General features: G+C 70.5%; 55 protein-coding genes and 6 pseudogenes (2 of these 61 only partly in view). 33 read left to right on the forward strand and 28 right to left on the reverse strand.

Annotated elements, in window-relative coordinates:
• From QM699_RS11960 to QM699_RS11985, 6 genes are all read right to left on the reverse strand, one after another.
• Window positions 1-424, reverse strand: the 5' portion of a protein-coding gene (locus tag QM699_RS11960; RefSeq protein ID WP_415011332.1) for a carbohydrate ABC transporter permease. Its footprint begins 413 nt before the window's first position; 424 of the gene's 837 nt are visible here — the first part of the coding sequence; the start codon lies at window positions 422-424; the stop codon falls past the left edge of the window.
• Window positions 424-1,320 carry a carbohydrate ABC transporter permease gene (locus QM699_RS11965; protein ID WP_415011333.1) on the reverse strand — a complete coding sequence of 299 codons (897 nt, stop codon included), beginning with the start codon at window positions 1,318-1,320 and terminating at the stop codon, window positions 424-426. Before QM699_RS11965 ends, QM699_RS11960 begins: the two co-directional genes overlap by 1 nt.
• 28 nt (window positions 1,321-1,348) lie before the next feature.
• Entirely contained in the window at window positions 1,349-2,644 is a 1,296-nt protein-coding gene (locus tag QM699_RS11970) for an ABC transporter substrate-binding protein (RefSeq protein ID WP_415011334.1), read from the reverse strand.
• 118 nt (window positions 2,645-2,762) lie between these two features.
• The gene (locus QM699_RS11975) at window positions 2,763-3,515 is read right to left on the reverse strand and encodes an SDR family NAD(P)-dependent oxidoreductase (RefSeq protein ID WP_415011335.1); all 753 of its coding nucleotides are present in this window, start codon (window positions 3,513-3,515) and stop codon (window positions 2,763-2,765) included.
• 2 nt (window positions 3,516-3,517) lie between these two features.
• Window positions 3,518-4,546, reverse strand: coding sequence for a tagatose 1,6-diphosphate aldolase (locus tag QM699_RS11980; RefSeq protein ID WP_415011336.1), 1,029 nt, complete (start codon window positions 4,544-4,546; stop codon window positions 3,518-3,520).
• Complete coding sequence (locus tag QM699_RS11985; RefSeq protein ID WP_415011337.1) at window positions 4,543-5,853, reverse strand: hypothetical protein; 1,311 nt, start codon at window positions 5,851-5,853, stop codon at window positions 4,543-4,545. The genes QM699_RS11980 and QM699_RS11985 overlap by 4 nt, the downstream gene beginning before the upstream one ends.
• Before the next feature lie 138 nt (window positions 5,854-5,991).
• Here QM699_RS11985 and QM699_RS11990 point away from each other — a divergent pair, with 138 nt between their 5' ends.
• The 3 genes from QM699_RS11990 (at window position 5,992) to QM699_RS12000 (ending at window position 8,138) form a co-directional block, all read left to right on the forward strand.
• A complete protein-coding gene (locus tag QM699_RS11990) occupies window positions 5,992-6,729 on the forward strand; it encodes a DeoR/GlpR family DNA-binding transcription regulator (RefSeq protein ID WP_415011338.1) in 738 nt (245 codons plus the stop codon).
• 17 nt (window positions 6,730-6,746) lie between these two features.
• A complete protein-coding gene (locus QM699_RS11995; RefSeq protein WP_415011339.1) occupies window positions 6,747-7,502 on the forward strand; it encodes an SDR family NAD(P)-dependent oxidoreductase in 756 nt (251 codons plus the stop codon).
• 288 nt (window positions 7,503-7,790) lie between these two features.
• Entirely contained in the window at window positions 7,791-8,138 is a 348-nt protein-coding gene (locus QM699_RS12000) for a RidA family protein (protein WP_415011340.1), read from the forward strand.
• Window positions 8,139-8,256: 118 nt separating this feature from the next.
• Here the strand turns inward: QM699_RS12000 and argE are convergent, their stop codons facing one another.
• From argE to QM699_RS12035, 7 genes and pseudogenes are all read right to left on the reverse strand, one after another.
• Entirely contained in the window at window positions 8,257-9,390 is a 1,134-nt protein-coding gene (argE, locus tag QM699_RS12005) for an acetylornithine deacetylase (protein WP_415011341.1), read from the reverse strand.
• A gap of 181 nt (window positions 9,391-9,571) precedes the next feature.
• Window positions 9,572-10,141 (reverse strand): enolase C-terminal domain-like protein, encoded by a 570-nt coding sequence (locus QM699_RS12010; RefSeq protein WP_415011342.1) that lies wholly within the window; start codon window positions 10,139-10,141, stop codon window positions 9,572-9,574.
• A 3-nt stretch (window positions 10,142-10,144) separates the two neighbouring features.
• A protein-coding gene (locus tag QM699_RS12015) for an IS630 family transposase (protein WP_415009400.1) occupies window positions 10,145-11,202 on the reverse strand; the annotation gives its coding sequence in 2 pieces (ribosomal slippage) (window positions 10,145-10,722 and window positions 10,722-11,202; 1,059 coding nt in all).
• A 75-nt stretch (window positions 11,203-11,277) separates the two neighbouring features.
• Window positions 11,278-11,421: pseudogene (locus QM699_RS12020) on the reverse strand (mandelate racemase); the annotation flags it as partial.
• Between the two features lie 29 nt (window positions 11,422-11,450).
• Window positions 11,451-12,506 carry an extracellular solute-binding protein gene (locus QM699_RS12025; RefSeq protein WP_415011343.1) on the reverse strand — a complete coding sequence of 352 codons (1,056 nt, stop codon included), beginning with the start codon at window positions 12,504-12,506 and terminating at the stop codon, window positions 11,451-11,453.
• Window positions 12,507-12,650: 144 nt separating this feature from the next.
• Complete coding sequence (locus tag QM699_RS12030; RefSeq protein WP_415011344.1) at window positions 12,651-13,679, reverse strand: trans-3-hydroxy-L-proline dehydratase; 1,029 nt, start codon at window positions 13,677-13,679, stop codon at window positions 12,651-12,653.
• On the reverse strand, window positions 13,679-13,816 hold the full coding sequence (locus QM699_RS12035) for a hypothetical protein (RefSeq protein WP_415011345.1): 138 nt from the start codon (window positions 13,814-13,816) through the stop codon (window positions 13,679-13,681). Before QM699_RS12035 ends, QM699_RS12030 begins: the two co-directional genes overlap by 1 nt.
• A 498-nt stretch (window positions 13,817-14,314) precedes the next feature.
• Between QM699_RS12035 and QM699_RS12040 the strand changes: the two genes are divergently transcribed.
• Entirely contained in the window at window positions 14,315-15,241 is a 927-nt protein-coding gene (locus tag QM699_RS12040) for an ornithine cyclodeaminase family protein (RefSeq protein ID WP_415011346.1), read from the forward strand.
• Between the two features lie 49 nt (window positions 15,242-15,290).
• Here QM699_RS12040 and QM699_RS12045 read toward each other — a convergent pair whose 3' ends face one another.
• Together QM699_RS12045 and QM699_RS12050 are read right to left on the reverse strand one after the other, a co-directional pair.
• The gene (locus tag QM699_RS12045) at window positions 15,291-15,653 is read right to left on the reverse strand and encodes a RuBisCO large subunit C-terminal-like domain-containing protein (protein WP_415012754.1); all 363 of its coding nucleotides are present in this window, start codon (window positions 15,651-15,653) and stop codon (window positions 15,291-15,293) included.
• 10 nt (window positions 15,654-15,663) lie between these two features.
• Window positions 15,664-16,632 (reverse strand): annotated as a pseudogene (locus QM699_RS12050) (RuBisCO large subunit C-terminal-like domain-containing protein); the annotation flags it as partial.
• 33 nt (window positions 16,633-16,665) lie between these two features.
• Here QM699_RS12050 and QM699_RS12055 point away from each other — a divergent pair.
• The 10 genes and pseudogenes from QM699_RS12055 to QM699_RS12100 all read left to right on the forward strand — a co-directional run bounded on the left by QM699_RS12055 (window position 16,666) and on the right by QM699_RS12100 (window position 23,484).
• Window positions 16,666-17,490, forward strand: coding sequence for a phosphogluconate dehydrogenase C-terminal domain-containing protein (locus QM699_RS12055; protein ID WP_415011347.1), 825 nt, complete (start codon window positions 16,666-16,668; stop codon window positions 17,488-17,490).
• Between the two features lie 36 nt (window positions 17,491-17,526).
• Entirely contained in the window at window positions 17,527-18,660 is a 1,134-nt protein-coding gene (locus QM699_RS12060) for a Gfo/Idh/MocA family protein (RefSeq protein WP_415011348.1), read from the forward strand.
• A 41-nt stretch (window positions 18,661-18,701) separates the two neighbouring features.
• Complete coding sequence (gene nanR, locus QM699_RS12065) at window positions 18,702-19,436, forward strand: transcriptional regulator NanR (protein ID WP_415011349.1); 735 nt, start codon at window positions 18,702-18,704, stop codon at window positions 19,434-19,436.
• A gap of 4 nt (window positions 19,437-19,440) precedes the next feature.
• Window positions 19,441-20,826, forward strand: a complete 1,386-nt coding sequence (locus QM699_RS12070; protein WP_415011350.1) for a four-carbon acid sugar kinase family protein — start codon at window positions 19,441-19,443, stop codon at window positions 20,824-20,826.
• The gene (locus tag QM699_RS12075) at window positions 20,820-21,713 is read left to right on the forward strand and encodes an ROK family protein (RefSeq protein WP_415011351.1); all 894 of its coding nucleotides are present in this window, start codon (window positions 20,820-20,822) and stop codon (window positions 21,711-21,713) included. Before QM699_RS12070 ends, QM699_RS12075 begins: the two co-directional genes overlap by 7 nt.
• Window positions 21,714-21,726: 13 nt before the next feature.
• Window positions 21,727-22,518: an inositol monophosphatase family protein gene (locus QM699_RS12080; RefSeq protein WP_415011352.1), complete on the forward strand. Its 792-nt coding sequence runs from the start codon at window positions 21,727-21,729 to the stop codon at window positions 22,516-22,518.
• Window positions 22,519-22,639: 121 nt separating this feature from the next.
• Window positions 22,640-22,999: pseudogene (locus QM699_RS12085) on the forward strand (ABC transporter substrate-binding protein); the annotation flags it as partial.
• A 70-nt stretch (window positions 23,000-23,069) separates the two neighbouring features.
• Window positions 23,070-23,120, forward strand: a pseudogene (locus tag QM699_RS12090) (hypothetical protein); the annotation flags it as partial.
• Window positions 23,118-23,333, forward strand: a pseudogene (locus QM699_RS12095) (hypothetical protein); the annotation flags it as partial. The pseudogenes QM699_RS12090 and QM699_RS12095, both read left to right, overlap by 3 nt.
• Window positions 23,329-23,484: a hypothetical protein gene (locus QM699_RS12100; RefSeq protein WP_415012828.1), complete on the forward strand. Its 156-nt coding sequence runs from the start codon at window positions 23,329-23,331 to the stop codon at window positions 23,482-23,484. The pseudogene QM699_RS12095 and the gene QM699_RS12100, both read left to right, overlap by 5 nt.
• Window positions 23,485-23,563: 79 nt before the next feature.
• Here the strand turns inward: QM699_RS12100 and QM699_RS12105 are convergent, their stop codons facing one another.
• The 7 genes from QM699_RS12105 to msuE form a co-directional block, all read right to left on the reverse strand.
• Window positions 23,564-24,355 carry an ABC transporter ATP-binding protein gene (locus tag QM699_RS12105; protein ID WP_415011353.1) on the reverse strand — a complete coding sequence of 264 codons (792 nt, stop codon included), beginning with the start codon at window positions 24,353-24,355 and terminating at the stop codon, window positions 23,564-23,566.
• Window positions 24,356-24,363: 8 nt separating this feature from the next.
• Window positions 24,364-25,128, reverse strand: a complete 765-nt coding sequence (locus QM699_RS12110; protein WP_415011354.1) for an ABC transporter permease subunit — start codon at window positions 25,126-25,128, stop codon at window positions 24,364-24,366.
• Window positions 25,125-26,285 carry an FMNH2-dependent alkanesulfonate monooxygenase gene (gene ssuD / locus QM699_RS12115; RefSeq protein WP_415011355.1) on the reverse strand — a complete coding sequence of 387 codons (1,161 nt, stop codon included), beginning with the start codon at window positions 26,283-26,285 and terminating at the stop codon, window positions 25,125-25,127. The genes QM699_RS12110 and ssuD overlap by 4 nt, the downstream gene beginning before the upstream one ends.
• An 18-nt stretch (window positions 26,286-26,303) precedes the next feature.
• Window positions 26,304-27,284, reverse strand: coding sequence for an aliphatic sulfonate ABC transporter substrate-binding protein (locus tag QM699_RS12120; RefSeq protein ID WP_415011356.1), 981 nt, complete (start codon window positions 27,282-27,284; stop codon window positions 26,304-26,306).
• A gap of 74 nt (window positions 27,285-27,358) precedes the next feature.
• A complete protein-coding gene (locus tag QM699_RS12125) occupies window positions 27,359-28,801 on the reverse strand; it encodes an FAD/NAD(P)-binding protein (RefSeq protein WP_415011357.1) in 1,443 nt (480 codons plus the stop codon).
• 167 nt (window positions 28,802-28,968) lie between these two features.
• Window positions 28,969-30,066, reverse strand: a complete 1,098-nt coding sequence (gene sfnG, locus QM699_RS12130) for a dimethylsulfone monooxygenase SfnG (protein WP_415011358.1) — start codon at window positions 30,064-30,066, stop codon at window positions 28,969-28,971.
• Between the two features lie 20 nt (window positions 30,067-30,086).
• On the reverse strand, window positions 30,087-30,668 hold the full coding sequence (msuE, locus tag QM699_RS12135) for an FMN reductase (protein ID WP_415011359.1): 582 nt from the start codon (window positions 30,666-30,668) through the stop codon (window positions 30,087-30,089).
• A gap of 139 nt (window positions 30,669-30,807) precedes the next feature.
• On the opposite strand from msuE, the gene QM699_RS12140 reads away from it, so the two are divergent.
• The 6 genes and pseudogenes from QM699_RS12140 to QM699_RS12165 all read left to right on the forward strand — a co-directional run bounded on the left by QM699_RS12140 (window position 30,808) and on the right by QM699_RS12165 (window position 36,002).
• On the forward strand, window positions 30,808-31,749 hold the full coding sequence (locus QM699_RS12140; protein ID WP_415011360.1) for an aliphatic sulfonate ABC transporter substrate-binding protein: 942 nt from the start codon (window positions 30,808-30,810) through the stop codon (window positions 31,747-31,749).
• Window positions 31,750-32,021: 272 nt separating this feature from the next.
• Window positions 32,022-32,648 (forward strand): annotated as a pseudogene (locus QM699_RS12145) (TRAP transporter substrate-binding protein); the annotation flags it as partial.
• 85 nt (window positions 32,649-32,733) lie between these two features.
• Window positions 32,734-33,000, forward strand: a complete 267-nt coding sequence (locus QM699_RS12150) for a hypothetical protein (protein WP_415011361.1) — start codon at window positions 32,734-32,736, stop codon at window positions 32,998-33,000.
• A 13-nt stretch (window positions 33,001-33,013) separates the two neighbouring features.
• Entirely contained in the window at window positions 33,014-33,478 is a 465-nt protein-coding gene (locus QM699_RS12155; protein ID WP_415011362.1) for a TRAP transporter small permease, read from the forward strand.
• Window positions 33,475-34,761: a TRAP transporter large permease gene (locus tag QM699_RS12160; RefSeq protein ID WP_415011363.1), complete on the forward strand. Its 1,287-nt coding sequence runs from the start codon at window positions 33,475-33,477 to the stop codon at window positions 34,759-34,761. Before QM699_RS12155 ends, QM699_RS12160 begins: the two co-directional genes overlap by 4 nt.
• A 5-nt stretch (window positions 34,762-34,766) precedes the next feature.
• Window positions 34,767-36,002, forward strand: a complete 1,236-nt coding sequence (locus tag QM699_RS12165) for an aminotransferase class III-fold pyridoxal phosphate-dependent enzyme (protein ID WP_415011364.1) — start codon at window positions 34,767-34,769, stop codon at window positions 36,000-36,002.
• Here the strand turns inward: QM699_RS12165 and QM699_RS12170 are convergent.
• Window positions 35,915-36,844, reverse strand: a complete 930-nt coding sequence (locus tag QM699_RS12170; protein WP_415011365.1) for a LysR substrate-binding domain-containing protein — start codon at window positions 36,842-36,844, stop codon at window positions 35,915-35,917. The two genes, QM699_RS12165 and QM699_RS12170, sit on opposite strands and share 88 nt — an antisense overlap.
• Before the next feature lie 155 nt (window positions 36,845-36,999).
• Window positions 37,000-37,845, reverse strand: a complete 846-nt coding sequence (locus QM699_RS12175; protein ID WP_415011366.1) for a dienelactone hydrolase family protein — start codon at window positions 37,843-37,845, stop codon at window positions 37,000-37,002.
• Window positions 37,846-38,270: 425 nt separating this feature from the next.
• On the opposite strand from QM699_RS12175, the gene QM699_RS12180 reads away from it, so the two are divergent.
• Both QM699_RS12180 and QM699_RS12185 read left to right on the forward strand, forming a co-directional pair.
• Window positions 38,271-38,699 carry a YeeE/YedE family protein gene (locus tag QM699_RS12180; protein WP_415011367.1) on the forward strand — a complete coding sequence of 143 codons (429 nt, stop codon included), beginning with the start codon at window positions 38,271-38,273 and terminating at the stop codon, window positions 38,697-38,699.
• 3 nt (window positions 38,700-38,702) lie between these two features.
• On the forward strand, window positions 38,703-39,131 hold the full coding sequence (locus QM699_RS12185; RefSeq protein ID WP_415011368.1) for a DUF6691 family protein: 429 nt from the start codon (window positions 38,703-38,705) through the stop codon (window positions 39,129-39,131).
• A 79-nt stretch (window positions 39,132-39,210) separates the two neighbouring features.
• Here QM699_RS12185 and QM699_RS12190 read toward each other — a convergent pair whose 3' ends face one another.
• The gene (locus tag QM699_RS12190) at window positions 39,211-39,480 is read right to left on the reverse strand and encodes an amidohydrolase family protein (protein ID WP_415011369.1); all 270 of its coding nucleotides are present in this window, start codon (window positions 39,478-39,480) and stop codon (window positions 39,211-39,213) included.
• Window positions 39,459-39,920, reverse strand: a complete 462-nt coding sequence (locus QM699_RS12195; RefSeq protein ID WP_415011370.1) for a hypothetical protein — start codon at window positions 39,918-39,920, stop codon at window positions 39,459-39,461. Before QM699_RS12195 ends, QM699_RS12190 begins: the two co-directional genes overlap by 22 nt.
• 332 nt (window positions 39,921-40,252) lie before the next feature.
• Here QM699_RS12195 and QM699_RS12200 point away from each other — a divergent pair, with 332 nt between their 5' ends.
• The 6 genes from QM699_RS12200 to QM699_RS12225 all read left to right on the forward strand — a co-directional run bounded on the left by QM699_RS12200 (window position 40,253) and on the right by QM699_RS12225 (window position 47,298).
• Window positions 40,253-41,245: a LacI family DNA-binding transcriptional regulator gene (locus QM699_RS12200; protein WP_415011371.1), complete on the forward strand. Its 993-nt coding sequence runs from the start codon at window positions 40,253-40,255 to the stop codon at window positions 41,243-41,245.
• Between the two features lie 35 nt (window positions 41,246-41,280).
• Window positions 41,281-42,588 (forward strand): ABC transporter substrate-binding protein, encoded by a 1,308-nt coding sequence (locus QM699_RS12205; protein WP_415011372.1) that lies wholly within the window; start codon window positions 41,281-41,283, stop codon window positions 42,586-42,588.
• 82 nt (window positions 42,589-42,670) lie between these two features.
• Complete coding sequence (locus QM699_RS12210) at window positions 42,671-43,597, forward strand: carbohydrate ABC transporter permease (protein WP_415011373.1); 927 nt, start codon at window positions 42,671-42,673, stop codon at window positions 43,595-43,597.
• Window positions 43,594-44,475 (forward strand): carbohydrate ABC transporter permease, encoded by an 882-nt coding sequence (locus QM699_RS12215; RefSeq protein ID WP_415011374.1) that lies wholly within the window; start codon window positions 43,594-43,596, stop codon window positions 44,473-44,475. The genes QM699_RS12210 and QM699_RS12215 overlap by 4 nt, the downstream gene beginning before the upstream one ends.
• 7 nt (window positions 44,476-44,482) lie before the next feature.
• Entirely contained in the window at window positions 44,483-46,228 is a 1,746-nt protein-coding gene (locus QM699_RS12220) for a hypothetical protein (protein ID WP_415011375.1), read from the forward strand.
• Window positions 46,229-46,230: 2 nt separating this feature from the next.
• Window positions 46,231-47,298 carry an ABC transporter ATP-binding protein gene (locus tag QM699_RS12225; protein ID WP_415011376.1) on the forward strand — a complete coding sequence of 356 codons (1,068 nt, stop codon included), beginning with the start codon at window positions 46,231-46,233 and terminating at the stop codon, window positions 47,296-47,298.
• 122 nt (window positions 47,299-47,420) lie between these two features.
• On the opposite strand, the gene ssb is transcribed toward QM699_RS12225, so the two are convergent.
• Window positions 47,421-47,909, reverse strand: a complete 489-nt coding sequence (ssb, locus tag QM699_RS12230) for a single-stranded DNA-binding protein (RefSeq protein ID WP_415011377.1) — start codon at window positions 47,907-47,909, stop codon at window positions 47,421-47,423.
• Between the two features lie 218 nt (window positions 47,910-48,127).
• Here ssb and QM699_RS12235 point away from each other — a divergent pair, with 218 nt between their 5' ends.
• Complete coding sequence (locus QM699_RS12235) at window positions 48,128-48,745, forward strand: lytic transglycosylase domain-containing protein (protein ID WP_415011378.1); 618 nt, start codon at window positions 48,128-48,130, stop codon at window positions 48,743-48,745.
• A 255-nt stretch (window positions 48,746-49,000) separates the two neighbouring features.
• Here the strand turns inward: QM699_RS12235 and QM699_RS12240 are convergent, their stop codons facing one another.
• Complete coding sequence (locus QM699_RS12240) at window positions 49,001-50,380, reverse strand: aminotransferase (RefSeq protein ID WP_415011379.1); 1,380 nt, start codon at window positions 50,378-50,380, stop codon at window positions 49,001-49,003.
• A gap of 155 nt (window positions 50,381-50,535) precedes the next feature.
• Between QM699_RS12240 and QM699_RS12245 the strand changes: the two genes are divergently transcribed.
• The 4 genes from QM699_RS12245 to QM699_RS12260 form a co-directional block, all read left to right on the forward strand.
• A complete protein-coding gene (locus tag QM699_RS12245) occupies window positions 50,536-51,810 on the forward strand; it encodes an ABC transporter substrate-binding protein (protein WP_415011380.1) in 1,275 nt (424 codons plus the stop codon).
• A 114-nt stretch (window positions 51,811-51,924) separates the two neighbouring features.
• Window positions 51,925-52,908, forward strand: a complete 984-nt coding sequence (locus QM699_RS12250) for a carbohydrate ABC transporter permease (protein ID WP_415011381.1) — start codon at window positions 51,925-51,927, stop codon at window positions 52,906-52,908.
• Window positions 52,905-53,729 carry a carbohydrate ABC transporter permease gene (locus QM699_RS12255; protein WP_415011382.1) on the forward strand — a complete coding sequence of 275 codons (825 nt, stop codon included), beginning with the start codon at window positions 52,905-52,907 and terminating at the stop codon, window positions 53,727-53,729. The genes QM699_RS12250 and QM699_RS12255 overlap by 4 nt, the downstream gene beginning before the upstream one ends.
• An 18-nt stretch (window positions 53,730-53,747) precedes the next feature.
• Window positions 53,748-54,375, forward strand: the 5' portion of a protein-coding gene (locus QM699_RS12260; RefSeq protein ID WP_415011383.1) for an ABC transporter ATP-binding protein. It continues 377 nt past the right edge of the window; 628 of the gene's 1,005 nt are visible here — the first part of the coding sequence; the start codon lies at window positions 53,748-53,750; its stop codon lies beyond the right edge, outside the window.

Below are 54,375 nucleotides of genomic sequence, written 5' to 3' on the forward strand. Positions count from 1 at the left end.
CCATGTAGGTGTCGAGGAGGGCGAGGTTCGAGGCGAGCAGGTAGAGCGGGCCGACGATGGCGATCTGCGGGAACATCGACACGGAGAGGATCGCCGCGAGAATGCCGAAGCGGCCGCGGATCTGCAGGCGCGACAACGCGAAGCCGGCGAGCGAGCCGATGGCGAGGCAGAACAGCGTGGTGAGACCCGCGACGATGGCGGAGTTGCGCAGGTAGATGTGGAATTGCTTGTCGACGAAGATGTTGGTGTAGTGAACCCACGTCCACGGGTTCGGCAGGAACGACGGGGTCTCGGAGGTGAGCGCCACGTCTTCCTGGAACGAGGTCGAGAGCTGCCAGAAGAACGGCGCGGCGGACCAGAACAGGATGACGAATCCGCCGAGCCCGATCAGTGCCTTCTGCGTGCCGGTGCGTTCGTCGAGCATCACGACCTCAGCTTGCGAAGGATGAAGACGCCGAAGCCGAGCGCGATCAGGGCCTCGGTCAGGAACATGGCGGTCGCCATGGCCGAGCCGTACCCGAACTGCAGGGCGGAGAAGAGCGTCTTGTAGGAGAGGGTCGAGAGCGTCTCGGTCGCGTCGGCCGGGCCGCCGCCGGTCAGCACGTAGACCAGATCGAAGACGCGGAAGGCGTCGAGTGCACGGAACAGGCCGGCGATGAGCAACGTCGAGGCGAGCAGCGGCAGGCGGACGTGCCAGAGCGTGCGCCAGTAGCGGGCGCCGTCCATGCGCGCGGCCTCGGTCAGCGACGAGGGAATGGTCTGCAGGCCGGCGAGCAGGAGGAGCGCCATGAACGGCGTGGTCTTCCAGACGTCGGCGATGATGATCGTGGTCATCGCGTGCTCGACCGAGCCGGTCCAGTTGACGTTCTCGGAGATCAGGCCGAGCGAGCGCAGGGCCCAGTTGATGACGCCGTACTGGCCATCGAACAGCCAGCCGAACATCTTGGAGGTGACGACGGTGGGCATCGCCCATGGCACGAGCATGGCCGCGCGCACGAGGGAGCGGCCCGGAAATCGCTCGACGAGCAGCAGCGCCATGGCGAGGCCGAGGATGGTCTCGGCGAGCGTCGAGACGAAGGTGAACCAGACCGTATGGCGCCAGGCGTTCCAGAACTGCGGATCTCGCGCGAGATCGACGTAGTTCTGCAGGCCGACGAAGTCGTTTTCCTGGGTGATGAGCGAGGTGTTGGTGAGCGACAGCCAGACGCCGTTCAGGATCGGGTAGAGCGAGACCGCGCCGAGCGACACCGCGATCGGCAGCAGCATGACCCAGGCGGAGAGGCTCGGCGTCAGCCAGTGGACCCCCGGAAGGGGACCCACTGTTGCGACGGAACCGCCGGTCGTGCCGTCAGGCGACGACCGCATTGATCTTCTCACTCGCGGCCGTCAGCTCCTCCTTCACCTTGCCGGTGACGAGGGCGCGGGAGATGCCGGACTGGAGGGCGAGCGAGACCTGCGGGTACTTCGGCGTGATCGGGCGCGGGGTGGCGCCGGTGAAGACATCCTTCAGCGTCGCCATGAACGGCTGCGCCGCGGTGAGCTTCGGGGCGGCGAACACCGCGGGCCGGGTCGGCGCCAGCCCCATGTTGAGGGCGTACCAGAGCTGGGTCTCGGGCGAGGACATCCAGGTCAGGAACTCGACGGCCGCCTCGCGGTTCTTCGAGTTGGCGTTGACGCCGTACTGATAGCCGCCGAGGCAGGCCGAGCTCTTGCCGCCGGCAAAGTGCGGCAGCGGCGCGACGCCAACCTTGTCGACGACCTTCGAGGCCTTCGCGTCCTGCGCCAGGGAATAGACGTAGGACCAGTTGCGCAGGAACGCCGCCTCGCCGCCGGTGAACGGCATGCGCGAGGGTTCCTCGTCCCAGCTCAGCACGTTCGACGGGCTGATCTTCGTGGTGTTGATCGTGTCGTAGAGGAACTGGATCGCGCCCACCGCCGCGTCGTCCGCCAGCATCGAGGACTTGCCGTCGGCCGAGAGGATCGAGCCGCCGTTGGAGCCGATGATCGAGACCGCGTTGCAGACCAGCACCTCGGCCTGCTTGCCCTGCCAGAGGTAGCCGAACTTCGCCTTGCCGGCCTTCTGGATCTCGGAGGCGGTGGCGACCAGCTCGTCCCACGTCTCGGGAACCTTGGCGCCGGCCTCATCAAGGAGGTCCTTGCGGTAGAACAGCATGCCGGAGTCGATCGCCCACGGCAGCGCGGTCAGCTTGCCGTTGAACGTGCAGGCGTCGATCGTGCCGGAGAAGTAGTCGCCGGTCTCCTTGCCGAAATACTCGTCGAGCGGCAGGGCCCAGCCGGCGGAGGCGAACTCGGCGATCCAGATCACGTCCTGGGTGAACACGTCCGGGCTGCCGGTCTTGCGCGCGAGCTGCTGCACCAGTGCCTGGTGGACTTCCGTCGAGGACGACGGCGGCGGCAGCTCGATGAACTTGACGTGGATCTTGTCCTGCGACTGGTTGAACAGCTCGACAACGTCGCCGATGCCCTTCACCCCGGTGAACTTGGCGCTGGCGAAGGTGATCTCGGTGCGCCCGGCGGCGCGCGCCCGGCGCGGCAACCCGAGCGCCGCCGCACTGGCGGCAATGCCAGCGCCCACGACGAACTCCCGCCGGCTGAAGCCGGCGCCCTTCACGTCATCAGACATTTTTGGCTCCCTACGTGTCCCGGCGTGTACCTGCCGGATTCTTTTGTTGGTATCGAGAATGCCGGTTTAACTCACCACGTCAAGCATACCTTGGCAAACTGCGGCATTGAACTGCGCATTAAAATGCGCCGAGGCCGCCGTTCATTTCGATGATCTCGCCCGTGACGAACGCCGCCAGTGGCGAGGCGAGGTAGAGCACCGCACCCGCTACGTCCGCCGGGGTGCCCTCGCGCCGGACCGGCGTCCGGGCGACGGTGGCACTGCGGCCCTCGGCGGTGGAGAAGCGGTCGTGGAACTGCGTGCCGATCAGTCCCGGCGCCACGCCGTTCACCCGGATCCCGTCCGGCCCCACCTCCTTCGCCAGCGCCCGGACGAACGTCGAAACGCCGCCCTTGGACGCGGCGTAGTGCGACGCGCCAAAGCCGCCGCCGTCGTGCGCCGCGAGCGAGGTCATCAGCACGATCGACCCCTTCCCCGCCGCCGTCATCTGCGGCAGCACCGCCCGCGACAGCAGGAACGCGCTGGTGAGGTTGATCGCCAGCGCGTCGTTCCAGAGCGAGAGCGGGCAGTCCGCCACCTTGCTGCGCTGGAGCAGGCCGCCGGCATTGGCGACAGCGACGTCGATGGTGCCGAACGCCGCGTTCACCCGGGCAACGGTGTCGGCGACCGCCGCCTCGTCGCCGGCGTCCGCCTTCAGGGAGAGAACCCGGTCGCCGTGCGCCGCGGCGATCTCCGCCGCCGCCGTGCCGCTGGTCGCGTAGGTGAAGGCGACGCGGGCGCCTTCGGCAAGGAACGCCTCGACGATGCCGCGCCCGATGCCCGACGCGCCTCCGGTGACGAGGACGGTGCGGCCGGCCAGATCGAAGCCCATCCTCACCGCTCCTGCCAACGGGTGTACCAGCCATCCGGGAAGTCGGTCATCAGCTGGTCGCCGGTGATCGCCGGCACATAGGGACGACCGACGGCGCGGGCGATCTCGGTCAGCTCGGCGAGACGCGCCGCCGCCACCCGGACGCCCTCCGCCCGGCCGGCCGGATCGCGCGTCGCCACGGCCTCCTGCCAGATCGAGCGGCCGGCGAGGAAGCCGGAGGCGCCCGCCTTGCAGGAAATTTCCACCTGCGTGCGGAAATCCTCGAAGCCGACACCGGCGGAGAGGATCACCCACGGCTGCACCATGCCGTCGTTCAGCCGCTTGCAGGCATCGGCCGAGGCGGCGCGACCCCCGGGGGTGGAGACGTCGCCCGGGAACTCGACCTTCAGCATGTCGGCCCCGCACTCGGCGGAGAAGAACGCCGACTCGAGGATGCCCTCGACCCGCCGGGCCTGCCAGGCGGCGCTCTTCTGATCCTCGCCGGGCAGCGCGTACCAGATCGGCTCGACCACCAGCGGCGTCGACCACTCGGCGCAGGCCTCGACCAGATCGCGCACCACCTGCCGCTGCCGCTCGGCGGTCTTTGCCTCGGGGCGGTAGTACCAGAGCAGCTTCACCATGTCGGCGCCGAGCAGCTTGATCTTGCGCACGGTCCAGCCGTCGCGGAACCGCGTGCAGCGCTCGCCGTCCACCACATCGAAGCCCTCGCCCTCGATCGACGAGACGAGGCCGACATCGGCGGGCAGCGCGCGGGAGGCGACGACCTGGGCGAGGCTGTACTGCGCCTCCAGCAGGAAGGCGCTGGCAACCGGCGCGATCGCCTCGACCAGCTCGAGCTTGGCCTCGACGGCCTGGCGATAGGACACCTTGGAGCGGTCGTCGGCCAGCAGGTCCTTGAACGCGAGCAGGTGGTCGAGGGCCAGCATGGTGAAGAAGCCGTCCGGCGTCGCCACCCGCTGCAGGCCGCGGATCTTGCCGGGGTCGAGCGACGGGATCGCCCCCTGGGTGGCGAACGGATGGTGCAGGGTCAAGCTCGGTCTCCTTGATCGAACGGCGCGAAAGGGGTGCCGGCCGGCTGTCCGAGGACGAGCAGCGTGCCGGCGAGGAAGGTGTCGCCAAGGCCGATGGTGCTGGCCGGGCGGGTGAGGTAGGGCGCGGGGCAGCCGACCGCCGACCAGCCGCCGCCGAGCGGCGCGGCCTCCGGCGCCGGCCCGAGGAGGGCGCCGGACGGCAGGGCGTCGGGGACGACGGGGCGGCCCGCGGCGGCGCGGGCGCTGGCGAGCAGGCTGCCGGTCAGGAGAGCCGCCATCTCGCGCGCCGGGTCGCCGCGCGTGACCGACAGCGCCCAGTCGTCGGCGTGGACGCAGACCCGCTCGAGGGCGAGGGACTCGGCCAGGTCGCGCAGCGCCGCGGCGGTCGGCTCGCCCCCGACGATCGCCGCCCACTCGGACCGGCTCATGCCGACCGATGTCACCGCGCAGCGCAGCGCCCCGAGGATCACCAGCGGCATTGCCGGGCGGTCGCCATAGTCTGCCAGCTCGAGGTGCACGGTCCCGAGCCCCGCGTCACGCCAGCCGCGGACGAGGTTCCCGATGCGGTCAAGGGTGCCCGCAAGCCACGCCTCGGGTGTCGAGACGAGGCTGGAGATCGCCGCCGCGCCGCACTCGGCCGCAAGCGGAACGCTCAGTGCGGCGAAATCCGGGTCGTCCTCCGGGGCGTCGTCGCGCAGCCGGACGATGACGCGCGTGGAGCGGCGGACGGACACGCCGGCGACCTGCGTGCCCTCGGTCGCCTCGAAGATCCAGTGCCGCGGCTTGGCGCCGCTCTCATCCGCCACGACGGTGCCGAGAGGCACCACCCGCCCGCCCGACGCCAGACTACCCGACGCCAGCCCGATGCCGTCGTGCAGCACCGCGAGCTGCCCCGCGCTCCGGTCGGCCAGGGCAAGGAGCGTCGGCGCCCCGGTCAGGGCGAGCGCCTTGGCGATCTGGGCCGAGGTGCCGCCCGCGCCGAGGTGGTGCGGCACGCTGCCCGCGAGCCAGCGGTCGCCGTCGGGCCAGTCGAGCCCGATCTCGCCGCCGATCCCCTGCCGCACCCGGCCGAGCAGGTCGGCAGCCAGCGCGCGGGCAGCGGGCGGCGCGTCGGCAGCGAAGATCTGCGCGCAGTCGTCGAGGCGGGCGCAGGCATCGACGAAGGCTGAAAACCCGAGGAGCGTTCGCCGCGCCGACCGCGCAAGCCCCGGCAGGGCGGCGGCGGTGGCGGCATAGCGGCCTTCCCAACCGCCCGCCGAAGGGGCCGCGCGATCGGAGGAGACGACGACGGAGCGACTCGGTTGCATGTTATTGCTGTTTTGTGCTGTTTATTGCGAGATACCCGCAGTCTTGTCCCTTGTCAAGCGTGCGGAATGGGCTTATGCGACGTTGAAATGGCAAGAAAGAAGGCAACAGGCCCCCTGCCCCTGAGCAGGCAGACCGAGATGATCCGGATCGTTGCCGAACACGGCAGCGTGTCTGTTCCCATGCTTGCCGACATGTTCGGGATTTCGCCGGATACCGTCCGCCGCGACCTCGACCGCCTCGCCGAAGCCGGCGCGCTCACCCGCACCCACGGCGGCGCGGTGCGCACGCGCGAGCCGAGCGTCGCCTCGGTGGCCGACCGGGTGGCGACACAGGTGGATGCAAAGCGACGCATCGCCGTCACGGCGGCGCGCCTGATCACTCCCGGCGAGACGATCCTGGTGAACGGCGGGTCAACGACGCTTGCGCTCGCCATGGCGCTGCCGGCGCATCGCTCGATCGCGCTCATCACCAACAGCATCCCGATCCTGGATCAGGTCGACCGGGCCGCATTCTCGCACGTCTACGGCATCGGCGGCGAGTTCCTGGACGTGTCCAAGGTTCTGGTCGGGCCGGTCACTTTCCCGCACGCCGACCGCATCGAGGTCGACACCGCGGTTCTGGGCGTGCGGGCGCTGAGCGCCACGCGGGGGATCTCCACCGCCACGGTCGCCGAGGCGGCGATGATTTCCGACATGATCCGGCTCGCCCGGCGCACCATCGTGCTCGCCGACGCGACGAAGTTCACCCGCAGCGCATTTGCCGCCATCGCGCCCCTGGACCAGATCGACATGCTCGTGACCGACGCCGAGCCGCCGGAGGAGCTGCGCGCGGTGCTCGCGGCGGCCGGGGTCGAGACCATCATCGCCACCGCCTGACAGGAGCCGACCCGGCCATGGCCGATATCGCCGTCTATCCGAGCCTTCGCGGCCGCACCGTGCTCGTCACCGGCGGCGGCTCCGGCATCGGCGCCGCCATCGTCCGGCGCTTTGCCGAACAGGGCGCCAGGGTCGGGTTCCTGGACGTCAACGAGCCCGCCTCCATCGCCCTGGCCGCCGAGCTCGGGCCCTCCGTCCGCTTCGAGCTCTGCGACCTGCGCGACATCCCCGCCCTGCGCGCCGCCGTGACGCGGATCGCGGACGCGCTCGGGCCGGTGACGATCCTCGTCAACAATGCCGCCCACGACGAGCGCCACCGGATCGAGGACGTGACGCCGGAGTACTGGGACGACCGCTATGCCGTGAACCTGCGCCACCAGTTCTTCGCGGCGCAGGCGGTCGCGCCGGGCATGAAGGCGGCGGGCGGGGGCACCATCATCAACCTCGGGTCGAACTCGTGGATGCAGGGGCGCGGCGGAATGCCGGCCTATACCTCGGCCAAGTCCGCCGTCGCCGGCCTGACCCGCGCCCTGGCCCGCGACCTCGGCGAGGCGAACATCCGCGTCTGCGCGGTGGTGCCCGGCTGGATCATGACCGAGCGGCAGATCACCCACCACCTGACCCCGGAGGGCGAGGCCGACCTGATGTCCGGGCAATGCCTGAAGCGCAAGCTCGTCCCCGACGACATCGCCCGCCCGATCCTGTTCTTCGCCTCCGACGAGGCCGCCGCCTGCACCAGCCAGTCCTACGTCATCGACGGCGGCTGGGTGTAGCCCGCGCCGGCCGGCCGTGCGAGCGACCGGGGCGACCGGGCAGAGGCGGCCGTCACCGCCAGAAGCTGGCGACCACGAACACCAGCCCGATACCGCCCACGAGCGTCAGCGCCGCGGCGATCATCAGGACCCGAGGCCGGCAACCTCGACGGCGACACCGCGCTGGGCGTGTTGATCGCGTTCCGGTCGCGAACCGGAACCCGTGCCGACTCCCCTTCCCCCTCGGGCGGTGTCTGGGCGATACGTGGCCCGGATGATTCACCCCCGCCTCACCGAGGAACCAGAGCAATGTCCAAGATCAAACGCTTCGAGACCGGCGCGCGCATGAGCCAGGCGGTTCGCCACGGCGATACCATCTATCTCGCCGGTCAGGTCGGCAGCGGCGCTACCGTGACCGAGCAGGCGAAGACCGCCCTCGCCGAGGTCGACCGCCTGCTCGACCTCACCGGCGGCTCGAAGTCCTCGATCCTGTCGGTCACCGTCTGGCTGGCCGACATGAAGGACTTCGCCGAGATGAATGCCGTCTACGACGCCTGGGTCGACCCGGAGAACAAGCCGACCCGCGCCGCCGGCGAGGCGAAGCTCGCGACCCCCGACTATCTGGTCGAGTTCATCGTCGTCGCCGCGCGCGTCTGACCCCTCGGGGCCCCCGCCGCGCGATCATGCCGGGGCCGGAGACGGCGCGACCATTGTCGCCGAGGCCGGCATCCGGCCTCGGCGACCGGCTCCCGGCAGCGGGGCGATCGGTGCCCCGTCAGGCGTCGAGGCGCTCGGCGAGCCGGCGCAGCATCGCGCAGCACGCCTCGAGTTCCGACGCCATCACGAACTCGTCCGCCTTGTGTGCCCGCGCGATCGAGCCCGGCCCGCAGACGATCGACGGCACGCCCGCCGCCGCGAACAGGCCCGCCTCCGTGCCGTAGCTGACCGACTGGAGCGGCGCGTGGCCGCTGGCCGCCGCCACGCGCGCGGCCAGGGCTCCGTCCTCCGCCGGCGGCAGCGCCGGATAGCTCGACAGCTCCCGGTGCGTGGCCCGCAGCGCCCGCCCCTCCGCCACGATGGCCTCGAGATCGGCCAGCACCCCGGCCATCACCGCCTGCGGCGCCTGCGCGGGAATCGCCCGTGCCTCGACCTCCACCTCCACCCGGTCGGGGATGATGTTCACCGCAGCCCCGCCGCGGATCACCCCGGCCTGCAGCGTCGAATGCGGCGGGTCGAACCGCGGATCGAACGGACCCTCCGCGGCCAGCCGCGCCGCCCGGTCGCGGATCGCCAGCAGCAGCGCGGCGGCGGGGTAGAGCGCATTCTCGCCCGCCGCCGGGTTCGAGGAATGCCCCGCCTGTCCCTCGATGGTGAGCGCCAGCGCCTGCTTGCCCTTGTGCGACAGCACCGGGCGCAGGTCGGTCGGCTCGCCCACCACGCATCCCATCGGCGCCGGGCACAGGTCCGGCAACCGCGCGATCAGATGCGGCACGCCGCGACAGCCGATTTCCTCGTCATACGAGAACGCCAGGTGCACCGGGCGGGCCAGCGGCATCGCCTGAAACGCCGGCACCATCGCCAGCATACAGGCGAGAAAGCCCTTCATGTCGCTGGTGCCCCGCGCGGTCAGCCGATCGCCCGCGGCGGTCAGGCGAAAGGGGTCGGAGGTCCACGCCTGCCCTTCCACCGGCACCACGTCCATGTGGCCGGAGAGGACGAGCCCCCCCGGCACCCGCGGGCCGATCGTCGCGAACAGGTTCACCCGGTCGCCCTCCGGCCCCGGCACCACCGCCACCTCCACCCCGTGACGCGCCAGCGCATCCTGCACATAACCCGCAATCGCCCCGTTCGGCAGGCCGGGCAGCGACGGGAAGGCGACGAGATCGGCGAGAATGGCCTTGAAGGGCATGGGCGCAGCTCCTGAAGCGGTGCCCGCATCATCGCACGGCCCCGCGTGGGCAGGCGATGCCGAACCCGCCCGCACAACGCAATCCCCCCCGCGGCGCCGGTGTGCCCGCCCGTCGGGCGAAGGCCGGGCGCGGGTCGCGCTCCGGTCACGAGGTGACGGGCCGGAACGCCTCGTGTCGCACTCAGTTCGCCAGCGCGAGCCGGTGTTCCCGTTCGGTCTCGCCCCGATCGAACGACGCGAGCGGCGCGCCGAGCCGGCCTTCGTCCGGCACCACCCCGAGGCCCGGCCCCTCTGGCACCGCGATGTGGCCACCCTCGATGCGCACGCCGTTCCTCGGGTCGAAATGCTCCGCGATGCAGGGCGCGGCGATCCAGGCGCCCTCTTGCCGGGCAGGCTCGACCGTCGCGGCGATGTGGACGCAGGCGGCGGCGATGATGTCCCCGCCCCAGGCGTCGTCGCAGGTGTGTGGCAGGTTTCGCGCGGCGCAGATGTCGCGGAAGGCGCGCATCGGGTGCAGGCCGCCGATCCGCGTCACCTTCATGCCGAAGCCGTCGACGAGGCCGGTGCCGATGGCATTCACCGCCGTCGCGAGGTCGATGCCGTTCTCGTCCATGTAGATCCCGTGCATGATCTGCGGCCGGATCTGGCGCAGCTCCTCGATCGAGTTGCACGGCTGCTCGAAGACGAACGGGATATCCATGCACGCGCGGCTGATCCGCAGCACGTCGCGGGTGCTGATACCAACCCGCATTGATCAGAACCCTTGCGCCCAGTCCCGACGGCCGATGGATCGGATGCGCCAGGGTTGGTCGACGAGGTCGTTCCAAGCGGCGCAGCAGTGGGCGACGATGTCGTCGTAGCCCTTGAAGACCCGGTTCGAGAGCCAGTTGTCGCGCATGAACTGCCAGATGTTCTCGACCGGGTTCAGCTCGGGCGAGCGGGGCGGCAGCGGCAGGATGGTGATGTTCTTCGGCACGATGAGGGCGCGGGCGAGGTGCCAGCCGGCCTGGTCGAGGATGAGGATGGCGTGGGCGCCCGGCGCCACCGCGGTGCTGATCTCCGCGAGGTGCGTCTGCATCGCCGGCGTGTCGCAGAACGGCATGACGATGCCGGCGCCCTTGCCCTCGGCCGGGCAGATCGCGCCGAAGATGTAGGCCCAGGCGGTGCGCTGGTCGTGCGGCGCCCGCGGTCGGGCGCCCCGCCGCGCCCATCTTCGGGTGAGCTTGTTCTTCTGCCCGATCCGCGCTTCGTCCTGGAACCAGAGTTCTATGCGCTTGCCGGGATGCGCGGCGCGGACCTCCGCCACGCGCTCCGGGAGACTTTTTTGAAAGCCGCCGCCGCCTCCGGATCCTGGGCGTAGTGCCGCGGCCGCGCCGAAAGCTTGCGGAAGCCGAGCGCCCGGAGTTCCCGTCCCACCGTCGCCTCGCTCACCGACACCCGGAACGCCTCCCAGAGCCACTGCACCAGGTCGATCCGCCGCCAGCGCACCACCCCGTCGCGCCAGGGCTCAGGTCCCGCCTCCACCACCTGCGCCAGCGCCGCCCGATGCTCTGCCGTCAGTGTCGGCGCCTTGCCGGGGGCATGCCGGTCGATCAGCCCCGACGGGCCTTCCGCGTTGAACCGCAGCACCCAGTCCCGCACGATCTGCAGCCCGACCCCGCCGACCCGCGCCGCCTCCGTCCGCGTGCCGCCCTCCGCGATCACCGCCAGCGCCAGCAGCCGACGCACCTGCTTCGCATCCCGGCTGTCCCGCGCCAGCCGGCGAAGATCGTCACCATCCAGATCACCCCGAAGCCCGATCGCTGCCGCCATGGAAAACCCCTTCGTTCTCCATGATGAATCACGACAACGCCCTCAGGGGAATCCCCCGCGTGAGTCAGGACCTATGCGCGCTGGTATAAGGCTGCGGTTGCCGTCCATCGCGAGGCGCACGCCGCTGCCGCGCAGCACCTCCCAGACCTTGCGGATCGTCTCGATGTCGAGCTCCACCGGCCGGTTGCCGACCTTGATCTGGATCCGCGGATAGCCCTCGTCGCGCCGCGATGCGCGCCACCTCGGCCTTACTGCGAGAGCCACGCCTGGAACTTGGCGTCCAGCTCGTCGCGGTGATCCGCCCACCAGGTGCAGTTGAACAGGAACCCGGTCGTGGCGTTCTCCGGCGACGTCGGCATGTGCGGCGCCATGTCGATGCCGAGGTCGATGTGCTTGCCGACGAGCGGCTGCGACGAGGCGCGCGCCGGACCATAGGAGATGTACTTGGTCTGGTCGGCGAGGACCTGGGTGCTGGTCACGAAGCGCAGGAAGTGCTTCACCCGGTTCAGCCGGTCCTCGGGCAGGCCGGCCGGCACCACGAACCCGTCGATGTCGAGCACCTCGCAGTCCCAGAGCATCGCCACCGGCTGGTGCTGCTCGGCGATCAGCGAGAACAGCCGGCCGTTGTAGGTCGAGCCCATCACGACTTCCCTGTCGGCGAGGAGCTGGGGCGTCTCCGTGCCGGCCGACCACCAGACGGTCTGGCCCTTGATCGTGGCAAGCTTGGCGAGCGCCTTCTCGACGCCCTCCGGGGTCGCCAGCGTGTCGTAGATCTGATCGGGGGCAACGCCCGAGCAGATCAGCGCCCATTCGAGGTTGTTGATCGGCCGCTTCTCCAGCGCGCGCTTGCCGGGGAACGTCTCGAGGTCGAAGACATCGCAGATCGAACTCGGGACGGCACCGTTCCAGTCGGCGACATCGGTGCGATAGCCGAAGGTGGTGGAGTAGAGGTTGTCGGGAATGTGGCACTCGGACACGATGTTCTTGCCAAAGTCCTTGCTGGCTGCCGTGCCATCCGGTGCCGGCGCCAGCCAGTCGTCGACGGGCACCTGCTCGACCAGCCCCTCGTCGCACAGGCGGATGCCGTCGGCGGCGAGGATGTCGACGACGTACCAGCTGACGTTGCCGGCCTCATTCTGCGCGCGGAGCTTCGCGACCGCCTCGTTCGAGCTTTCGTCCCAGATGATCTTGACGCCGGTCGCCTTCTGATACGGCTCGGCCCAGGCCTTTTGCTGCATCGCCTGATAGGCGCCGCCCCAGGACGAGATCGTCAGGGTGCCGGCACAGTTCTCGCAGGGCGGCATGTCCTGCGCCAGCGCGGCAAGCGGCAGGATCGCCAGCGCCGAGGAAGCAGGTCCGTTTCATGGGTCCCACCCGTCTTTTGTTGCCCGATGGTACAGGGTCGGCCGGGTTTGGGCATAGCCCGGCTCTCAGTGCCGCAGGCGCCGTCAGCGTGCGCCCCAGGTGTCCGAGACCCGATAGCCCTCGGGCCACGGGTCGGTCGGATCGAGCATGTGCTGGTGGATCCCGGTGATCCACCCCCGCCCTGAGATCTCCGGGCGGATCGCCGGCCGGCCGCCGACGGTCGTCGTCCCGAGGATGCGGCCGGTGAAGGTCGAGCCGATCAGCGACACCGCGGTCAGCCGCTCGCCCGTCGCCATCTCGCCGCGGGCGTGCAGCACCGCCATCCGGGCGGAGAGCGCGGTGCCGGTCGGCGAGCGATCGACCTTGCCGGGCCGGATCGCCACCGCCGCCTTCGCCCGGAGGCCGTCGGTGGCGCGCTCGAGTGCGCCGGCAAAGAGGCAGAACGAGATATGCCGCCAGTCCGGGTTCTCGGGGTGCTCGAAGCCGAGCGCCTCGGTCGCGGCGTCGCTGATCCGCACGCCGAGGCGGGCGATGTCGTGCGCCTCGTCGGGGGTCAGGGCAAGGCCGAGCGCGGCCGGGTCGACGAAGACGAAGCTGTCGCCGCCATAGGCGGTGTCGACGGTGAGCGTCCCCAGCCCCCCGACCTCGAGCGGCACGCCGAGCCGGGCGGCAAAGCTCGGGAGGTTCTCGACGAAGATGCGCTCCGCCTTGCCGTCGCGGCACTCGGCGCGGACCCGGACGAGGCCGCCCGGCGCTTCGAGGAGGAGCTCGGTCACCGGCTCGTGCATCGGCACGAGGCCGCCGTCGAGGAGTACTGTCGCGACGCAGATCGAGTTCGAGCCCGACATCGGCGGCGTGTCCTCGGGCTCCATGATGATGAAGGCCGCGTCCGCTCGCGGGTCCTTCGGCGGCACGAGAAGGTTGACGTGCCGGAACACCCCGCCGCGGGGCTCGTTGAGGACGAAGCCGCGCAGAGACCCGTCCCGGGCGATCCACCGGCTCTGCTCCCAGATCGTCGCGCCGGGCGGCGGCAGCACGCCGCCGACGATGACATCACCGACCTCGCCCTCGGCATGGGCGGAGATGACGTGAATGGTCCGGGACGAGCGCATCAGAGCGACCGCCCCGACAGCGGCGCGGCGACGACCCCGCCACCGCAGGGAAACGTGCGGCAGTCCCCGACCTTGGCCGGGCGGCGGCTGCGGCGGAAGCGATTCACCGCACGGTCGTGCTCGTGGCGCTCGCGCATCGGCTCCTCCCCTCCCGACGATCCCGCCCTTCCGCGCGGGAGGGTTGGCGAAAACCGGCGTCCCGTCGCGTGCCACCGACACCGCGCCCACCGCCGTGGCCGCTCCAACGCCACCCGTGGCCGCCGCGGGGACTGCCCGCGTCGTCGTCACGGGCCGGCGCCTCGCCGATCCGGGCGCGGCGATCCGGGCGGTTGGGAGAATATGGCTGCAGGAGCGGGTCGCGGGACATGAGGCTCTCCGGTGGCTTGCCGCCTCTTCCCAGAAATGTTCATACATGTCAAGTTAAAGGTCACATGCGTGCATTTCTCTTGCCGCTCCCGGGAGCGCCAGCTAGGCTGCGGCGCATGAACACTCAGCGCGACACACGACGTGGGGCCGTTGACCCGGGCGGCGCTCGGCCGTCCGCCCCCCGGCCTGCCGCAGAGCGTGAGCGAGACGTGCGCGCGAGACACGCCCCTCGCCGGGCTTCTCCGACCGGCCGGCGGCGCTGAGCGCACATGGTCCCGAAGCTCATCACCTACGACGACGCCATCGGCCGGTTCTCCTGGCCCGAGATGGTCGAAGCCCTTCGCGCCGGCCACCGAGGGCCGCGCGCCGAGGTGGCCGACATGTTCCTCGGCCCGGCCGACGCCACGCTGCTCAGCCGCGCCGCCTTCATCGCGGGCGTCGGCTATGGCGTGAAGTCGTTCACCGTGCTCGACCGCAACGCCGCGCACGGCATCCCGACCGTGCAGGGCGCCATGCTGGTCTTCGAGCCGGAGCACGGGCGGCTCGAGGCCATCGTCGAGAGCCGGCTGGTGACGGAGCTGAAGACCGCGGCGGACTCCGTGCTCGGCGCGCTCTGCCTCGCGCGGCCGGACAGCTCGGAACTGCTGGTCGTCGGCGCCGGAACCGTCGCGCGCAGCCTCGTCACGGCATACCTTGCGGTCTTTCCCCGCCTCGAGCGCGTCTCGATCTGGGCCCGCCGCACGGAACAGGCCACGGCCCTCTGCCGCGAGCTGGACGGCGGCCCGGTGCCGGTCGTCGCCGTCGCCGATCTCGCAGAGGCCGTGGCCCGCGCGCACATCGTGTCCAGCGCGACCATGGCGCGCGCCCCGATCCTGCACGGCGCGTGGGTGGCCCCGGGGACGCACGTCGACCTCATCGGCGCCTACAAGGCCGACATGCGCGAGGCCGACGACGCGCTGATCGCGGCCGGCGCGCTGTTCGTCGACTGCCGCGAGACCGCGATCGACCACATCGGCGAGCTTCGCATCCCGATCGCGGCCGGCGTCATCTCCGCCGACGCCGTGCGCGGCGACCTCTACGACCTCGTGCAGGGCAAGGCCGGGCGGGCCTCCGGAGGCGAGATCACCGTCTACAAGAACGGCGGCGGCGCGCACCTCGACCTGATGATCGCCCGGCAGCTCGCACGCGGCGGCTGACGTCTTTCGGACGTCGCGGTCGGCCCGAGGCTCCCGCGGGGCGTCGTGCTCAGAGCCCCGTGCGCGCGCCGAACTGGCCGATCGCCGAGGCGAGCGCCGCGTGACGCTCCGCGTGGACGGCGAGCGGGATGCCGGACGCGACCGCCTCGCTCGCCTGCCGCAGGCTCGCGACGCCGCCGGCGATGCCCCCCGGGTGCCCCATGATCCCGCCGCCCGAGCAGAAGATGAAATCGCCGCTGCCCGCCGCATCGTAGGACGCCGGCACCTGCAGCGCGGTCTGCCCGGAGGAGAACACCGGCATCGCGGCAAGGTCGGGGCGCCCGGGGCCGAACAGCGGCTCGCCGAGGGCGCGGGCCGAGTTCGATGACCGAGGCATCGGGCTCGGAGAACTTGTTGGCGATGCCGTTGACATGGAGATGGTCGGCGCCCGCGAGCCGCCAGAACTTCTGCCACGCGCGAAACGCGATGCCGATGTCGGGCGAGCGCGAGAACAGGCCCCAGCCGTTGCGGTGCGCGTGCAGCGGCAGCTCGGCGTGGCGGCGGAGCGCGCCGAAGCCGGCGAGGCCGACGGAGTGGATGCTCACCATCAGGCAGGTGCCGCCGGCGTCGCGCACGAGGTCGGCGTTGCGTCTCATCGCGTCGACCTCGTCGGTGACGTTGAAGGCGTACATCACCTTCCGGCCGGTGCGGTCGGCATGGTCGTTCAGCACGCGCATCACCGCGGCCACCCGGTCGGCCAGCGGGTTGTGCGGCCCGTTCGCCTGCAATTCGTCGTCCTTGATGAAGTCGATGCCGCCGGCGGCAAGCTCGCCCGCCATCGCCGCCGTCTCCCCGGGCGAGAGGCCGACGCTCGGCTTGATGATGGTGCCGATCAGGGGACCGGCGGCGAGCCCGGTGAGCGCGCGGGTGCCGGCGACGCCGAACGCGGGGCCCGGGCAGGCGGCGGCGAAGGCGTCGGGAAAGCGGATGTCGAGCAGGCGGAGCGCCGAGACCTCGGCCAGCTCGAAGAGATTGCCGGCGACGGTGGCGAGCACGTTGGTCAGCGACGCGCCCATGTTGTCGAGCGGCCACGACAGCAGGATCTCGCCACGGGTGTAGCGGCCGCTCGCGATGCGGCAGGGGAGCGACGGCCGGTCCGACGACGACCGCTCGACGATCTCCTCCACCACCGCGCCGGAGCGCGCCCTGAGCGCGTCGGTCTCGCCGGGCAGGCGCATGAAGGTGCCGGAGGACTGCTCCCCGGCGATCACCGCCGCGGCGCGTTCCAGCGAAACCGGGCTTTCGATTTCGTACCGCGCAAAAAGACGCTCCACGATCGTCCCCCTCATTCCCGGATCGCCCGGACATAAGTGCTCATCATACCAGTTGACAAGGTAAATCGTCGCCAGCATGGTCCCGCCGGAGCAGAGGGGGGAGCGGGCCTGATGAAGATCGCGCTGATCGGTGCGGGCGGAAAGATGGGGACGCGCCTTGCGGCGAACCTCGTCGGCTCGGACTATGAGGTCGCCTATGTCGAGGTGAGCGACGCCGGCCGCGCGCGGCTGAAAGAGCTTGTCGGCATGGACTGCGTGCCGCTCGACGACGCGCTCGCGGGGGCCGGCGCCGTCGTGCTCGCCGTCCCCGACACCGCGATCGGCAAGGTCGCTGCCGTCCTCGTGCCGAAAGTCGCGCCCGGGACGATCGTCATCGCCCTCGATGCCGCGGCGCCCTATGCCGGACACCTCCCCGAGCGCGCGGACATCAGCTATTTCGTCACCCACCCCTGCCATCCGCCGATCTTCAATGACGAAACCACGCCCGAGGGCCGCAACGACCACTTCGGCGGCGTCGCCGCCCGGCAGGCGATCGTCAGCGCGCTGATGCAGGGGCCCGAGGCGCACTTCGCGATCGGCGAGGGCATTGCCAGGACGATCTGGGCGCCGATCCTGCGATCGCACCGCGTCACCGTCGACCAGATGGCGATGCTCGAGCCCGGCCTCTCCGAGACGGTCTGCGCCACGCTGATGGTGGCGATGAAGTCCGCGCTCGACGAGGTGGTCCGTCGCGGTGTCGACCGTGCCGCGGCCCGCGACTTCCTGCTCGGCCACATGAACATCCTCGGCGCCGTCGTCATGGACGAGGTGCCGGGCATCTTTTCCGACGCCTGCAACAAGGCGATCATGAACGGCACGCCGCGCATCCTCCGCGACGACTGGCTCGGAGTCTTCGAGCCGGCCGAGATCGCCGAGAGCATCCGCCGGATCACCTGAGACACGCCCGCCGATGGGCGGACGAGGAGAGACACGATGCTCCGAGGGGGCCTGATCGGCTGCGGCTTCTTCGCCGCCAACCACCTGCACGCCTGGGCCGACGTGCCCGGCGCCGAGATCGTCGCGCTCGCCGACCGCAACCCGGCGCGCCTCGCCGAGGCGCAGGCGCGCTTCGGCATCGGGCGCACCTACACCGATGCCGCCGGGATGCTGCGCGCCGAGCGCCTGGATTTCGTCGACATCGCGACGACGGTGGCGAGCCACCGGCCGCTGGTCGAACTCGCGGCCGGGGCCGGCGTGCATGTGATCTGCCAGAAGCCGTTCGCCCCGTCGCTCGCCGACGCGCGGTCGATGGTCGCCGCCGCCGACGCCGCCGGCCGCGTGCTGATGGTCCACGAGAACTTTCGCTGGCAATCGGCCATCCGGGCAGCGGCGGCGAAGCTCGCCGCCGGCGCGATCGGTGCGCCGTTCTGGGGGCGCGTCAGCTTCCGGTCGGGGTTCGACGTCTATTCCGGCCAGCCGTACCTCGCGACCGACCCGCGCTTCATCGTTCAGGATCTCGGCATCCACATCCTCGACGTCGCGCGCTTTCTCTTCGGCGACGTCGTGCGCCTGTCGGCGACGACGCGCCGGGTGAACCCGCGCATCCGCGGTGAAGACGTGGCGACCGGGCTCCTCGTCCACGACAGCGGAGTGACGAGCGTGGTGGATTGCAGCTATGCCACGCGCCGCGCCCGGGAGGCCTTTCCCGAGACGCTGCTCGAGATCGACGGGGCCGACGGCACGCTTCGGCTGGACGCCGGCTACCGCCTGACGATCGAGAACTCCAGCCGGAGCCCGCGTGCGCGACGTGTCTCCGCCGCTGCTGCCCTGGGCCGAGCGGCCGTGGCACAACATCCAAGGGAGCGTGCTCGCGATCCAGCGCCACTTCGTCGACTGCCTCGGCAGCGGCCGCACGCCGGAAACGTCCGGCGCCGACAACCTCGAGACCCTCGCCCTCGTCGAAGCCGTCTATGCCTCGGCCGATGCCGGCGGCGAGAGCGTCGACCCGCGCGGGCTCGCCTGATATCGACGCGCCCCGCCCTCTGCCGCCCAGCCGGGGGCGACCGCCCGCGAAGCAGCGGCCGGTGGCACGGCCGGGCGTTGATGAGCCGGGGCGGCGACAGCTAGACGGGACGAGGTGACGCGTTCAATTGGAGGCCGTGCGGGAGATGGACAGTGCGCCCTGGGGGACTGGCAGGCCGGCCGGCGACAAGATCGTGCGGCGAAAGCTTTCCGACCAGGTTCTCGAACGGATGCAGGACCTGATCCTGTCCGGCGACCTCGGGCCCGGCGCGCCGATGCCATCCGAGCACCAGCTGATGGAGCGTTTCGGCGTCGGCCGGCCGGCGGTGCGCGAGGCGCTGCAATCGCTGCACACCATGGGGCTCATCACCATCTCGCACGGCGAGCGCAGCCGGGTGAACGCGCTGTCCGCCGAGGCGGTGCTGCGCCAGGGGGACGCGATCGCCCGGACGCTGCTCTCGACCGGGCCGCAGAACCTGGAGCACCTGAAGGAGGCGCGCCGGCTCTTCGAGATCGGCATGGTGCGCGCCGGCACCCCGCGGGCGACCACCGGCGACATCGCCGAGCTTCGGGCGCTGATCGACCTGCAGCGCGGCAAGCTCGGTGATGCGGAGGCGTTCGTCGGCGCCGACATCGACTTTCATCGCAGGATCGCGGCGCTTGCCGGAAATCCGATCTGTTCGGCCGTCGCAGAGGCGATGCTCGGCTGGCTTTTCCGCTTCCATTCCGACCTGCTGCTCTGGTCGGGCCACGAGGAGGTCACCCTCGCCGAACACTCGGCGATCGTCGATGCGATCGCGGCGGGCGACACCGACCGGGCCGCGACCGCGATGACAGCGCACCTCGACCGCTCGACCGCGCTCTACCAGCATCCGGGCTAGCCGAATGACCGTCTCCCTGCCCGAGGGACCGCTCATCGCCTGGTACGGCGACGACTTCACCGGCTCGGCCGCCGTGATGGAGGTCCTGACCTTCGCCGGCCTGCCGTCGGTCCTGTTCCTCGACGTTCCCACCCCGGCGCAGCTCGCCCGGTTCCGCGGTGCGCGCGGCATCGGCGTCGCCAGCACGGCGCGTGCCCGCGGGCCGGCGTGGATGGACGCGCACCTGCCCGAGGCATTCGCCTTCCTGCGCGGTGTCGGCGCGCCGGTCAGCCACTACAAGGCGTGCTCGACACTCAACTCCTCGCCCGACACCGGCTCGATCGGCCGCGCCATCGACCTCGCGGCAGCGGCGTTCGGCTGGCGATGGGTGCCGGTTCTGATCGCCGCCCCGCCGATGCGGCGCTATCAGGTCTTCGGCACCCTGTTCGCCGGTGGCCCGGAGGGCGTGTCGCGCCTCGACCGGCACCCGGTCATGGCCCGCCACCCGGTCACGCCGATGGACGAGGCGGATGTCGCGCGCCACCTCGCTCGCCAGACCGCACGCCGGTTCGGCACGGTCAGCCTCGAGGCGCTCGCGAGCGAGGGCCTCGCCCGCGCGGAGGTGGAGCGACACCTGTCGATCGGGGCCGAGATCCTGACGCTCGACTGTCTCGACGACGCCACCCTCGCCGCTTGCGGGCGGCTGATCTGGGAGGATCGCGCGGCCAATCCGTTCGTGGTGGGCTCGCAGGGCGTCGAATACGCGCTGACGCAGCTCTGGCGCGAGGAAGGCGCGATTCCGGCGGCCCCCGCGCCGGGCGGCATCGGCTCCGCCGGCCGGATGGCCGCGGTCTCGGGGTCCGTCTCTCCGGTCACGGCCGCGCAGATCGACTGGTCGCTCGCCAACGGCTTCGCCGGGATCGCCTTCGACGCCGCCTCGGTCGTCGGCGACGCGGACCTGCGCGGGCGGGCCGAGGCGGCCGCGGTCGCCGCCGCGCTGGCGGCGATCGGCCGGGGCGAGGATCCTGTCGTCTTCACGGCCCGCGGTCCCGACGACCCGGCCGTGCCGGCCCTGCGCGAGGCCGTGCGGCGCAGCGGCGTCCCGGCCGAGGACGCCAACGAGCGGATCGGCGACGCGCTCGGACGGATCCTCGTCGCGATCATCGCGGCGGCGGGCGTGCGCCGCGCGGTCATCTCCGGCGGCGACACCTCGGGTCACGCCAGCCGCCGGCTCGGCATCCACGCGCTGACCGCGCTCGCCCCGACGATCCCGGGCGCCGCGATTTTCGAGGCCCATGCCGACGGCCCGCACGACGGCCTGCAGCTGGCGCTCAAGGGGGGCCAGATGGGCAGCCCCGACTATTTCGGATGGGTCCGCGACGGTGGCGGACCGAGGAGGCGGGAATGCTGATCGGCATCGACTGGGGCGGGACAAAGATCGAGGGCGTCGCGATGGAGCCCGACGGCCGCGAGCGCCTGCGGCTGCGCCGCGACACCCCGCGCGAGGACTATCCCGCGTGCGTCGCCAGCATCGCCGAGATGGTCCGCGAGCTGGAGGCGACGACCGGCGAGACCGGGACGGTGGGGATCGGGATGCCGGGCTCGCTCGAGCCGGTGAGCCGGCTCGGCAAGGGGTGCAGCTCCACCTGGGTGCTCGGCAAGCCGGTGGAGCGCGACCTCCGCGCCGCGCTTGGCCGCGAGGTCCGCGTCGAGAACGACGCCGACTGCTTCGCCGTCTCGGAGGCGGTCGACGGCGCCGGTGCCGGCAAGACCGTGGTCTTCGCCGTGATCCTCGGCTCGGGCGCGGGCGCCGGGATCGCGGTCGGCGGCCGGGCCCACCACGGGCCGAACAACAGTGCCGGCGAGTGGGGCCACAACCCCCTGCCCTTCCCGGATATCACCGAGATCCCCGGCCGGCCCTGCTACTGCGGGCGCCACGGCTGCCTCGAAAGCTGGGTGTCCGGCCGGGCGTTCGAGGCCGAATACGAGCGCCACACCGGCGAGCGGCCGCGGGCGATGACGATCATCGAGCGGATGCGCGCGGGCGATCGCCTCTCCGCTCTCCTCTGGGAGCGCTACGTCGACCGTCTCGCGCGCGGCCTTGCCACCGTCGTCAACACGCTCGACCCCGACGTGCTGGTGATGGGCGGGGGCATGTCGAACGTCGACGAACTCTACCGCGACCTGCCGCCGCGCCTCGCGTCGCGGCTCTTCTCCACCGTCTTCCACACCCCGATCCTGAAGGCTGCGCACGGCGACGCAAGCGGCGTCCGTGGCGCAGCCCGCCTCTGGCCCTGAGAAAGCACCCACAATGACCGACATCGACATCCGCAGCCGCTACGACTTCGCCGTCGCCCTCGTCCGCGAGGCGGGCGAGCACGCGAAGGATTTTCTCCGCGACCGCGCCGCGCTCGAGGTGAAGTCCAAGGGTCCGCAGGACCTCGCCAGCGCCGCCGATCTCAGCACGGAGCTTCTCATCCGCAGCCGGCTCGGCGAGCGGTTCCCGGAGGACGGCTTTCTCGGCGAGGAGACCGGCGCGACCGACTTCGCGCCGGGCCAGGGCATCTGGGTCGTCGACCCGATCGACGGCACCCAGCCGTTCGTCTCGGGCCTGCCGAGCTGGTGCGTGTCGATCGGTTTCGTGCAGGACGGCGAGATCCTGTTCGGCGCCGTCTACGCCCCCGCCCTCGGCGAGCTCTTCGCCGGTGGCGTCGGCATTCCCGCGACGCTGAACGGCGCGCCGGTGGAGCGGCATCCCGGCCAGTCGATCCGGGAGGGCATCACCGGCTTCGGCTATTCCCCGCGCATCTCCGCCGACCAGTTCCTGCCGATGTTCTCGCGCTTCATCGAGCGGGGCGGCATGTATTTCCGCGACGGCTCGGGGGCGCTGATGCTCTGCAACGTCGCCGCCGGCCGCCTGCTCGGCTACGTCGAGGCGCACATCAACAGCTGGGACTGTGTTGCGGCGCTGGCGATCATCCGCGCCGCCGGGCTCGAGACCAACGACTTCCTCGCGAACGACGGCTTGCGCAAGGGCAACTGGATCGTCGTCGGCAGCCCCAAGGTCCGGGCGGAGCTGGAAGCGGTCCGAACGGGGAGCTGACAGCCGGGGGGCCGCGTCTTCGGGGCCTGCAAATGCCGGCTGGTGCGGTGCCACATCGCGCGCGGCACCGAAGCTGAGCATCGCGATCGTCGAGCGGGATCATGAGCGGGCCCCCGTGGCCGTGGCGCAGAGCGCCGGGATCGGCCCCGGCGACGCGGCGCCCGACGCGCTGATGCTGCTTTCGGTCAACGGAAACGTCGTCGGCACCGGCCCGGTGCTCGCCGAGGCGATTGCGGCAGCGGGCGGCGCCTTCCTCGATGCAGAGGCGACGCGGCGGGCGCTGCTGGCGGCAACCGGCGGCGAGCGGCTGCGCTTCGGCGTGCCCTTCCCGCTCTCGACCCACGCCGCGCCGCTCGACGCCTGGCTCGGCGACCGGCTGCACCTCGTCACCGTGCCGCCGGCGCGGATGGCGGCGGCGATGGCGGCCGGCGAGATCGACGCCTTCTGCGTGGGCGAGCCGTGGGGCAGCGTCGCCGTCGAGTTCGGGGGCGGCGAGTCCGATCCTGCCGGGCGCGGCGATCTGGCAGTTCGCGCCGGAGAAGGTCCTCGCCATGCCGCGCGCGGCCGTCGAGGCCGAGCCGGAACGCACCGCCGCACTGATGCGCGCGGTCTGGCGGGCCGCGCGCTGGCTGTTCGAGGCCGATCCCGACCGCTACGCCGTGACGCTCTTCAACGCCGAGCCGCGCGGCAACTACAACCGCCTGATGCTCTCGCCCGTGCTGTCGGGCGAGAAGACCTATGACGAGATCGTCACCCACGACGACGACTGGTACGCGGCGAACGCCGTCGAGACCCGCTTCGGCGAGCGACGTGTGGATCGTGTCCGAGGCGAGCACGCCGCGGTCGCGCACCTGGACGACCCTCGCCGCCCTCGCCGATACCGTGGCCGGGGAGGCTGTGCCGCACCCCGCGATCCTGATGGTCCGGCTTCCGAAGCTGGCGAACCTGAAGCGATCCGCCGCCTGAACGCACCCGCCTTCCGTCCGGCTGGCCCTTCGGCGTGGCACGGATCGTCGCGCCACCGCCCCGAGGCCGTGTCCGGCGCCTACTCGCCGAGAAGGCGGTCGAGAATGCGGGCCTCAAGGCGGGCGATCTCGGCCGAGCCGCGGCGCCGCGGCCGCGCGAGCGGGACGGGGACGTCGAGCACGATCCTGCCGGCATCGAGGACAACGACGCGATCGGCGAGGACGACGGCCTCGGCGACGTCGTGGGTGACGAGGACAGCGGTGAAGCCCTGACGGAGCCAGACCCGTTCGAGCAGCGCCTGCATCTCGATGCGGGTCAGCGCGTCGAGGGCGCCGAGCGGTTCGTCGAGGGCGAGGATGCGCGGCTCGCCGACGAGCGCGCGGGCGAGCGCGACGCGCTGGCGCTGGCCGCCCGAGAGGACCGACGGCCAGTCGCCGGCGCGATCGCTCAGGCCGACCTCGGCAAGGCGCTCTGCGGCGCGGGACGACACGCGCGCGCCGCGCTCGATCCCGGTCAGCCCGACCAGAACGTTGTCGAGGATCCGCGCCCACGGCAGCAGCCGGGGCTCCTGGAACATGATCCGGACATCGCGGCTGCCGCCGCCGCCCCGGACGATCGTGCCCGCCGTCGGCTGGTCGAGGCCGGCGAGGAGACGGAGCAGCGTCGACTTGCCGCAACCGCTCTTGCCGATGACGGCGACGAACTGCCCCTGCGGCACGACGAGATCGACGCCATCGAGCACGGTCTTGCCGTTGAAGTGCTTGACGAGGCCGCGGATCTCGAAGCCGGGCGGCCGGGCGGCCAACGGCGGCGCTTCCGGCACGGGGGCCAGGGGACGGGCGGCGGCAAAGGCGGTCGGTCGGTCGAGCATGAGCATCCTCAGGACTGGAAGGCCGGGTGCCAGGCGAGCGTACGGCGCTCGGCGTAGCGGGCAACGCTGTCGGCGAGCTTGCCGAGGAGCGCGTAGATGAGGATCGAGAGCACGACCACGTCGATCATCAGGAACTCGCGCGCCTGCATCGCCATGTAGCCGAGGCCGGCAGAAGCGGAGATCGTCTCGGCGACGATGAGCGTGAGCCACATGATCCCGAGGGCGTAGCGCAACCCGGCAAAGATCGCCGGCAGCGCGCCGGGCAGGATGACGCGGCGGAAGAGGACAAAGGGCTTCATGCCGTAGATGCGGCCCATCTCGACGAGCTGCGGGTCGACCGACTGGATGCCGAGCAGCGTGTTGACGTAGATCGGAAAGAACACGCCGAGCGCGACGAGGAAGAGCTTCGCCTCCTCGCCGATCCCGAACCAGAGGATGACGAGCGGGATGAGCGCGAGGTGCGGGATGTTGCGCACCATCTGGAGCGTGGTGTCGGTCATGTCGCGCGAGAGGCGCGACAGGCCGTTGGCGAGGCCGAGGGCGAAGCCGATCGAGCCGCCGAGGATGAAGCCCGCGAAGGCGCGGCCGCTCGACACCCAGACGTTGCGGAGAAGCTCGCCCGAGAGGAGGAGCTTCCAGAACGCGAGGGCGACGGCGGACGGAGCGGGGAGAACCGTCGAGGAGATCGCGCCCGCCCGGGAAAGCGCTTCCCAGGCGAGGATGAGGACCAGCGGCAGCAGCCAGCCGATCGACGCTCGGGCGATCCCCGTCATGACGCCGCCCGGAGGTTGCCGCCATGACTACCGCCGGCGAAGACGCGCTTCTGGCCGAACTCGTTGAGGAAGCCGCGTGCGTCCTCCTGCCGGTCGATGCCGAGGGCCGGGAACAGGAGCTCGGCGACGCGGTAGCTCTCCTCGAGGTGCGGGTAGCCGGAACCGATCACCGTGTCGATGCCGATCTCCTGGTACTCGCGCAGGCGCTCGGCCACCGTCTCGGGCGAGCCGACGAGGGCGGTGCCGGCACCGGCACGCACGAGGCCGATGCCGGCCCAGAGGTTCGGGCTGACCTCGAGCTTGTCGCGACGGCCCTGGTGCAGGGCGAACATCCGCTGCTGGCCGACGCTGTCGCTCTCCTTGTTGAAGCGCTTCGCGGCTTCGGCGATCGTCGCGTCGTCGAGCTTCGAGATCAGGCGGTCGGCGGCCTCCCAGGCTTCTTCGTCGGTCTCGCGGACGATGAAGTGGAGGCGGATGCCGAAAGTCACCTCCCGCCCGGCCTTCTCGGCGGCGGCGCGGACGCGGCCGACCTTCTCGGCGACCTGCGCCGGGGGCTCGCCCCAGGTCAGGTACTTGTCGACGCGGCCGGCGGCGAAGTCGATGCCGGCGTCCGAGGAGCCGCCGAAGAACAGCGGCGGGCGCGGCGACTGCACCGGCGGATAGCCGAGCGTCGCGCCGATCGCCTTGATGTGCTCGCCGTCGAGGGTGGCCGTGCCTTTCGCGAGCAGATCCTCGAAGACGGTGAAGAACTCCTCGGCGTGGTCGTAGCGAAGGTCGTGCGGCAGGAAGAGGCCGTCGCCCGCCAGCTCCTTCGGATTGCCGCCGACGACGATGTTGAGGAGGAGCCGGCCGTTCGACACCCGGTCGAGGGTCGAGGAGAGCCGCGCGTAGTAGGCGGGCGAGGCGACGCCGGGGCGGATCGCGACGAGGAATTTCAGCCGCCGGGTGACGGGGGCGAGCGCCGCCGCCATGACGAAGGACTCCTCGCAGGCGGCGCCGGTCGGGAGGAGGACGCCGGAGAAGCCGAGGCGGTCGACGGCCACGGCGACCTGCGAGAGGTAGTCGTAGGACGGCGCGCGGTTCAGCTCGGACGAGCCGAGATAGGCGCCGTCGCCCGAGGTCGGGATGAACCAGAAGAAGTCGATGGGGTTGGTCATGTTCGTGCCTCTTTCGGATCAGCTGGCCTTGGGCTGCCAGACGATCTCCTGAATGTTGAGCTTCTTCGGCAGGATGCCGAGGTCGTGGAACTCGTCGGCGAGAGCCTGCTGGTAGACCTGGGCTTCGATCGAGACCGGGCCGTCGACACGGCCGAGGTCGGCTCCCTTGCGGGTCAGCGTGACCCGGGTGATGGCTTCGGGGACGCCGGTGATCTTGCTGAGCGCCGGGACGGTCGCGTCGAGGTCGCCCTGTGCAGCCCGGCCGACCGCCGCAAGCTCGTCCAGAGTGTCGACGACAAGGTCGGGGTTCGCGGCAGTGAAGGAGCCGTTCGCCAGGAAGTAGCTCCAGGCCGGAACGATGCCCTCGGCGGTGGTGAGCACCCGGGCCGCGGGATCGGCTTCCGCCACCGCGAAGTAGGGATCCCAGATCGTCCAGGCGTCGACGCTGCCCGAGCGGAACGCGGCGAGCGCGTCCGGCGGCGCGAGATCGGCCGGCTCGATGTCGGCCGTCGTAAGACCGGCGGTGCGCAGGGCCTTCACGGTGAAGTTGTGGGCGCTGGAGCCGCGCTTGAAGGCGAGCCTGCGCCCCTTCAGGTCGGCGATCGTCCGGATGTCGGAATCCTTGTGGACCAGAATCCCGGAGCCCGCGGGGCTGCCCGCGTAGGTGCCGACATAGAGCAGATCGCCACCGGCGGCCTGGGCAAAGAGCGGGGGCACGTCGCCGGTCGGGCCGAAGTCGAGCGCGCCGGCCCCGAGTGCCTCGAGCAGCGGCGGGCCGGAGCTGAACTCGGCCCAGGTGATCTCTATGCCCTTGTCGGCAAAGCGCTTCTCGAGGGCCCCCTGGCTCTTGGCAAGGGCGAGGACGCCGTTCTTCTGCCAGCCGATACGGAGCGTGCGGGCATCGGCCGCCCGGCCGGAGCCGGCGAGCAGCGCCGGGGCGGCGAGGCCCGCGACGAGGGCGGCGGCAGCCCGCCCGGTAAATTGTCGTCTCGCGATCATGAATGCGAATCCCTGCTTCGGTCGACCGCCGGCCAGCTCCGTCAGGCGCAGACGACCGCGGCGAATGTGCGTTCTCAGCCGGTGGTGTTGAGCGGACTGAGCAGTGGTCCCGCGATATCCCGGATCCGCGCGCTCAAGATTCCGGCGACATGTTCGGCATGACGGGTTGCCTCGGGCACGCCCATGAGTTCGCCGACGTGGCCCCGCGCCAGCGGGCCGGCGACAAGGAGCGTGTCGGAGAGCCCGCCGCCTGCATCGACGCTTCGACAGTGATCCTCGACCAGCAGGCCGAGCCCGTTCGGATCGGCGCACAGCAGTCCGTCCGCCGCGAGGGTGCGGAAGACCGGGTTCGACTGCAGGATGGTGCCGTGGTCCGGTCCGGTGGTGACGACGACCGCGCCGAACGTGGCGGTAACCACCGTCGCGCTGCCGCGCGGGCGCCAGGCGACCTCGATGCCATCCGGCGTCTCGCGGGCGGTGACGAGGCGGGCGGCGACAACGTCGAGCCGCCCGCGGCGCATCTCGCGCTCGACCACATCCTCGACCTGCGGCGCGACCCGGAACCGATGGACATCCCACGCGGTGCGGAGGTGGCGGACGAGCCGCCGCCGCTCGCCGGCCGGAAGCGCGGCCCAGATCGCCGGCCCCTGTTCGCGGACGCGATCGAGCGTCGCGTGCCAGCTCTGTCCGAGCGCCGCGTCGGCTGCCACGGCGGCGCGGATACGGCGAAGCAGGGAGACGGCGGTTTGCGCCGGATCCGTGGCGAAGTCGGCCTCGCTCGGGTGCTCGACGACGCCGTGGCCGCGGGAGCGCAGGCCATGGCGCGACAGCGCGGTGATGCGGCCACGATGGCCGAGGCGGTCGAGGCTCGCCACCACATCGGCGGAGGTGAGCCCGGTGCCGACGATCAGGATCCGCTCGGTCCCGGCGAGCGCAGCGATGCGCGCGTTGTCATAGGGATCCGCGACGAGGGCGGGCGATCCGGCGAGATCCCGCAGCACGCCGGGCACCGCCGGCGCCGGGTGGCTCATCGCAAGGACGACGAAATCCGCCACCAGGCTGGTGCCGTCCGCGAGGTCGATCAGCCAGCGCCCCTCGGCGCGGCGGGCGGCAACGGCCGAGGTGCAGCAGTGGCGGACGATGCCGCGCGCGACGAGCGGCGCGAGCTGGGCCGCAATGTATCGACCGAAGATCCGCCGCTCGGGAAAGAAGTCGCCGCGCAGCGTGAGCGTCGATGGCGACATGGTGATCCGCTCGGCGGCGAGCCAGTCCATGAAGTGGTTGGGCTGGTCGCTGACGATGGTCATCTTCGCGGCCGGCACGTTGATGCGATGCGCCGCGTCGCCGGTCGAATAGGCGAGCCCGCCGCCCAGCATCTCCCGAGGCTCGACGACGACGATCTCCGCCGCATCGGGCCCGAGCGTCTGCCCGAGGTTGAGGGCGGTGACGGCGCCTGAAAGGCCGCCGCCGAGAATGGCGACGACCGGGCGGCTGCGGCGCGGCTTGTCCATCATCATGACTGTTTACTCACGGGCTCGTTGCAACGGAAGCGGGCGGGCGGAGGCGTCAGTTCGAAGCGTGGAAGGAGGTGTCACGCGGTCCAGATCTCACACGGCCCAGGCCGCGATTGTCCCGGACCGCACATTTCTGCCGCACGGGCTCGTGGCGTGCGGCAGCGTGAGCATCACTCTGCGGCGACCGGAGTGCGGCTGCGTTCGGCTTCGAGTGCGCGGACGAGCGGGATCACCCGGCGTCCGAAGAACTCCACCTCTTCCTGGAAGTGCAGGAAGCCGAGGAGCACGAGGTCGGCGCCCGCGTCCTTGAGCGCGAGGATCCGCTCGGCGATCTGCTCGGGCGTGCCGATCAGGTTCGAGCGGAAGCCGTCGTTGTACTGGACGAGATCGTCGAAGCTCGACTTCGCCCAGTTGCCCTCGCCCTCGGGCGAGGCCTTGCCGGCGTTCTTCACCTCGTGGGCGAAGCCGTGCACGGCGTCGGGGTTCGCCTTGTCGATGATCTCGGCCAGCACCGCCTTGCTCTGCGCCTCGGTCTCGCGGGCGATGGCGAAGGCGTTGACGCCGATCTTGACGCTGCGCCCCTCCGCCGCCGCCTTGGCGCGGATGTCGTCGACCTGGGCCGCGAGGCCGTCCGGCGTGTTGCCGTTGGTGAAGTACCAGTCCGACACCCGCGCCGCCATGTCGCGGGCCGCGCGGCTGGAGCCGCCCTGGAAGATCTCGGGCTGCGGGTCGATCGGCTTCGGCTTCATCGTGTAGTTGCGGAAGCGGTAGAAGTCGCCGGCGAAGGTGAAATCGTCCTGGCCCCAGATGCCGCGGAGCGCGCGGATGAATTCCTCGGAGCGGCGGTAGCGCTCGTCATGGTCGAGCCACGGCTCGCCGATCGACGAGAACTCGCCGCGGAACCAGCCGGAGACGATGTTGACCGCGATCCGGCCGTTGGTGAGGTTGCTGATCGTCGCGATCTGCTTGGCCGCCAGCGCCGGGTTCCACGGCCCCGGCAGGATCGCCGCGATGATCTTCAGCCGCTCGGTCGCCGCGGCCAGCGCGTGGCTGAAGGACACCGACTCGTGCTGGTTGTCGGCGCCATAGCCGGCGGTGAAGCGGATCTGGCTCAGCGCATAGTCGAAGCCGACCGCCTCGGCGATCTGCGCCAGCTTGCGGTTGTAGTCGATGCCCCAGTCGGTGCGCTGCTCGATGGTGCTGATGACGAGGCCGCCGGAGACGTTCGGCACCCAGTAGGCGAATTTGATCGGCGCTGCGGTGGTCATGATCGTCGGACTCCTGTCGGTCACACGGCCAGCGCGTGCGTGCCGTTGCTGTAGCGGGCCGCGCGGGGCACGACCGGATCGAGGAAGGGGGCGAACTGGTCGACCGCGCGGTCGAGCCGTTCGAGAAGGGCCTCGGAGACCAGCGCGCCGTCGCGGAAATCCGCGTCCGAGGCATAGACCCCGGTGGCGAGCGTCTGGGCCTCGAAGAAGCCGAGAAGCGGGCGGAGCTGGTGCTCGATGACGAGGGCGTGGCGCGCCCCGCCGCCGGTCGCGCCGAGCAGCACCGGCTTGCCGACCAGCGCCAGCGGGTCGAGCAGGTCGAGCAGGTGCTTGAAGAGGCCGCCATAGCTGCCCTTGTAGACCGGGCTCGCAAGGACGAGGGCGTCGGCGTCGAGCAGCTCCGCGACCGCGGCCTGCGCCGTTGCGTCGAGGTCCGAGACCCGCGCGGCACTGCCGAGCGAGCCGGCGATGGCGGAAAGCTCGATCACCAGAGGCTCGCGCGAATAGCGTTCCGCCGCGCGCTGCACGGCTGCCTCCACGAGGACGCGCGTGCGCGACGGCCGGCTGAGACTTCCCGATAACCCGACGATCTTCCCGCCCATTCGCCATATCCAGAATCACTATAGACTTTATCGAGATAATCGTATTCAAGTCCGACCACAAGCCCCCCCTTCCCTCCCCCGGGCCCCGGGGCTGGAAATCGCCGCCGGCCCCGGGCCGGACGCTGACAGGAGAAGCCCCATGCAGTTGACCAGACGCGCCCTCGGCCTTGCCACCGCCGCAACCCTTGTCCTCACCGCCCTGCCGGGCGTCGCGGCCGACAAGGAAATCCGCGTCGGATTCCAGAAATACGGCGTTCTCGTGCTGCTGAAGGGCAAGGGACTGCTGGAGGAAAAGCTCGCGCCGCTCGGCTACAAGGTGACCTGGGCGGAGTTCGCCGCCGGGCCGCAGATGCTCGAGGCGCTGAACGCCGGCGCCATCGACATCGCCCAGACCGGCGAGGCGCCGCCGATCTTCGCCCAGGCGGCGAGCCCGCGGCTCACCTACATCGGCTTCGAGCCCCCGGCGCCCCGCGGCGAGGCCATCCTCGTGCCGAAGGACAGCCCCATCCGGTCGCTCGCCGACCTCGAGGGCAAGAAGATCGCCCTCAACAAGGGCTCGAACGTCCACTACCTGCTGGTCCGCGCGCTCGAATCCGCCGGCATCGGCTACGACAAGATCACGCCGACCTTCCTGACCCCCGCCGACGCCCGCGCCGCCTTCGCCTCGGGCGCGGTCGACGCCTGGGCCGTCTGGGACCCGTTCCAGGCCTCGGCCGAACAGACGCTCGGAGCCCGGCAGCTCGTGAACGCCGAGGGCCTCGCCCCGAACTACCAGTTCTACTTCGGCGATCGCGACTTCGTGGCCGCGAACCCGGAGGCAATCGCCGCCCTCATCGCCGCCATCGGCGAGACCGACACCTGGATCGCCGGCAACCCGGCTGCGGCCGCCGCCGAGCTTGCCCCGTCGACGGGCATCCCCGCCGACGCGCTCGAACTCGCCCTCTCGCGCCAGAGCTTCGGCGTCAGGTCCCTCACCCCGGACGTCGTCGCCGACCAGCAGAAGGTCGCCGACACCTTCGCCGCCCTCGGCCTCCTCCCCAGGCCCGTCAACATCAAGGAAGCCGTCGACGCAGGCCTCTGAAAGACCCCCCGAGACGCCCGGACGGGCGGCCCGAGACCCCATGGCCGCGATCCGATGGCCGCAACCACGCGCCGCCATCGGACGTCCGGGCCGACGTCGTTGCCGGCCTCCGCCGTGCGTGAAGCCGGTCTGCTGTCCCGCCCGCCGGGCGGGGCATTTCAGGTCGGACTGCTCCCATCACAATCCGTCATGGACCGGCGGGACTCCGGGCTTGCTTCGTCATCCGGCGACGCCCAGCATCGGCTTGTTCAGCACCACGCAGGGAGCCTCCGATGCCCACGTTCGCGCGCCTCCTCCAGGGGGCGGCCTGTCTCGCCTTGCTCGTTTCCGCGGCGACGGCCCACGCCGACACCTTGCGCCTCGCCCATGCCTCAAGCTCCGGCAGCCTGATCCAGCAGGCGGTCACCCGCTTCGCCGACAGCGTCTCGACCGGGACCGGCGGGGCGCTGACGGTGCAGATCTTTCCAGACGGGCAGCTCGGCGACGAGGGACCGATCGCCGACGGCGTTGGCGCCGGCTCGATCGACATCGGCCTCGGCGGCGTGGCCGATGCCATCGACCCGAAGCTCAACGTCGTGACGCTGCCCTTCCTCTTCGCCGACGCGGCGGCGGCCCATGCCTTCCTCGACGGCCCGGTCGGCCAAAAGGCCTTCGACACCGGCGCGGCAAACGGCTTCGTCATGCTCGGCGCGCTCGACTCGGGCTTCCGGCAGTTCGCGACCGTTGCGACCCCGGTGGCCACGCCGGCGGACATCAAGGGCCAGAAGATCCGCACACCGCCGAACCCGGTGATTCTCGCGACGATGGAGGCGCTCGGCGCGCTGCCGCAGTCGATCCCGTTCGGCGAGGTCTATACCGCGTTGCAGTCGCACGTCGTCGACGGGGTGGAGCCCGAGATCCGCGACTACTCGGACCAGAAGTGGTACGAGAGCGCCAAGAATTCTGGCGATCTCCAACTACATCTGGACGCCGAACTTCTGGTTCATGAACAAGGACCGCTTCGACGCCCTGTCCCCGGACGAGCAGGCGGCGCTGAAGCAGGCCGTGGTGGAGACGACGGCCTGGTATCGCGACCAGCTCGACAGCGTCTATGCGCAGGTCACCGCGGAGCTGAAGGGCAAGGGCGTGACCGTCACCACCGTCGATCCGGCGCCGTTCCGGGCGATGGTCGATCCGGTCTATGCGAAGTTCGGCGCGGAATGGGGCGAGGACTACGTCGCCGAGGTCCGCAAGGCGGCGGCCGGCGAATAGCGGCGCGCGCGCGATGACCCGTCTGGGGCAAGGCCTGACCGCCGCGCTGACGATCCTCGGCGTCGCCGCCTGCGTGGCGCTGATCGGGGCGACCGGCCTCGGCGCGGTCGGCCGCTACCTGCGGCTCACAGGCGTCACCTGGAGCTTCGAGGTCGTGGGCATCCTCTTCGTCTGGGTGATCGCCATCGGCACGGTGCTGTCGGAGATCGCCGGCGAGAACGTCTCGATCGACGGCAACACCCACGAGAGCGGCCGCGGCCCGTGGATGCGGCTCTACCACGCCGCGGTGCTGCTCACGGTTTCCGGCGCGCTGCTCTGGTCGGGGCGGGCGCTGCTCGCCCGGACGGCATTCAACCCGACGCCCGTGCTGCGCGCGCCGACATGGATCGTCCACAGCACCACCGTCTTCATGGGCGCGGCGCTCGCGGTCATCGCGCTCGTCCGCATCCTGCGCCTCGTCGGGGAGCTGCGCCGATGACGCTTCTTGTCCTCTTCACCGTCTTCGCGGTCACGCTCTACACCGGGGTGCCGGTCGCGTGGTCGCTGGCGCTCTCGACACTCGTCGTGATCTGGTCGGGGATGGTGCCGCTGCCGCCGTCGTGGTTCGCGCAGCAGGTCTTCGTCGGCGCCGACTCGATCTCGCTCGCCGCGATCCCGCTGTTCCTCGTCGCCGGCGGCATCATGAACGAGGGCGGGCTGACGCGGCGGATCATCGACCTTGCCAACGACATCTTCGGGCGGATGCGCGGCGGGCTCGGCATCGTCAACGTCGCGACCTGCATGATCTACGGCGGCATCACCGGCTCGGCCACCGCCGACACCGGCGCCGTCGGCGCGATCATGATCCCGGCGATGACCGAGCGCGGCTATCCGCGCGACTTCTCGGCCGCCGTCACCGCCGCCGCCGGCACGCTCGGCATCGTGCTGCCGCCGAGCGTCGTCATGATCATGTACGGCGTGCTGACCGACACCTCGATCGGCGGGCTCTTCGCCGCCGGGATCATTCCGGGGCTGATGCTCGCCGTCACCTTCATGCTGACGGCGTGGTGGATCGCGGTGCGCGAGGGCTTCCCGAAGTCCGATCATCCGTTCCGGCTCGCGGCCTTCGGACGACACCTGCTCCGCGCCCTGCCGGCACTGCTGATGCCGGTCGGCGTGCTCGGGACGATGCTGACCGGGCTCGCGACGACGACCGAAGCGGCCTGCGTCGCGGTCTTCTGGGCGCTGTTCGTCGGCGGGGCGATCTATCGCGAGATCACCTGGGCCGGGCTCTGGCGCGTCGGCGTCGAGACGGTGCGGATGACCGGCGCGATCATGATCATCATGGCGGTCTCCGTGCCCTTCTCCTGGGTGCTGACCGTGGAGCAGGTGCCGCAGACCGCCGCCGCCGCGCTCCAGCACGTGGGCGCCGGGCCGACGGTCACCATCCTGCTCCTGCTCGCGCTCCTCACCTTCGTCGGCACCTGGGCCGATCTCGGGCCGTCGCTCGTCATCCTCGCGCCGATCCTGCACCCGATCGGCCTCGAGGTGGGGCTCGCGCCCTACCAGCTCGGGATGATCTTCGTCATCGCGCTCGGGATCGGGCTCTTCACGCCGCCGGTCGGCACCAACATCTTCGTCGTCTGCAACGTGGCGAAGGTGGGCGTGAATGCCGTCACCCGGCGGCTGATCCCGTTCTTCATCACGAGCAACATCTGCCTGCTGCTCGTCTCCTTCATCCCGGCGACCACCGAGTGGCTGCCGCGCCTGCTCGGGTTCTGACCGCCATGGGCCTCCATCTCGTCGGCGGGATCTCGTCGGCCGGGCGCGCCGTGCCGCCGCTCGACGGCCGGCCGCTGCTCATCGACCGCGCCGAGGGGCCGTGGCTCTGGGACCGGGACGGCCGCCGCTACGTCGACACGGCGCTCGGCTTTGGCGCGACGATCCTCGGCCACGGCCCGGAGCCGGTGATCGACGCCACCACGGCGGCGATCCGGTCGGGGTCGATGCCCGCCTTCGCCCATGCCGGCGAGGAGGCGGCGGCGTCGGCGCTCGCGGCGCTGACGGCGCCGCTCACCTCCGTGGTCTTCACCAGCACCGGCAGCGAGGCGGTGCATCTCGCCGCCCGGATCGCGCGGGTTGCCACCGGGCGCGGCCTCGTCGCCAAGATGGCGGCGGGCTATGATGGCTGGTACGATGACGTGACCCTCGGCCAGGCCGGGAGCGCCGAGGCGCTGATGCGCGCGAACAGCCGGCCGCGGCGGGGCGGGACGCTGCTCCTGCGCTACAACGACTTCGAGGATGTCGAGCGGCTGTTCGCCGAGAGCGACGACATCGCGGCGGTGCTGATCGAGCCGATGCTGGCGAACGCCGGCTGCGTGCCGGCGGCGCCGGGCTATCTCGCGCACGTGGCCGCGGTGGCGCGGCGGCACGGGGCGCTGGTGATCTCGGACGAGGTGCTGATGGGCTTCCGCCTGCGCGCCGGCCTCACCGCGCCGGCCGAAGGCGTGGAGCCCGACCTCGCGACCGTGGGCAAGGCGATCGGCTCCGGCTTCGCCGTGGCGGCGGTGGTGGGCCGGCCCGACGTCATGCGAGCGGCCGAGGGCGCGGGGGTTCGGGCCGGGACCTACAGCGGCAACCCGGTCGCGACGGCGGCGGTGCTCGCGACGCTGGCGGAACTTAAGGCGGCCGACTATCCGGCCCTCCTCGCCCGCGGCGACCGGCTGCGCGCCGCGATCGTCGCGGCCTTCGCGGCGATCGGGCGGAGCGTCTCGACGTCCGGCTTCGGCACCGTCTTCACCCTTTGGTTCGCCGACCGCGCGCCCACGACCTACGCCGAGGCGGCGGCGATCGCCGACGCGGAGCTGACCCGGCGCTGGCATCTCGCGCTGCGCCGCCGTGGCGCGCTCGTCATGCCGTTCCCGTTCGGCCGGCTCTACCTGTCCTTCTCCCACGACGAGCCGGTCTGCGCCGAACTCGCGTCCGTCGTCGCCGCGTCGGCGGGAGATCTGGACGGCGCCTGAAACCGCTCGCGCAGGAAGGTGGCGAGCTTGCGCACGGCGACGCGCGCGCCGTCCGGCACGAGCAGCGCGAGGTCCAGCGGCTCGAGCAGCGGCAGGCCGTCGGCGGGCCCCATCCGTCGATGGCGCGGCGCGATCACCGAGGCCGGCAGCGCGGTGATCGCCGTCCCGGCATCGAGCGCGGCCTGGATCGACGGCAGGTGCGACGAAGTCCAGTTGACCCGCCACGCCCGCCCCCCGGCCGCAAGCGCCGCGAGGATCAGCGGCCGCGCCCGGCAGTCGCGCTCGGGGAAGAGCGCGAGCGGCAGCGGATCGCTGCGTTCGGGGTGGGCGTCCTCCGGCCCGCACCAGACCAGCGGTTCGCGGCGCAAGAGCTCGCCGGTCTCGGTGCCGGTGGCGCGGGTGATGATCGCCATGTCGATCTCACCCGAGCGCACCAGCGCCTCGAGCCCGCGGGAGAAGTCGCAGCGGATCTCGATCTCGAGCCGAGCACCTGCGGCGGAGAAGTGCTCGACGAGCGGCCGGCCGAAGACGTCGATGTAGTCGTCGGGCATCCCGAGCGTCACGCGGCCCTCAAGGCGCCGCGGGTCGATAGCCGCGAGCGCCTCGTCCTCGAGCGCGATCAGCCGGCGCGCGTAGCTGACCAGCGCCTGCCCGGTCTCGGTCAGCTCCAGCCCCCGGCGCGAGCGGTCGAACAGGCGTCGCCCGAGCTGAGCCTCGAAGCGGGCGATGGTGACGCTGACCCCGGCCTGCGACTTGCCGATCCGGCGCGCGGCGGCGGTGAAGCCCCCGGCATCGACGACGGCGACGAAGGTGGCGATGGCTTCCGGGTCGAGATGGCGCATGTCCAATCCATGCAGAACCGCGCACGCGAGGCAATCTCCTCGACGAGGCGGCGCCCAGCACGCGGGTCCGCGGTCAGGGCGGGAGGATCAGGACCCCGGGCAGCCGCCCGCCCCCGGCATACCGAGGTCATGGCGCGCCCCTATTCCAGTCCGCCCTACGCCAGCGCGCCGCCGAACAGCGCCAGCATCCGCGCCCACGCCCGCTCCGCCTGCACCTCGTCGTGGCGCGCCCCGTCCGGCGGCACCCAGCCGTGATCCGCGGGATAGACCTCGACCTCGGCCCGGTTCCCGAACGCCTCCGCCAGCCGGGTCTTCGCCTGCGGATCCTTCGCGTCGTCGTTCTGGGCGATGGCGAAGAGAAAGCGCGCCTGCGTCTCCGGCGCCAGCAGGTGCGGGCTGTCCGGCGCATCGGTCGCGAGGCCGCCGCCGTGGAACGACGCGCCGGCCCCGACCCGCTCGGGCAACGCGGCGGCGGCGCGGATGGTGTAGGATCCGCTCATGCAGAAACCGACGGCGCCGATCCGGCGCCCGGTATCGACCGCCGGCTGGTCGTCGAGCCATGCCGTGAAGGCGATCGCGTCCGACGTGACGGCCGCGGGCGTGAGATGGCTGGCGTAGGGACGAAGCCGGTCGATCGCCGCGGACATCTCCTCCCCGTCGCGGACCACCATGCCCTTCGCGTCACGGTAGAACGGATTTACCACCAGCACGGCATAGCCCGCGCCGGCCAGCCGGTCGGCCATCGCGCGGAACGCCGGGCGCAAGCCGAAGATGTCGGGCCACATGACGACTCCCGGCGCATTGCCGCCCGGATGCACGAAGTATGCGTCGGCCGTGCCGTCCGGCGTGACGATCTCGACATCGGAGCCGGTCACGTCCTGCGCGCGCACCGCCGAGCCTTGCCAGAGCATCGCGACCCCCGCGGCCCCGGCCATCGTGCCGAAGCCGCGACGCGACAGACGGACGCGCTCATCTCGATGAAATTCGTCGCGTTCGCACATCTGTCCTGACCTCCCGTTGCACCGAGGGAGCCGCAACTCCCGCCGACAACCTAGGACCGTTCGGCCGACCGCCCAGCCAAATCGAGCGAAGGGGGTGACCGAGCCCGCTCCGCTCCGGCACGGAGAACCGCCGAACGCTGGCGTCGCGCCCGCAAGCTGCGGGAATTCGGGGACGCGGATCGGCGGGGTCGCGGCCGCCCCGGCTCGGCGTCGGCCGCGCTGACGTGCCTCGGCGACCAATGGCGACTTGGCCGGCGACGCCGACCCGGCTGAGGTGCAAGAAAGGGGGCAGCTCGATTCGGAGATCACGCCATGCCCGGAAACACGGGAACCGCCTACCGCGCCATCCACCCCGCCCCCGGTGCCCTCCCGCTCGCCCCGCGCCTCGCAAGCATCACGTCGCCCGGCATCGGGACTGGCTGGCCATGACCGCCTTCACCCCCATTGCCTCGCTCGCCGGCGGCGCGCTGATCGGCCTCGCCGCCGTGCTGCTCATGGCCCTCCACGGGCGCATTCTCGGCGTGACCGGCATCCTCACCGGCGCGCTGCTCCCGGCCGGGCCGGGCGATCGCGGCTGGCGCGTCGCGCTCCTCGCCGGGGTGGTCAGCGCCCCGCTCGCCTGGCGCCTCGCCACCGGCGGCTGGCCCGTCATAGACGTCCCGGTGCCGGGCGCCGCCTTGGCTTTCGGCGGCCTGCTCGTGGGCGTCGGCGTCACCCTGGGTGGCGGCTGCACGTCGGGCCATGGCATCTGCGGCAACGCCCGCCTCTCGCCGCGCTCGCTCGTCGCAACCCTGACGTTCATGGCGAGCTGCTTTGTCACCGTCTTCGTCGTCCGCCACCTGCTCGGAGCCTGAGCGATGCCGCGCGTCACCGCCTACCTGATCGGCCTGCTCTTCGGCACCGGCATCGCCCTGTCCGGCATGATCGACCCTGCCAAGGTACTGAACTTCTTCGACCTCGCGGGGCACTGGGATCCGAGCCTCGCCTTCGTGATGGCCGGCGCCCTTGCCGTCACCGCCGCCGGATACCGTCTGGTGCTGCGCCCGCCGGCACCGATCCTCGCCGACCGCTTCCACCTGCCCGAGGCCACCGCGATCGACGCCCGGCTCATTGGCGGCGCCGCGATCTTCGGCGTCGGCTGGGGCATCGCCGGCTTCTGCCCGGGTGGCGCCCTGCCCGCGCTCGGCACCGGCCGCGCCGACGTCGCCCTCTTCGTCGGCGCGCTCATCGCCGGCATCCTCGCCACCCGCGCCGTGCTCGCCCGCCGACGCCCGGGCAAAGGCTGAAAGGCACCTCAGAGGAGGCGCCTGAGCCCGTACACGTCGTCCTGCGGCCCCTCAGGCGCCGGCGACCCGCGCCCGGCGGCTACTCCGCCGTGCAGATCGTCGCACCGTCCTTGATCGCCATCGGGTCGACCGTCAGCGGGTTGTCCGACAGCACCACCAGATCGGCGCGCTTGCCGGGCTCCAGCGAGCCCTTGCCCGTCTCCTCGCGGTACTGATACGCCGCGTTGATGGTGATCGCCTTCAGCGCCTCCAGCGGCGTGATCCGTTCGCCCTCGCCCAGCACCACGCCGGCGCGGGTGATGCGGTTCATCGCCGTCCAGACCGTCATCATCTGGTCGATCGGCACCACGAAAGCGACAGCACCTGAAGCCCGAGGTCGTAGCATTTCTTGGTGCCGGCCAGCATCAGGTCGATCGGCAGGCCGGGCTCGCCCTTCCAGTCCTTCTCCCCCGCCGGGCCGCCGGTCAGGCAGGGGGTGGTGAACCACGCGGTCTTGCCCTGCGGCGAGCCGTCGGGCGTCAGCTTGCAGCCGCCGAGTTTCAGGTGGTTGGCGTAAGACCCGAAGGTCGAGGGCGGGTTGGTCTCCAGCACCGTGTCGAGGTCGAGCATGAATGGATAGGACACCACGTCGATGAAGAGCCCGTCCTTGACCGCGAGCGCCTCGGCCTCGGGCATCGCGTCGTTCATGGTCAGGATCGGTCCGCCGAAGAAGATGGCGTCGGCGTTCTCGGCGAAGGCGGGAGCGGCGGCGAGAACCAGAGCGGCGGTGGCAGGCAGCTTGAAGCGCATCGACGACCTCGATTTCGGCATCGACCTTAGGGGGTCTACGGCCGACCAGGTGCCACGACACCAACCCTTTCCGGCCGGACAGCGACAGCGCCAAAGTTGCAGCCCGGCGCATTTCGAGACGACGCACGCCGCCGGGATGGCCTCGCGTCCGCAAAGGCTCCGGGGTCCGCCAAGCGATTTGTCGCGCGATCCTGGAAAACCGGGCGGGGCACGCCGCTCGCGCCCGCTTGACAGCTCGAACGCGCGAGCGTAGTCGTGAGTAAACGTTAACCCATGGGCATACCCGCGGGATTTTGGGGAGAAGGCGTCTCGTGAGAGACAGCGGCGTCAGCATGCGCGACATCGCCGAGAAGCTCGGCGTCTCGATAAAGACCGTTTCAGGCGCGCTGAACGGCAGCGCCGTCCGCATGTCTGCCGAGACGCGCAGTCGCATCCTCACGCTCGCCGACGAACTGGGCTACAAGCCGAACATCGTCGCGCGCGGCATGCGCCAGGGCGTGCTGCCGGTCGTCGGCCTGGTGGCCGAGGGCTTGATCACCCTGCCGTTCGCCACCGAGATCGTGCGCAGCCTCGACAATGCCTGCCGCATGCACGGGCTGCTGGTCGTCGCCACCAACGTCGGCGCGACGCGCAGCGCCGCGGACGGGGTTGCCGACGCGCAACGCTTCCTCCCCACCGCGATCGTCTATGCGACGTCGTACCATCGTGTCGTCACGCTCGACGAAACGGTACGGCAATCCGTCAGGCTGTTCCTCAATTGCAGCGAGACCTCCGGCAAGGTTCCCGCGATCGTTCCCGACGAGCAGCAAGCGGGCGCGGAGATCGTTGCCCATTGCTTCGCGCGGGGGCGGCGGCGGATCGCCTTTCTCAATCTGCCCGGCCTCGTTGCGGGCACCCTGCGCGAGGCCGGCTTTCGCAATGCCCACGCGGCCCACGGCGTTGCCGTCACCGAGGACTGGCTGCTGCCCGCGACCCGGGGCGCCCGCTACACGGAATACGCCGTCAGCCTCGTGCGCCAGCACGTCGACGCGCTGGTCTCGGCGCTGCCGCGCCCGGACACCATCCTCTGCGGCAACGACCGCGTGGCGCTCGAGGTCTACGGCGCGTTGCGCGCCAACGGCGTGCGCATCCCCGACGACATCGCCGTCGTCAGCTTCGACAACCAGACCGACATCGCCCGGCGCCTCGACCCGCCGCTGACCACCATGGCGCTGCCCCACCGCGAGATCGGGCGTCGCGCCGCCGAGGTCATCACCGGCACCGGGCCGGCACTGCAACCACTGCAACGAATTCCGTTCCGGCTGATCGAGCGCGACTCGGTGTGAGACGCGCCCGGAAGGGTAAAAGGGAGGAAAGAACGATGCCTGCACCCCAACTCCGCGCCAGGCGCCTCGGCGCGGGAGCCCTCGCCGCCGCCGTCGCCGCGCTGGCCTTTGCCGCCCCGGCCGACGCCGCCGCGCTCAGGATGATGTTCCAGGGCGATCCTTACGAGATCGACGCGATCAGCGCCGTGGCCAAGGCCTACGAGGCCGCCAATCCCGGCACGACGATCGAGCTCATCCACACGCCGCACGACTCCTACAACGAGAAGATCGGCGCCGCGGTCTCGGCCGGCAACCTGCCCGACATCCTCGAACTCGATGCGCCCTTCCTGTCGAACTACGTCTGGTCGGGCTTCCTCCAGCCGATCGACGGCCTGATCGACCCGAAGCTCCGCGCCGACATGACGCCCTCGAACGTCAGCCAGGGCACCTACCCGCCCGACGGCAAGCTCTACGCGACTGCGCTGATCGACTCGACGGTCGTGCTCTATGCCAGCAAGAAGCAGCTCGAGTCGCTCAACATCCGCATTCCGACCAGCGTCGATGACGCATGGACCGGCGAGGAGTTCGAGAAGGTCCTCGAGACGCTGTCGACGGCGCCGGGCGTGAAATGGCCGATCGACCTCTTCCGCGGCTACGGCACCAAGACCGAGTGGATCCCCTACGCCTACGAGCCGCTGCTCGTCTCCGCCGGCTGCGACCTCATCGACCGCACCACATGGAAGGCCGGGGGCACGCTCGACAGCGACGCCTGCGTCAAGACCGCGTCGATGATGGCCGACTGGGTGAAGAAGGGCTGGGTCGTGCCGCAATCGGCCGGCACCAACCAGTTCTATGCCGAGGGGCGCCCGGCCGCGCTCGCGCTCGGCGGCCACTGGGTCTATGCCGAGGCGGTCAAGGCCATGGGCGACGACCTCATCGCCCTGCCGCTGCCGAAGCTCGGCGACAAAGGCGCGAGCCCGAACGGCACCTGGATCTTCGCGATCAGCAAGGACGCGTCCGACCCGGAGGAGGCCGGCAAGTTCCTAAGCTTCATGATCGAGAACCCGGAGTTCCGCGCCGCCTATCGCGAGCATTCGGCCTTCCCCGGCCTCAACTCCTTCGCCGCGGAATCGCCGCTCTACGCCGCCGGCGGCCCGCTCGCCGTCGCCTTCGAGCAGGCGGCCAAGACCGCCGTCCCGCGTCCGCCGCACCCGGCCTACCCGGCGATCACCCTCGCGGCGCAGACCGCCTTCACCGACATCTTCGACGGGGCCGACCCGAAGGAGGAGCTGACGAAGGCCGCCCAGGAAATCGACGCCGACATCGACGACAACGACGGCTATCCGCCCTTCGGCGGCAACTGACGCCGCCACCCGGACCCCACCCCACGGGGAGCCCCACCGGCTCCCCGCCCCCCTTCCCCCCCGCTGACGAGGGAGCAGACGCATGACCGCGACGGTGTCGAGGATGACACGTCCCGCCGAGACGGCACGGCCGAAACGGCTGATCGGGGCGAGACTGCAGGAATTCCTGATGCTGCTGCCGGCCAGCGTGATCGTGGCCGTCTTCCTGCTGCTGCCCTTCCTCATGTCCTTCCCGATGTCCCTGACCAACCGGCGGCTCATCCCCCGGCCGGTCAAGTTCGTCGGCTTCGACAACTACGTGAACGTGCTGACCGACCCGATCTTCTGGCGCGCGCTTCTCAACGTCAGCTACTTCGCCCTGCTGGTCGTGCCGCTCCAGTGCGGCTTCGCCCTCGCGATGGCGCTCCTCATCAACCAGAAGCTGCCCGGCCGGAACTTCTTCCGCGGCGCGCTGTTCCTGCCCGCCATCACCTCGATGGCCGTGGTCTGCGTGATCTGGGGCACGCTCTTCCAGTATCCGACCGGCCCGCTCAACCAGATCGTCAGCATCCTCACCTTCGGCCTCGCCGGCCCGATCGACTGGCTCGGCAACCCCGCCTCGGCGATGCCCGCGATCGTGCTCCTCTCCGCGTGGCAGGCCTACGGCTTCCAGATGGTCGTCTACCTCGCCGGCCTCCAGAGCATCCCCGGCGATCTCTACGAGGCCGCCCGCCTCGACGGCGCCTCGACCTGGCAGCGCTTCCGCTTCGTCACCTGGCCGGGCCTGCGCCAGACCAACATCTTCGTGCTCATCATCACCACGATCCAGGCGTTCAAGCTCTTCACCCAGGTCAACATCCTGACCCAGGGCGGGCCGCGGAACGCCACCGAGACCGTGGTGCAGTACATGTACCAGGTCGGCTTCGTCGGCCAGAAGCTCGGCCTCGCCTCGGCCGTCGCCATCATCCTCTTCTTCATCGTGCTCGCGATCTCGCTCGTCCAGCGCGTCGTCCTGAGGGATCCGAAATGAGCGCCACCGCAGACCCGGCCGACGCCCCGCTGCCCGGCACCTCCGACCGCTTTCCGATCATCAAGATCGTCTCGATCGCGATCATCACCTTCGTCGTCGTCTCGCCGCTCTTCCTGCTCGTCGTCGCGAGCCTCAAGCCCGACCGCTTCCAGATCCTCGCCGAGATGGGCAGCTTCAAGGCCTTCTGGGTGACGAACCCGACGCTGCAGAACTACCGCGACATCCTCACCTTCTCGGGCAACCAGCCCTTCGCGCGCTACCTGACGAACTCGGTCGTCATCCTCGTGCTCACGCTCGCCGGCGGCATGTTCTTCAACTCGATGGCCGCCTTCGTCCTCGCCTGGGGCCGCCTCCCCGGCCGGGCGCTGATCCTCACGGCGATGATCGGCCTCTACATCGTGCCGCAGGAATCCATCGTCCTGCCGCTCCTCAACATCATGAACCAGGCCGGGCTCGCCGACAGCTTCTCCGCCCAGATCCTGCCCTTCTGGGCCAGCCCGCTCTACGTCTTCCTGCTCTACCAGTTCTTCTCCCAGATCCCGCGCGACCTCTATGACGCGGCGATCGTCGACGGCGCCTCGCCGTTCCAGATCTACTGGAAGGTGTTCCTGCCGATCAGCCTGCCGGCGCTCGCGACCGTCGCCATCCTCCTCGGCATCGAGACCTGGAACCAGTATCTCTGGCCGCTGCTCATCACCCAGTCGAACTACGCCCGCCCGATCGCGGTCGGCATCGCCGGCTTCTTCGGCTCGGACAGCATCTACTGGAACCTCGCGATGGCCGCCTCGGTGGTGATGATGATCCCGGTGCTGATCCTCTACCTCCTCTTCCAGAAGTGGTTCGTGAGCTCGGTCATCAGCTCCGGCGTGAAGGGATAATAACCGCATGACTGTCGAAGCAACATCCCGGCACGCCCCCGCCACCGCCACCGCGGCCGGCTTCACCGCGCGCGTCGCGGCCGGCGAGGTCCTGCACCTCTGGCAGCGGCCGGTCCCGGCCGGCGCCGCGTCCGCCGTCTCCCTGCGCGAGGCGGACGGCAGCGCCCGCACGCTCGCCGGCCCGGCGTCGGACGATTTCCAGATGACGACGCACCCCGTCGCGGCCACCGGCGACATCGCCGTCGCCTGGGACACGACCGGAACCCAGGTCTCGGTCTGCTACGCCTTCGCCCCCGGCACGGTCGCCGAGGCGGGCATCCGCGTCCTCTGGACCGCCCCGCAGGCCGCGGCGGAGACCACCCGCTACCGGCTGCACCTCGCGCCCCCCTTCGGCTGGATGAACGACCCGAACGGCCTCATCACCCGCGACGGCCGGACGCAGGCCTTCTACCAGCATTATCCCAGCGCGCTGCACTGGGACACGATGCACTGGGGCCATGCGGTCTCCGACAACCTCGTCGACTGGACGCACCTGCCGGTCTTCCTGCACCCGCGCGCCGTGCTGCTCGCCGACCCGTCGCATCAGGGCGGCGCCTTCTCCGGCTCGGCGATTCCGGGGCCGGACGGCGGCTTGCGCGTCTTCTACACCGACCGCGAGGACGGCCGCGTGCCGCCGGAGTGGCAGATGACCGCCACCTCCGCCGATCTGCTGACCGCCGGCCCCTCGGCGGTGCTGATCGACGACCACCCGCCCCTCCCCGGCTTCGGCAACGACCTCCGCGACCCTTACGTCTTCCGCGGGCCGGATGGCCTCTGGAAGATGGTCCTCGCCGGCAACGACGAGACCGCCGCCCTCGTCCTCCTCTACGAGACGGACGATCCCGAGGCCGCCACCGGCTGGCGCTTCGTCGGCGTCCTGCACCGCGAGACCCTGCCGCGCAGCGTGCCGGCCGAATGCCCCTGCGTCCTGCCGCTCGATGGCGAGGGCGCCGGGCTCCACGTCCTGATCTTCGGCCTGATCGGGCACCACGGCCCCGTCCTCGGCCGCCGCAACCCGAGCCTCGCCCTCGTCGGGCGCTTCGACGGCCGGACCTTCGAGAAAATCGCCCGGCGCGAGCTCGATTTCGTCGGCGACTGCTATGCCTTCCAGGGCTTCCTCCACGAGGGCCGGCCGGTCGGCATGGCGTGGGGCGCGAACTGGGCCGACGTGCGCAAGACCGAGGACTTCACCAGCGCCATGACCTTCGTCCGCCGCCTCGTCTGGCAGGACGGCGCGCTCCTCATGCCCCCGGCCGAGGCCGTCGAGACCCTGCGCATCGCACCGCTCCCCGCCACGCTGGCCGAGGGCGTCGCCCTGCCGGACGGCCTCGCCGAGATCGCCTTCGAGACGGGCGGCGCGCCCTTCCGGCTCGACTTCACCCATGCGGAGAACAAGCTCGCGCTCGTCCATGACGGCACGACGCTCGAACTCGTCGACGACTGGCCGGTGCGCGGGCGGCCGGTGCGCAATCCGTCCGAGACCGGCCCGCTCTCGGACATCCGCGTCTTCGTCGATGTGGGCCTCGTCGAGATCTACGCCGATGGCGGCCGCTGGTGCGGCACCCGGCGCCTCGACAGCGACAGCCCCGTCACCGCGGTCCGGCTCGACGCCGGCGCCGCGCCGATCACCAACGCACGGGTCTGGCAGCTTCGCCCCCAGCACGGGGCACCCCGCCCCGCGGGCGAACCGCGGCCGGCCGAAGGGAGGAACTGAGCATGGCCATCGTCGAACTGAAGAAGGCGCGGAAATCCTATGGCCCGATCGACATCATCCATGATGTCGATCTCCGCATCGAGGACGGCGAATTTGCCGTCTTCGTCGGTCCCTCGGGCTGCGGCAAGTCCACGCTGCTGCGCATGATCGCCGGGCTCGAAAGCGTCACCGGCGGCGAGATCGCCATCGACGGGGAACGCGTGAACAACCTCGACCCGGCCGAGCGCGGCGTCGCCATGGTGTTCCAGAGCTACGCGCTCTATCCGCACATGACGGTCAAGGAAAACATGAGCTTCGGCCTGCGCATCGGCAAGCGCCCCAAAGCCGAGATCGACGAGCGCGTCGGCATCGCCAGCAAGATCCTCCAGCTCGACGCCCTGCAGGACCGCCGCCCGAGCCAGCTTTCCGGCGGCCAGCGCCAGCGCGTGGCGATCGGCCGCGCGATCGTGCGCAACCCGAAGGTCTTCCTCTTCGACGAACCGCTGTCGAACCTCGACGCCGAGCTGCGCGTCGCCACCCGAGTGGAGATCGCCAAGCTCCACGAGAGCCTGGGCAACACGATGATCTACGTCACCCACGACCAGACCGAGGCGATGACTCTGGCCGACAAGATCGTGGTGCTCCGCAAGGGCCGCGTCGAGCAGGTCGGCCCGCCGCTCCATCTCTACGACGATCCGGCGAACCTCTTCGTCGCCGGCTTCATCGGCTCGCCGAAGATGAACTTCTTCGCCGGGACGATGGGACCGGAGGGCAATGTCCACTTCGCCGGCACCGCGGCGAAGGCCCCCTTCGCCGCCGGCGCCGTCGCCCCCGGCGCCCCTGTGACCATCGGCATCCGGCCCGAGCATTTCGACCGCGACGCCAACCCCGACGGACTGGTCGAGATCGCCGTCGATTTCGTCGAACATCTCGGCGGCACATCCTTCGTCCACGGCGACCTGCCGGGCGGCGAGCGGATCATCATCGAACGCCGCGACGCCGGCGACCTCCACTCCGGCATGTCGATCAGGGCCGGCTTCCGCCTCGCCGACATGCGCGCCTTCGACGCCGAGGAGCGCCGCCTGCGGTAAGCTCGAGGCACGGAAGCGGGCGGCATCCGGCGGTCGCAGGGCGGCGAGATGGCGGCGGCCCTTGGCCCCCGGTGCCGAAAGGCCGAAGCCGCGCTGCGCGGCCCGGCCTCAGGTCGGCTGCGTCAGAACGGGATTTCGTCGTCGATGGCGCCGGAGGGGCCGCCGCGGCTCTCGCCCCCGCCGAAGCTGCCGCCGCGGTCGTCGTAGTCCGATCCGCCGCCACTGCCGCCACCGAATCCGCCGCCGCCGGACCCGCCGTCCCGGCCGTCGAGCAGGGTCAGCTCACTGCGGAACGGCCGCAGCACCACCTCGGTGGAATAGCGGTCCTGCCCCGACTGGTCCTGCCACTTGCGGGTCTCGAGCTGGCCCTCGAGATACACCTTCGAGCCCTTGCGCAGGTACTGCTCGGCCACGCGGGCGAGCGGCTCGCTGAAGATCGCCACGGAGTGCCACTCGGTGCGCTCCTTGTTCTCGCCGGTGTTGCGGTCGCGCCAGCGCTCGGATGTGGCAATCCGCAGGTTCACCACCTTGCCGCCGTTCGGAAAGCTCCGCACCTCCGGGTCGCGACCGAGGTTGCCGATCAGGATCACCTTGTTGACGCTGCCAGCCATCCCGTCCTCCATCCGCCGGTCCACATCAGGCTCACTAGCCCGTCGCATCCCGGAAGGGAAGAGCCGTGGCCGGCGCGCCCCGGCGCATCTGCTGACAAAGCATGAACGCCAGATCCGGGCTGACAGGGCGTTTCTTTTCGGCCATAGTCCCGCGCAATCCCGGGCCAAAACCCGGGCGGCGGAGGGCAGCCCGCCGAAACAGGGTAACACGAGGGACCATGCAGCGGATCACGATCGCGCTTGTCGCCAACAGGGCGACCGTCGCGCTTGTCGCCATCCTGGCGGCGACCTGCGCGGCAGACGCCGACACCAAGCTCAGCGCGCTCCTGCGGGGCCAGTCGAGCCTGTCGACGGACTATCGCGAACTCATCCGGCCGCCGGTGCCGGGCTCGCTCGCCGGCCAGCCCCGCCGGGTGTCGCGGCTCGAGACCAACGACGACGGCATCTTCGGCCTGCCGGTCTACGGCGGGTCGCCGGGGCTCTATCAGGACATGGCCCGCGCCGCCGCCCGCCGGCACAACGTGCCCGAGGACCTGTTCCTGCGGCTCGTGCGCACCGAATCGAACTTCCGTCCGGGGGCGAAGTCCGACAAGGGGGCGATCGGCCTCGCCCAGCTCATGCCGTACACCGCGACCCACCTCGGGGTGAATCCGCACGATCCGAAGGAAAACCTCGAGGGCGGCGCCCGATACCTGAGCCAGCAATACCAGCGCTTCGGCGACTGGCGCCTGGCGCTCGCGGCCTACAATGCCGGACCGGAGGCGGTGGCCCGCTACGGCGGCGTTCCGCCCTACGACGAGACCCAGCGCTACGTGAAGGCGATCCTCGGCCGGTGACCCCGGCCGGATCCGGGTCAGCCAAGCCCGGCGCCCTCCCGGGCCTTGGTATTCATACTGGCAGAAACCCTATCGGGCAGTCGCAGGGCCCCGCCAACAGGCGGGGAGAAGAAGACTCGCCGCGCAACGGCGCGGCTCCTGAGGGACGGGCCGCAACGGCGGCCTGTCACGTAGCGCCGGACGAGCGGGAGCCCCAAGGGCTCCCCGAGGCCGGCGCTCCCCCTCCGTGCACTTCACACCCGACGCCCGGCAGCTTCACAGATGCCCCTCGGCCTTCGCCCAGTCGAGCGTCGCGTCGAGCGACGGCCCGACCGCGGCAAAGATCTCGTCGAGTTCCGCCTCGGTGATGGTCATCGCCGGGCAGAACACGATGGAATCGACCACCGCCCGCGCGATGATCCCGCGCTCCCGCAGCTCGGACAGCATCTTCGCCCCGACCTCGCCCGGCGCCGCGAAGCCCGTGCGCCGGCCTTCGGGCGCCAGCTCGAGCGCCCCCATCAGGCCGAGCGAGCGCCCCTCGCCGACCAGCGGATGCCCCTCGAAGCTCTTCAGGTGCCCGGCGAAGCGCGGGCTCCGCGCCTGCACCACCCGCGGCATGTCGAGCCGCTCGTAGATCTCCAGCGCCTTCAGCGCCACCGCGCAGCCGACCGGGTGCCCGCCATAGGTGAAGCCGTGGCCGAACATGCCGATCCGGCCCGAGTTCGCCTCGATCGCCTCGGCCATCTCGCCGTTGATCGCAACCGCCGAGAGCGGCACGAATCCCGCAGTCAGCTGCTTCGCCATCGACAGCGACGTCGGCCGATACCCGACGGTCTCGGCGCCGAACCACTCGCCCGTCCGCCCGAATCCGCAGATCACCTCGTCGGAGATCGTCAGGATATCGTGCTTCTCCGCGATCGCCGACATCGCCGGGAAATAGCCCATCGGCGGCACGATCGCGCCGCCCGCCCCCATCACCGGCTCGGCAATGAAGGCCGCGATCGTCTCCGCGCCCTCGGCCTCGATCAGCGCCTCGAACTCGGCGGCGAGCCGGGCGACGAAGGCGTCCTCGCTCTCGCCCGCCTCCGCCTCCTTCCAGTAGTGCGGCGTCGAGAGATGCCGGATCCCCGGCATCGGCAGGTCGAAATCCGTGTGATTTCCCGTCAGCCCGGTCAGCGACGCGGTGGCAAGCGTCGTGCCGTGATACGCCTTCTTCCGGCTGATGAAGGTCTTCTTCCGCGGCCGCCCGAGCGCGTTGTTCATGTACCAGGCGAGCTTGATCTGCGTGTCGTTCGCTTCCGACCCGCTCGACTGGAAGAACACCCGCGCCATCTGGCCGGGCACCATCGCCTTGAGCTTCTCGCCGAGCTCGATCGCCGTCTCGTGGCTCTTCGCGGAAAACAGATGATAGTACGGCAGCTTCTCGAGCTGCGCCCGCGCCGCCTCGACCAGTTCGGCGTTGCCGAAGCCAAGCCCGGCGCACCAGAGGCCGGACATCGCCTCGATATAGCTTCGGCCCGACTGGTCGAAGACCCGCACGCCCTCGCCCCGTTCGATGATCTGCGCGCCGTGCGCGCGAAGCGCCACCGCATCGGTATAGGGATGCAGCAATGCTTCGGCGTCGCGCACCTGGAAGTTGCTGAGCGGCTGGCTCATCCATTCCTCCTCGGGCCCTGGGAAGCCCGAGGAGTCGCACATGTTCGGCAGAGCGTCAATCTTGCCCGCGCGGCCGCCGGCCTGAAACAAACGGTCTTCCAGCGCCACGGAATGCGGCTAAAGTGGCAGTCACAAAATCTTGGGGAGGCCATTTGATGCTAGCAACCCGATCGCTCGCAGCGATCCTCGCCGGGGCGTCCATCGTCAGCATGGTGGCGACAGTCGCAGGCGCGGTGAATATCAATCTCGTCTCGGGCGCCGTGGGCGCCGACATCGCGGTCTACCAGGAGCTGGTAAAGCCCTGGGAGGAGAAGACCGGCAACAAGGTGACGTTCGTCCCGATGCCGTCGTCCACCACCGACCAGTTCGCCCAGTACAAGCTCTGGCTTGCGGCCGGCAACAAGGACATCGACGTCTATCTCGTCGATGTGATCTGGGCCCCGCAGCTGTCGGAGCAGTTCCTCGACCTCACCCAGGCGTTCGCGCCGGTGGCGAACGATCATTTCCCGTCGATCGTCGCGTCGCAGACCGTCAATGGCAAGCTCATCGCCGCGCCGTTCTTCACCGACGCGCCGGCGCTCTATTACCGCAAGGACCTGCTCGACAAGTACGGCGAGAAGGTGCCGGAAACCTGGGACGAGCTGTCCGCCACGGCCAAGAAGATCCAGGACGGCGAGCGCGCCGCCGGCTCCAAGGACATCTGGGGCTATGTCTGGCAGGGCGCGGCCTACGAGGGCCTCACCTGCAATGGCCTCGAATGGATCGCCTCGAACGGCGGCGGCCACATCGTCGAGGCCGATGGCGAGATCTCGGTCAACAACGAGAACGCGGCCAAGGCGCTCGAGATGGCGGCGGGCTGGGTGAACACGATCTCCCCCGGGGGCGTGCTCAGCTACACCGAGGAGGAGAGCCGCGGCGTCTGGCAGACCGGCAATGCCGTCTTCATGCGCAACTGGCCCTATGCCTACGCGCTCGGCAACGGCGGTGACAGCCCGATCAAGGGCAAGTTCGACGTGGCGCCCCTGCCCTCCGGCGGCGGCGACAACAAGTCGGCCGCGACGCTCGGCGGCTGGAACCTCGCGGTGTCGAAGTACTCGCCGAACGCCGAGGTGGCGACCGACCTCGTGCTCTACATGACCGGCGCCGAGTTCCAGAAAGGCAACGCCATCAAGGCGAGCCACCTGCCGACCATCCAGTCGCTCTACGACGACAAGGACATCGCCGCGGCCCAGCCGCTCATCCCGCACTGGAAGGGTATCTTCCTCAATGCCGTGCCGCGGCCGTCGGCGGCGACCAAGGTCAAGTACAACGAGGTCTCGAACAAGTTCTGGACCGCGACGCATGAGGTGCTCGCAGGCACGAGCACCGCGCAGGACAGCCTCGAGGTGCTCGAGGCCGACCTGCAGGACCTGAAGGGCGACGGCTGGTAAGCACCTCTCACGGGCGGCGCGGGGACGCCGCCCGGAACTCGATCGCCAACGGCCCCGGTCGCGGAGCGCCGCCGGGGCCTGTTTGACATAACCGAAAACGGGGGGAGAGCGGCCATGGCGACGACGACGGCCGATCGGCCGGATCTGCAGGCGGCGAAGCCCGCCCGGCGATCCGAGCTGCAGGCGGAACGGGTGCGCGCGGCGCGGCTGTTCCTCCTGCCAATGCTGGTGGCGCTGGCGCTGGTGGCGGCATGGCCGCTGTTGCGCACCATCTATTTCAGCTTCACCGACACATCGCTCTCCAACCTCGCCGAAGGCAAGTGGGTGGGCTTCGGCAACTACCTGTCGATCCGCACGCTGAGCTCCGGCAAGACGATCTACCGCGGCGTGCTGGTCGATCCGGCCTGGTGGAACGCGGTGTGGAACACCTTCCGCTTCGCCTTCATCTCGGTGTCGATCGAGACGGTGCTCGGCCTGCTGGTGGCGCTGGTGCTCAACGCCGAGTTCCACGGCCGCGCCCTCGTCCGGGCCGCGATCCTGATCCCGTGGGCGATCCCGACCATCGTGTCGGCCAAGCTCTGGGCGTGGCTCTTCAACGACCAGTTCGGCATGGTGAACGACATGCTGATGAGCCTCGGGCTCATCGACCACAAGATCGCCTGGACGGCCGACGTCTCCACCGCGATGTACGCGGTGCTGATCGTCGACATCTGGAAGACGACGCCGTTCATGGCGCTGCTCTGCCTCGCCGGCCTGCAGATGATCCCGCGCGACATGTACGAAGCCGCGAAGATCGACGGCATCCACCCGATCAAGGTGTTCTTCCGCGTGACGCTGCCGCTGGTGAAGCCGGCGCTGATGGTCGCGGTGATCTTCCGCCTGCTCGACGCGCTCCGGATCTTCGATCTCATCTACGTGCTGACGCCGAACTCGTCGGCGACGAAGACGATGTCGGTGATCAGCCGCGAGAACCTGATCGACTTCGACAAGTTCGCCTACGGCTCGGCGCAATCGACGCTGCTGTTCCTCATCATCGCCGTCTCGGTCGTCCTCTACATCTGGCTCGGCCGCGTGGATCTGGGAGGGCAGAAGCAATGAATGCCGTCAAGACCGGCGCGTTCTATCTCGCCGTCGTCGTGATCGTCGTCGTAGCGGTCTTTCCGTTCTATTACGCGATCATCACCAGCTTCAAGACCGGCACCGCGCTCTTTGAAGTCAACTACTGGCCGCGTGAGTTCAACTTCCAGAACTACGTCAGCGTGATGCAGCAGGGCGACTTCCCGCGCAACATCCTGAACTCGGTGCTGGTCGCGACGCTCACCGTCGCGTTCGCGCTGTTCCTCGGCGTGACGGCCTCCTACGCCCTCGCCCGCGTCCAGTTCCGCGGGCGGACGCTGCTGCTGCTGACCATCCTCGGGGTGTCGATGTTCCCGCAGATCGCGGTGCTCGCCGGCCTTTTCGAGCTCATCCGCTTCCTCGGCATCTTCAACACGCCCTGGGCGCTGGTCCTCAGCTACACGATCTTCACCCTGCCGTTCACCGTCTGGGTGCTGACCACCTTCATGCGCGACTTGCCCGTGGAGATCGAGGAGGCGGCGATCGTCGACGGGGCGACCCCGTGGCAGATCATCTCCAAGGTCTTCCTGCCGCTGATGTGGCCGGCGCTGGTCACGACCGGCCTGCTGGCCTTCATCGGCGCGTGGAACGAGTTCCTGTTCGCGCTGACCTTCACGTCGTCGAACACCACTCGAACGGTGCCGGTGGCGATCGCGCTGCTGTCCGGCGCGACGCAGTATGAGACGCCGTGGGGCATCATCATGGCGGCGTCGGTCATCGTGACCGTGCCGCTCATCGTGCTGGTCCTGATCTTCCAGCGCAAGATTGTCGCGGGCCTGACGGCCGGCGGTGTCAAAGGCTAATTCCCGGGGGAATCGCGAATGGCGCAACTTCAGCTCAAGGACGTCCGCAAGTCCTACGGGTCGGTCCACGTCATCAAGGGGGTGGACCTCGAGATCCGAGACGGCGAGTTCATGGTGTTCGTCGGGCCCTCGGGCTGCGGCAAATCCACGCTGCTGCGGCTGATCGCCGGGCTCGAGGACATCACCTCCGGCGACATGCTCTTCGACGGCAAGCGGGTCAACGACCTCGCGCCGTCGAAGCGCGGCATCGCCATGGTGTTCCAGAGCTACGCGCTCTACCCGCACATGAAGGTCTACGACAACATGGCCTTCGGCCTGAAGCTCGCCAAGTCGGGTCCGGACGAGATCCGCCGGCGGGTCGAGAAGGCGGCGAAGATGCTGCACATCGACCACCTGCTCGACCGCCTGCCGAAGCAGCTTTCGGGCGGCCAGCGGCAGCGTGTGGCGATCGGCCGGGCCATCGTGCGCGACCCGAAAGTGTTCCTGTTCGACGAGCCGCTGTCGAACCTCGACGCGGCGCTGCGCGTGGCGACCCGGCTCGAGATCGCCAAGCTGCATCACGAGATGCAGAACGTGACGATGATCTACGTCACCCACGATCAGGTGGAGGCGATGACGCTCGCCGACCGGATCTGCGTGCTGCGCG

Source organism: Amaricoccus sp. (assembly GCF_047602525.1).
Taxonomy (GTDB): Bacteria; Pseudomonadota; Alphaproteobacteria; order Rhodobacterales; family Rhodobacteraceae; genus Amaricoccus.

Coding starts and splice junctions, on each gene's coding strand:
- QM699_RS11970 (WP_415011334.1), bottom strand. CDS start 2,644: ATGTCTGATGACGTGAAGGGCGCCGGCTTCAGCCGGCGGGAGTTCGTC.
- QM699_RS11975 (WP_415011335.1), bottom strand. CDS start 3,515: ATGGGCTTCGATCTGGCCGGCCGCACCGTCCTCGTCACCGGAGGCGCG.
- QM699_RS11985 (WP_415011337.1), bottom strand. CDS start 5,853: ATGCAACCGAGTCGCTCCGTCGTCGTCTCCTCCGATCGCGCGGCCCCT.
- QM699_RS11990 (WP_415011338.1), top strand. CDS start 5,992: ATGATCCGGATCGTTGCCGAACACGGCAGCGTGTCTGTTCCCATGCTT.
- QM699_RS11995 (WP_415011339.1), top strand. CDS start 6,747: ATGGCCGATATCGCCGTCTATCCGAGCCTTCGCGGCCGCACCGTGCTC.
- QM699_RS12000 (WP_415011340.1), top strand. CDS start 7,791: ATGTCCAAGATCAAACGCTTCGAGACCGGCGCGCGCATGAGCCAGGCG.
- argE (WP_415011341.1), bottom strand. CDS start 9,390: ATGCCCTTCAAGGCCATTCTCGCCGATCTCGTCGCCTTCCCGTCGCTG.
- QM699_RS12010 (WP_415011342.1), bottom strand. CDS start 10,141: ATGCGGGTTGGTATCAGCACCCGCGACGTGCTGCGGATCAGCCGCGCG.
- QM699_RS12025 (WP_415011343.1), bottom strand. CDS start 12,506: ATGCCGCCCTGCGAGAACTGTGCCGGCACCCTGACGATCTCGTCCTGG.
- QM699_RS12030 (WP_415011344.1), bottom strand. CDS start 13,679: ATGCGCTCGTCCCGGACCATTCACGTCATCTCCGCCCATGCCGAGGGC.
- QM699_RS12035 (WP_415011345.1), bottom strand. CDS start 13,816: ATGCGCGAGCGCCACGAGCACGACCGTGCGGTGAATCGCTTCCGCCGC.
- QM699_RS12040 (WP_415011346.1), top strand. CDS start 14,315: ATGGTCCCGAAGCTCATCACCTACGACGACGCCATCGGCCGGTTCTCC.
- QM699_RS12045 (WP_415012754.1), bottom strand. CDS start 15,653: ATGTCAACGGCATCGCCAACAAGTTCTCCGAGCCCGATGCCTCGGTCA.
- QM699_RS12055 (WP_415011347.1), top strand. CDS start 16,666: ATGAAGATCGCGCTGATCGGTGCGGGCGGAAAGATGGGGACGCGCCTT.
- QM699_RS12060 (WP_415011348.1), top strand. CDS start 17,527: ATGCTCCGAGGGGGCCTGATCGGCTGCGGCTTCTTCGCCGCCAACCAC.
- nanR (WP_415011349.1), top strand. CDS start 18,702: ATGGACAGTGCGCCCTGGGGGACTGGCAGGCCGGCCGGCGACAAGATC.
- QM699_RS12070 (WP_415011350.1), top strand. CDS start 19,441: ATGACCGTCTCCCTGCCCGAGGGACCGCTCATCGCCTGGTACGGCGAC.
- QM699_RS12075 (WP_415011351.1), top strand. CDS start 20,820: ATGCTGATCGGCATCGACTGGGGCGGGACAAAGATCGAGGGCGTCGCG.
- QM699_RS12080 (WP_415011352.1), top strand. CDS start 21,727: ATGACCGACATCGACATCCGCAGCCGCTACGACTTCGCCGTCGCCCTC.
- QM699_RS12105 (WP_415011353.1), bottom strand. CDS start 24,355: ATGCTCGACCGACCGACCGCCTTTGCCGCCGCCCGTCCCCTGGCCCCC.
- QM699_RS12110 (WP_415011354.1), bottom strand. CDS start 25,128: ATGACGGGGATCGCCCGAGCGTCGATCGGCTGGCTGCTGCCGCTGGTC.
- ssuD (WP_415011355.1), bottom strand. CDS start 26,285: ATGACCAACCCCATCGACTTCTTCTGGTTCATCCCGACCTCGGGCGAC.
- QM699_RS12120 (WP_415011356.1), bottom strand. CDS start 27,284: ATGATCGCGAGACGACAATTTACCGGGCGGGCTGCCGCCGCCCTCGTC.
- QM699_RS12125 (WP_415011357.1), bottom strand. CDS start 28,801: ATGATGATGGACAAGCCGCGCCGCAGCCGCCCGGTCGTCGCCATTCTC.
- sfnG (WP_415011358.1), bottom strand. CDS start 30,066: ATGACCACCGCAGCGCCGATCAAATTCGCCTACTGGGTGCCGAACGTC.
- msuE (WP_415011359.1), bottom strand. CDS start 30,668: ATGGGCGGGAAGATCGTCGGGTTATCGGGAAGTCTCAGCCGGCCGTCG.
- QM699_RS12140 (WP_415011360.1), top strand. CDS start 30,808: ATGCAGTTGACCAGACGCGCCCTCGGCCTTGCCACCGCCGCAACCCTT.
- QM699_RS12150 (WP_415011361.1), top strand. CDS start 32,734: ATGAACAAGGACCGCTTCGACGCCCTGTCCCCGGACGAGCAGGCGGCG.
- QM699_RS12155 (WP_415011362.1), top strand. CDS start 33,014: ATGACCCGTCTGGGGCAAGGCCTGACCGCCGCGCTGACGATCCTCGGC.
- QM699_RS12160 (WP_415011363.1), top strand. CDS start 33,475: ATGACGCTTCTTGTCCTCTTCACCGTCTTCGCGGTCACGCTCTACACC.
- QM699_RS12165 (WP_415011364.1), top strand. CDS start 34,767: ATGGGCCTCCATCTCGTCGGCGGGATCTCGTCGGCCGGGCGCGCCGTG.
- QM699_RS12170 (WP_415011365.1), bottom strand. CDS start 36,844: ATGCGCCATCTCGACCCGGAAGCCATCGCCACCTTCGTCGCCGTCGTC.
- QM699_RS12175 (WP_415011366.1), bottom strand. CDS start 37,845: ATGTGCGAACGCGACGAATTTCATCGAGATGAGCGCGTCCGTCTGTCG.
- QM699_RS12180 (WP_415011367.1), top strand. CDS start 38,271: ATGACCGCCTTCACCCCCATTGCCTCGCTCGCCGGCGGCGCGCTGATC.
- QM699_RS12185 (WP_415011368.1), top strand. CDS start 38,703: ATGCCGCGCGTCACCGCCTACCTGATCGGCCTGCTCTTCGGCACCGGC.
- QM699_RS12195 (WP_415011370.1), bottom strand. CDS start 39,920: ATGCGCTTCAAGCTGCCTGCCACCGCCGCTCTGGTTCTCGCCGCCGCT.
- QM699_RS12200 (WP_415011371.1), top strand. CDS start 40,253: ATGCGCGACATCGCCGAGAAGCTCGGCGTCTCGATAAAGACCGTTTCA.
- QM699_RS12205 (WP_415011372.1), top strand. CDS start 41,281: ATGCCTGCACCCCAACTCCGCGCCAGGCGCCTCGGCGCGGGAGCCCTC.
- QM699_RS12210 (WP_415011373.1), top strand. CDS start 42,671: ATGACCGCGACGGTGTCGAGGATGACACGTCCCGCCGAGACGGCACGG.
- QM699_RS12215 (WP_415011374.1), top strand. CDS start 43,594: ATGAGCGCCACCGCAGACCCGGCCGACGCCCCGCTGCCCGGCACCTCC.
- QM699_RS12220 (WP_415011375.1), top strand. CDS start 44,483: ATGACTGTCGAAGCAACATCCCGGCACGCCCCCGCCACCGCCACCGCG.
- QM699_RS12225 (WP_415011376.1), top strand. CDS start 46,231: ATGGCCATCGTCGAACTGAAGAAGGCGCGGAAATCCTATGGCCCGATC.
- ssb (WP_415011377.1), bottom strand. CDS start 47,909: ATGGCTGGCAGCGTCAACAAGGTGATCCTGATCGGCAACCTCGGTCGC.
- QM699_RS12235 (WP_415011378.1), top strand. CDS start 48,128: ATGCAGCGGATCACGATCGCGCTTGTCGCCAACAGGGCGACCGTCGCG.
- QM699_RS12240 (WP_415011379.1), bottom strand. CDS start 50,380: ATGAGCCAGCCGCTCAGCAACTTCCAGGTGCGCGACGCCGAAGCATTG.
- QM699_RS12245 (WP_415011380.1), top strand. CDS start 50,536: ATGCTAGCAACCCGATCGCTCGCAGCGATCCTCGCCGGGGCGTCCATC.
- QM699_RS12250 (WP_415011381.1), top strand. CDS start 51,925: ATGGCGACGACGACGGCCGATCGGCCGGATCTGCAGGCGGCGAAGCCC.
- QM699_RS12255 (WP_415011382.1), top strand. CDS start 52,905: ATGAATGCCGTCAAGACCGGCGCGTTCTATCTCGCCGTCGTCGTGATC.